The organism is Streptomyces sp. NPDC093221 (assembly GCF_044753885.1).
In the GTDB taxonomy this organism is placed as follows: Bacteria; Actinomycetota; Actinomycetes; order Streptomycetales; family Streptomycetaceae; genus Actinacidiphila.
In genome coordinates this window covers 230,687-288,357 of the sequence record NZ_JBIVOA010000002.1, presented here as the reverse complement: position 1 = coordinate 288,357, position 57,671 = coordinate 230,687, and the positions used below count along the sequence as shown (strand labels likewise).

The 57,671-nt window shown below is 71.5% G+C and carries 44 protein-coding genes, 1 pseudogene and 1 riboswitch (2 of these 46 running past the window's edge); of the genes and pseudogenes, 29 read left to right on the top strand and 16 right to left on the bottom strand.

Going from position 1 to position 57,671, the window contains the following annotated elements; genetic code table 11:
- The 6 genes from ACIQCJ_RS07415 to ACIQCJ_RS07390 all read left to right on the top strand — a co-directional run.
- A protein-coding gene (locus ACIQCJ_RS07415) for a zinc-binding dehydrogenase (protein ID WP_391044678.1) crosses the window boundary here: on the top strand, nt 1–621 show its 3' portion. The gene continues 315 nt to the left of window position 1, outside the view; only the last 621 of its 936 coding nucleotides appear in the window; its start codon lies beyond the left edge, outside the window; it ends in the stop codon at nt 619–621.
- A gap of 267 nt (nt 622–888) precedes the next feature.
- Nucleotides 889–3,708, top strand: coding sequence for a GNAT family N-acetyltransferase (locus ACIQCJ_RS07410; RefSeq protein ID WP_402710947.1), 2,820 nt, complete (start codon nt 889–891; stop codon nt 3,706–3,708).
- A 138-nt stretch (nt 3,709–3,846) separates the two neighbouring features.
- Nucleotides 3,847–5,433, top strand: coding sequence for a putative T7SS-secreted protein (locus ACIQCJ_RS07405; protein WP_355349308.1), 1,587 nt, complete (start codon nt 3,847–3,849; stop codon nt 5,431–5,433).
- A 58-nt stretch (nt 5,434–5,491) separates the two neighbouring features.
- Entirely contained in the window at nt 5,492–6,202 is a 711-nt protein-coding gene (locus ACIQCJ_RS07400; RefSeq protein ID WP_355349311.1) for a hypothetical protein, read from the top strand.
- On the top strand, nt 6,199–6,543 hold the full coding sequence (locus ACIQCJ_RS07395; RefSeq protein ID WP_402710946.1) for a hypothetical protein: 345 nt from the start codon (nt 6,199–6,201) through the stop codon (nt 6,541–6,543). The genes ACIQCJ_RS07400 and ACIQCJ_RS07395 overlap by 4 nt, the downstream gene beginning before the upstream one ends.
- A 6-nt stretch (nt 6,544–6,549) precedes the next feature.
- The gene (locus tag ACIQCJ_RS07390; protein WP_402710945.1) at nt 6,550–7,197 is read left to right on the top strand and encodes a hypothetical protein; all 648 of its coding nucleotides are present in this window, start codon (nt 6,550–6,552) and stop codon (nt 7,195–7,197) included.
- Nucleotides 7,198–7,305: 108 nt separating this feature from the next.
- On the opposite strand, the gene ACIQCJ_RS07385 is transcribed toward ACIQCJ_RS07390, so the two are convergent.
- The 4 genes from ACIQCJ_RS07385 to ACIQCJ_RS07370 form a co-directional block, all read right to left on the bottom strand.
- Nucleotides 7,306–8,754 carry a discoidin domain-containing protein gene (locus ACIQCJ_RS07385; protein ID WP_355349321.1) on the bottom strand — a complete coding sequence of 483 codons (1,449 nt, stop codon included), beginning with the start codon at nt 8,752–8,754 and terminating at the stop codon, nt 7,306–7,308.
- A 476-nt stretch (nt 8,755–9,230) separates the two neighbouring features.
- Entirely contained in the window at nt 9,231–11,639 is a 2,409-nt protein-coding gene (locus ACIQCJ_RS07380; RefSeq protein WP_402711270.1) for an endonuclease/exonuclease/phosphatase family protein, read from the bottom strand.
- A 254-nt stretch (nt 11,640–11,893) separates the two neighbouring features.
- Nucleotides 11,894–13,288 (bottom strand): HNH endonuclease, encoded by a 1,395-nt coding sequence (locus ACIQCJ_RS07375; RefSeq protein WP_402710944.1) that lies wholly within the window; start codon nt 13,286–13,288, stop codon nt 11,894–11,896.
- 65 nt (nt 13,289–13,353) lie between these two features.
- Nucleotides 13,354–14,142 carry a DeoR/GlpR family DNA-binding transcription regulator gene (locus tag ACIQCJ_RS07370; protein ID WP_188283080.1) on the bottom strand — a complete coding sequence of 263 codons (789 nt, stop codon included), beginning with the start codon at nt 14,140–14,142 and terminating at the stop codon, nt 13,354–13,356.
- A gap of 252 nt (nt 14,143–14,394) precedes the next feature.
- Here ACIQCJ_RS07370 and ACIQCJ_RS07365 point away from each other — a divergent pair, with 252 nt between their 5' ends.
- On the top strand, nt 14,395–15,216 hold the full coding sequence (locus ACIQCJ_RS07365; protein ID WP_401722801.1) for a class II fructose-bisphosphate aldolase: 822 nt from the start codon (nt 14,395–14,397) through the stop codon (nt 15,214–15,216).
- 108 nt (nt 15,217–15,324) lie between these two features.
- Here the strand turns inward: ACIQCJ_RS07365 and ACIQCJ_RS07360 are convergent, their stop codons facing one another.
- Entirely contained in the window at nt 15,325–15,936 is a 612-nt protein-coding gene (locus ACIQCJ_RS07360; protein ID WP_402711269.1) for a TetR/AcrR family transcriptional regulator, read from the bottom strand.
- Nucleotides 15,937–16,126: 190 nt separating this feature from the next.
- On the opposite strand from ACIQCJ_RS07360, the gene ACIQCJ_RS07355 reads away from it, so the two are divergent.
- Nucleotides 16,127–17,146, top strand: coding sequence for an aldo/keto reductase (locus ACIQCJ_RS07355; RefSeq protein ID WP_391044700.1), 1,020 nt, complete (start codon nt 16,127–16,129; stop codon nt 17,144–17,146).
- A gap of 161 nt (nt 17,147–17,307) precedes the next feature.
- Here the strand turns inward: ACIQCJ_RS07355 and ACIQCJ_RS07350 are convergent, their stop codons facing one another.
- On the bottom strand, nt 17,308–19,347 hold the full coding sequence (locus ACIQCJ_RS07350; RefSeq protein WP_391044703.1) for a hypothetical protein: 2,040 nt from the start codon (nt 19,345–19,347) through the stop codon (nt 17,308–17,310).
- Nucleotides 19,348–19,582: 235 nt separating this feature from the next.
- On the opposite strand from ACIQCJ_RS07350, the gene ACIQCJ_RS07345 reads away from it, so the two are divergent.
- The 5 genes from ACIQCJ_RS07345 to ACIQCJ_RS07325 all read left to right on the top strand — a co-directional run bounded on the left by ACIQCJ_RS07345 (nt 19,583) and on the right by ACIQCJ_RS07325 (nt 27,144).
- The gene (locus ACIQCJ_RS07345) at nt 19,583–20,284 is read left to right on the top strand and encodes a hypothetical protein (protein WP_402710943.1); all 702 of its coding nucleotides are present in this window, start codon (nt 19,583–19,585) and stop codon (nt 20,282–20,284) included.
- Between the two features lie 84 nt (nt 20,285–20,368).
- A complete protein-coding gene (locus tag ACIQCJ_RS07340; RefSeq protein WP_402710942.1) occupies nt 20,369–20,878 on the top strand; it encodes a hypothetical protein in 510 nt (169 codons plus the stop codon).
- The gene (locus ACIQCJ_RS07335; RefSeq protein WP_402710941.1) at nt 20,875–21,771 is read left to right on the top strand and encodes a hypothetical protein; all 897 of its coding nucleotides are present in this window, start codon (nt 20,875–20,877) and stop codon (nt 21,769–21,771) included. Before ACIQCJ_RS07340 ends, ACIQCJ_RS07335 begins: the two co-directional genes overlap by 4 nt.
- Before the next feature lie 340 nt (nt 21,772–22,111).
- Nucleotides 22,112–23,248 carry an OmpA family protein gene (locus ACIQCJ_RS07330; protein WP_402710940.1) on the top strand — a complete coding sequence of 379 codons (1,137 nt, stop codon included), beginning with the start codon at nt 22,112–22,114 and terminating at the stop codon, nt 23,246–23,248.
- Nucleotides 23,249–23,430: 182 nt separating this feature from the next.
- A complete protein-coding gene (locus ACIQCJ_RS07325) occupies nt 23,431–27,144 on the top strand; it encodes a CHAT domain-containing protein (protein WP_402710939.1) in 3,714 nt (1,237 codons plus the stop codon).
- Here ACIQCJ_RS07325 and ACIQCJ_RS07320 read toward each other — a convergent pair.
- The gene (locus ACIQCJ_RS07320; RefSeq protein WP_402710938.1) at nt 27,123–27,272 is read right to left on the bottom strand and encodes a hypothetical protein; all 150 of its coding nucleotides are present in this window, start codon (nt 27,270–27,272) and stop codon (nt 27,123–27,125) included. The two genes, ACIQCJ_RS07325 and ACIQCJ_RS07320, sit on opposite strands and share 22 nt — an antisense overlap.
- A gap of 66 nt (nt 27,273–27,338) precedes the next feature.
- Here ACIQCJ_RS07320 and ACIQCJ_RS07315 point away from each other — a divergent pair, with 66 nt between their 5' ends.
- Nucleotides 27,339–27,659, top strand: a complete 321-nt coding sequence (locus tag ACIQCJ_RS07315) for a CATRA system-associated protein (protein ID WP_355348013.1) — start codon at nt 27,339–27,341, stop codon at nt 27,657–27,659.
- Nucleotides 27,660–27,760: 101 nt separating this feature from the next.
- On the top strand, nt 27,761–28,459 hold the full coding sequence (locus ACIQCJ_RS07310) for a hypothetical protein (RefSeq protein WP_402710937.1): 699 nt from the start codon (nt 27,761–27,763) through the stop codon (nt 28,457–28,459).
- Between the two features lie 72 nt (nt 28,460–28,531).
- Here the strand turns inward: ACIQCJ_RS07310 and ACIQCJ_RS07305 are convergent, their stop codons facing one another.
- On the bottom strand, nt 28,532–28,918 hold the full coding sequence (locus ACIQCJ_RS07305; RefSeq protein WP_355348019.1) for a hypothetical protein: 387 nt from the start codon (nt 28,916–28,918) through the stop codon (nt 28,532–28,534).
- A gap of 172 nt (nt 28,919–29,090) precedes the next feature.
- Nucleotides 29,091–29,753 (bottom strand): hypothetical protein, encoded by a 663-nt coding sequence (locus tag ACIQCJ_RS07300; protein WP_355348022.1) that lies wholly within the window; start codon nt 29,751–29,753, stop codon nt 29,091–29,093.
- A gap of 315 nt (nt 29,754–30,068) precedes the next feature.
- Between ACIQCJ_RS07300 and ACIQCJ_RS07295 the strand changes: the two genes are divergently transcribed.
- Nucleotides 30,069–31,052 carry a helix-turn-helix transcriptional regulator gene (locus tag ACIQCJ_RS07295; protein WP_355348025.1) on the top strand — a complete coding sequence of 328 codons (984 nt, stop codon included), beginning with the start codon at nt 30,069–30,071 and terminating at the stop codon, nt 31,050–31,052.
- Here the strand turns inward: ACIQCJ_RS07295 and ACIQCJ_RS07290 are convergent.
- The 6 genes from ACIQCJ_RS07290 to gcvT all read right to left on the bottom strand — a co-directional run bounded on the left by ACIQCJ_RS07290 (nt 31,046) and on the right by gcvT (nt 41,730).
- Nucleotides 31,046–33,406 carry an ATP-binding protein gene (locus ACIQCJ_RS07290; RefSeq protein WP_402710936.1) on the bottom strand — a complete coding sequence of 787 codons (2,361 nt, stop codon included), beginning with the start codon at nt 33,404–33,406 and terminating at the stop codon, nt 31,046–31,048. The two genes, ACIQCJ_RS07295 and ACIQCJ_RS07290, sit on opposite strands and share 7 nt — an antisense overlap.
- Nucleotides 33,407–33,702: 296 nt before the next feature.
- A complete protein-coding gene (locus ACIQCJ_RS07285; protein ID WP_402710935.1) occupies nt 33,703–35,940 on the bottom strand; it encodes a CATRA conflict system CASPASE/TPR repeat-associated protein in 2,238 nt (745 codons plus the stop codon).
- Nucleotides 35,941–37,052: 1,112 nt separating this feature from the next.
- A complete protein-coding gene (locus ACIQCJ_RS07280) occupies nt 37,053–38,438 on the bottom strand; it encodes an L-serine ammonia-lyase (RefSeq protein WP_355348034.1) in 1,386 nt (461 codons plus the stop codon).
- Nucleotides 38,439–38,662: 224 nt separating this feature from the next.
- Nucleotides 38,663–39,916, bottom strand: coding sequence for a serine hydroxymethyltransferase (gene glyA, locus ACIQCJ_RS07275; protein WP_402710934.1), 1,254 nt, complete (start codon nt 39,914–39,916; stop codon nt 38,663–38,665).
- Between the two features lie 182 nt (nt 39,917–40,098).
- Nucleotides 40,099–40,479, bottom strand: coding sequence for a glycine cleavage system protein GcvH (gene gcvH / locus ACIQCJ_RS07270; RefSeq protein WP_355348040.1), 381 nt, complete (start codon nt 40,477–40,479; stop codon nt 40,099–40,101).
- A 120-nt stretch (nt 40,480–40,599) separates the two neighbouring features.
- On the bottom strand, nt 40,600–41,730 hold the full coding sequence (gcvT, locus tag ACIQCJ_RS07265; RefSeq protein WP_355348043.1) for a glycine cleavage system aminomethyltransferase GcvT: 1,131 nt from the start codon (nt 41,728–41,730) through the stop codon (nt 40,600–40,602).
- A 180-nt stretch (nt 41,731–41,910) separates the two neighbouring features.
- Nucleotides 41,911–42,008: riboswitch (glycine riboswitch) on the bottom strand.
- 94 nt (nt 42,009–42,102) lie between these two features.
- Here gcvT and ACIQCJ_RS07260 point away from each other — a divergent pair.
- Nucleotides 42,103–42,876, top strand: a complete 774-nt coding sequence (locus ACIQCJ_RS07260) for an enhanced serine sensitivity protein SseB (RefSeq protein ID WP_355348046.1) — start codon at nt 42,103–42,105, stop codon at nt 42,874–42,876.
- Nucleotides 42,877–43,080: 204 nt separating this feature from the next.
- The gene (locus ACIQCJ_RS07255; RefSeq protein ID WP_355348163.1) at nt 43,081–43,794 is read left to right on the top strand and encodes an enhanced serine sensitivity protein SseB C-terminal domain-containing protein; all 714 of its coding nucleotides are present in this window, start codon (nt 43,081–43,083) and stop codon (nt 43,792–43,794) included.
- A 38-nt stretch (nt 43,795–43,832) separates the two neighbouring features.
- Here ACIQCJ_RS07255 and ACIQCJ_RS07250 read toward each other — a convergent pair whose 3' ends face one another.
- Nucleotides 43,833–45,353: a DUF885 family protein gene (locus ACIQCJ_RS07250; protein WP_391044737.1), complete on the bottom strand. Its 1,521-nt coding sequence runs from the start codon at nt 45,351–45,353 to the stop codon at nt 43,833–43,835.
- Between the two features lie 308 nt (nt 45,354–45,661).
- Between ACIQCJ_RS07250 and ACIQCJ_RS07245 the strand changes: the two genes are divergently transcribed.
- The 11 genes and pseudogenes from ACIQCJ_RS07245 to ACIQCJ_RS07195 form a co-directional block, all read left to right on the top strand.
- Nucleotides 45,662–46,660 (top strand): ABC transporter permease, encoded by a 999-nt coding sequence (locus ACIQCJ_RS07245; RefSeq protein WP_188283044.1) that lies wholly within the window; start codon nt 45,662–45,664, stop codon nt 46,658–46,660.
- Nucleotides 46,661–46,763: 103 nt separating this feature from the next.
- Nucleotides 46,764–48,539 carry an ABC transporter substrate-binding protein gene (locus ACIQCJ_RS07240; RefSeq protein WP_355348053.1) on the top strand — a complete coding sequence of 592 codons (1,776 nt, stop codon included), beginning with the start codon at nt 46,764–46,766 and terminating at the stop codon, nt 48,537–48,539.
- A gap of 95 nt (nt 48,540–48,634) precedes the next feature.
- Nucleotides 48,635–49,645, top strand: coding sequence for an ABC transporter permease (locus ACIQCJ_RS07235; protein WP_355348056.1), 1,011 nt, complete (start codon nt 48,635–48,637; stop codon nt 49,643–49,645).
- Nucleotides 49,646–49,743: 98 nt separating this feature from the next.
- Nucleotides 49,744–50,790, top strand: coding sequence for an ABC transporter ATP-binding protein (locus ACIQCJ_RS07230; protein WP_402711268.1), 1,047 nt, complete (start codon nt 49,744–49,746; stop codon nt 50,788–50,790).
- A 176-nt stretch (nt 50,791–50,966) separates the two neighbouring features.
- Nucleotides 50,967–51,998: a dipeptide ABC transporter ATP-binding protein gene (locus tag ACIQCJ_RS07225; protein ID WP_391044839.1), complete on the top strand. Its 1,032-nt coding sequence runs from the start codon at nt 50,967–50,969 to the stop codon at nt 51,996–51,998.
- Between the two features lie 125 nt (nt 51,999–52,123).
- Nucleotides 52,124–52,783, top strand: a complete 660-nt coding sequence (locus ACIQCJ_RS07220) for a trimeric intracellular cation channel family protein (RefSeq protein ID WP_355348059.1) — start codon at nt 52,124–52,126, stop codon at nt 52,781–52,783.
- A gap of 223 nt (nt 52,784–53,006) precedes the next feature.
- Nucleotides 53,007–53,870 (top strand): thioesterase family protein, encoded by an 864-nt coding sequence (locus ACIQCJ_RS07215; RefSeq protein ID WP_355348062.1) that lies wholly within the window; start codon nt 53,007–53,009, stop codon nt 53,868–53,870.
- A 449-nt stretch (nt 53,871–54,319) separates the two neighbouring features.
- Nucleotides 54,320–55,486 (top strand): cysteine desulfurase family protein, encoded by a 1,167-nt coding sequence (locus ACIQCJ_RS07210; protein ID WP_401722840.1) that lies wholly within the window; start codon nt 54,320–54,322, stop codon nt 55,484–55,486.
- Between the two features lie 83 nt (nt 55,487–55,569).
- Nucleotides 55,570–56,640: pseudogene (mnmA, locus tag ACIQCJ_RS07205) on the top strand (tRNA 2-thiouridine(34) synthase MnmA); the annotation flags it as partial.
- Between the two features lie 110 nt (nt 56,641–56,750).
- Nucleotides 56,751–57,281 carry a TIGR00730 family Rossman fold protein gene (locus ACIQCJ_RS07200; RefSeq protein WP_355348068.1) on the top strand — a complete coding sequence of 177 codons (531 nt, stop codon included), beginning with the start codon at nt 56,751–56,753 and terminating at the stop codon, nt 57,279–57,281.
- Nucleotides 57,278–57,671, top strand: the 5' portion of a protein-coding gene (locus ACIQCJ_RS07195; RefSeq protein ID WP_355348071.1) for an SDR family oxidoreductase. The gene runs 296 nt beyond the window's last position; only the first 394 of its 690 coding nucleotides appear in the window; it begins with the start codon at nt 57,278–57,280; its stop codon lies off the right edge, out of view. The genes ACIQCJ_RS07200 and ACIQCJ_RS07195 overlap by 4 nt, the downstream gene beginning before the upstream one ends.

Here is a 57,671-nt window from a genome sequence, read left to right as displayed (position 1 = left end):
GCGAAGGTCGCCCTCAAGCCCGGCACGCTGAGCTGGGAGCAGGCGGCGGCGCTGCCGGTCGCGGCGGAGACCGCGTACCGCGCGCTGGACATGCTCAAGGTGCGGCCCGGCGAGACGCTGCTGATCCACGGCGCGGCGGGCGGCGTCGGCACCGTCGCCGTACAGTTCGCGGTCGCGCGCGGCGTCAAGGTCGTCGGCACGGCGAGCGAGGCCAACCACGAGCACCTGCGGGCGCTCGGCGCGGTCCCGGTCGCCTACGGGGACGGGCTGGTGGAACGGGTGCGGGCCGCCGCGCCCGAGGGGATCGACGCGGCGCTCGACGCGGCCGGGCGGGGCGACGCGCTCCAGGCGTCGGTCGAGCTGACCGGCGGCACCGAGCGGGTGCTGTCCATCGCGGACGCGCCGGGCGCGGGCAAGCTCGGCGTCCGCTTCACCTCGGGCGCCGAGGGGTACTACGGCGAGCCCGCCTTCGCGGAGGCGCTGGCGCTGTTCGCCGCGGACAAGCTGACCATCGCCGTCCACGAGGTGTTCCCGCTGGAGGCGGCGGCCGACGCGCAGCGCGCGAGCGAGGCCGGGCACCTGACCGGCAAGATCGTGCTCAAGGTGTCCGAGGGCGTCTGACCCCCGGACCCGGGGACGCGGCGTGACGGCGGGCGGTACGGGCGGGCTCCGTACCGCCCGCAGCCGTACCGCCCGCCGCCGTGTGGCCCGCGATCCCTGTGAGGTCCCCGGCCTTTGTGGGGTCCCCGGCCCTCGTGGGGTCCCCGGCCCTCGTGGGGTCCCCGGCCCCTGTGGGTCCCCAGCCCCTGTGAGGTGTCCGGCCCTTGTGAGGTCCCCGATTCCTGTTAAGTTAGGGCACCCTAACCTTAATGATCAGAGGGAGTCAGGGTGAGCAGCGAGGTCTTCAGGGACGCCTGGGGCATCCCCCACCTCCGCGCGGACAGCGCCCGCGAACTCGCCTTCGCTCAAGGCCGGAACGCCGCCGTCGACCGGGCCTGGCAGCTGGAGACCGAACGGCACCGCGCGGAGGGCGGCACCGCCGCGTTCCTCGGCGCCGACGCCGTCGAGTGGGACCGCTTCGCCCGCCGCGCGCTGCTGGCCGACACCGCCCGCCGCTGCCACGCCCGGCTCGACCAGGACACCGCGCGCTGGGTCGCCGCCTACGTGGACGGCGTCAACGCCGGGCTGCCCCAAGGCGCGGCGCAGGCACCGGAGTTCGCCGCCACCGGCCTCGCACCCGGCCGCTGGCAGCCCTGGACGCCGCTGGCCGTCTGGCTCTCCACCCACATCCTCTTCGCGGGCTTCCCCGCCAAACTTTGGCGGTACGAGGCGGCCCGGCGGCTCGGCCCGGACGCCGTCGCGGCCTTCGCCACCGACGGGCCCGGCACCGCGGGCAGCAACGGCTGGCTGATCACCGGGGACCGCACCGCCACGGGCGCGGCGCTCCTCGCGGGCGACCCGCACCGCTTCATCGAGGCACCGGGCGTCTACCAGCAGATCCGCCTGGCCTGCCCGGAGTTCGACGTCGTCGGCCTCGCCGTCCCCGGCGTCCCTGGCCTCGCCCACTTCGGCCACACCGGCCGGGTCGCCTGGGCCATCACCAACGCCATGGCCGACTACCAGGACCTCTACCGCGAACACCTGCGCCGCGCCCCCGACGGCTCCGTCCGGGCCCTCGGCCCCGACGGCTGGGAGCCCGCCGCTTCCCGTACCGAGACCGTCGCCGTCGCGGACGCCGACCCCGTCCGCGTCGAGATCGTCGAGACCGCACGCGGCCCGGTGATCATCGGCGGCCCCGACGCGCCGGGGAACCCCGACGCGCCCGAGGGCCCCGACGCGCCCGAGACCCCCGCCGCGTCGGGCGGCGGCGCGTCGGACGGCCGCGCGGACACCATCTGGAACGCCGTCAGCCTGCGCTGTCCCGCCCGCGCCGGAGCCGAACTCGGCTTCTCCGCACTGCCGTCGCTGCTGCGCGCCACCACCGTCGGCGACGTCGACCGGGCGCTGGACGGCTGGGTCGAGCCGGTCAACGTCGTGCAGGCCGCCGACACCGAGGGCGGCCTCCTGCACCGGACGGCGGGCCGGGTGCCCGTACGGCATCCGGACAACTCCCTGTACGCCGTGCCCGCGTGGCGGAAGGAGCACGCGTGGACCGGCGCCTACGCGCCCCTGCCGCGCGCCGACGTCCGCGACGGCCTCGCGGTGATGGCCAACGCGCGCGAACTGGCCGCCCCGCTCGGCACCGAATTCGCCGCGCCGCACCGCGCGCGCCGCATCCGCCGCCTCCTGGCATCCGCCGACGACTGGACGGCGGACGGCATGGGGGCGATCCACACCGACGTCCATCTCGGCTCCGCCCGCGCCCTGTTGGACCTCGTGGCCGACCTCCAGGGCCCTGACACGCCGCCGCTGAGTCCCGCGGCCTCCGCTCTCGGCGCGCGGCTCCTGCGCTGGGACCGGCGGATGGCGGCCGAGAGCACTGACGCCGCGTCATACGCCGTACTGCGGGCGGCGGTCGTCCGCGGACTCGCCGCGCACCCCGCGCTCGCCCCGCTGGCCGAACTCGTCCATCTGCCGTCGTATCCCGCGACGTTCACGCCGTGGCTGGCACTGGTGCCCCGGGTGGCGTTCGCGCTGGAGACGCTGCTGGGCGGCGGGCTCATACCCGCGCGGGACCGGGCCGCGATCGTACGGGCCGCGCTGGAGGAGACGGCGGGGGCCGGTGCGGGGGAGGCGGGCGCGGGGGAGCGGACCTGGGGGGAACTGCACCGGCTCGCGCCCTGGCAGGCGCTGCCGCCCGACGCGTACGGGCACGCGCCCGAGGTGTGGCCGGGGCTGGCGGGGGACCACGACTGCGTGCTGTCCACGTCCAGCGTCCCCGGCATCACCCACCACAGCCTGCGCGGGCCCGCCGCCCGCTACGTATGGGATCTGGCCGACCGTGAGAACAGCCGGTGGGTCGTGCCCTTCGGAGCGAGCGGAGTGCCCGGCGGCCCGCACCACCGCGACCAGCTTCCGTACTGGCTGCGCGGCGACCTCGTCCCCGTGGCCACCGACTGGACCCGACTCACCAGGGAGACCTCTGTGCCCGAAGCCCCCGAAGCCCCCGAAGCCCCGAAAGCCCCCGAAGCGCCTGCCGCTGGCCCCGCTGGAGCCGCCGCCTTTCACGGGCCGCCCGCCGGCTTCGGGACCGTCCGCTTCGTGCCCGTCGACCCCGACCGGGACATCGACCTCATCCACGCGTGGGTCACCCAGGAGCGGGGCCGGTTCTGGGGCATGGGCGACGCGACCCGCGACCAGGTGCGCGAGATCTACGCCTTCCTGGACTCGCTCGACACCCACCACGCCTACCTGGTCCGCCGCGACGACCGCCCCGTGGCCCTCTTCCAGACCTACCAGCCGGAGGCCGACCCCATCGGCGACTTCTACGAGCGGCTGCCCGGCGACGTCGGCGTCCACGTCTTCGTCGGCCCCATCGACCCCGGCGCCGAACGCGAACCCGACTACACGCGGCACCTGTTGACCGCCCTCCTCGCCCACGTCTTCGCCGACCCCGCCTGCCGCCGTATCGTCGCGGAACCCGACGCCCGCAACACCCGCGCGATCGACCGTCTCCTCAGCACCGGCTTCACCCTCGGCCCCCGCGTCGAACTCCCGGACAAACCCGCTCAGTTCGTCTTCCTCACACGCGACTTGACCACTGGTTGACCAAAAGAAAGCCGATACCGCGACCGGGAACCCTTCAGGTAGCGTGAAACGTCTCTACTGATGATCAGCTGTTGATCACCGGTTCACCACCCGTGAACACCACCCGCTGAACACCACGCGCGACGGGGGGATTGACGCATGGGTCGTCCGAGCGACTGGCACATACTCGACATGGATCGCGATCCGGTTCCGGGTGACGCGTCGCGGGTGAAGACGTTGTCGCGGCAGTTGCACGAGTTCGCGGACGATGTGGGCGGCGCGCTGCGGCTGGTGAAGGGGATGCAGTCGGAGGACGCGATCCTGGCGTGGGCGGGGCTGTCGGCGGACGCGTTCCGGGAGGAGTTCGGGTCGACGCCGAAGAATCTCGACAAGCTGCATACGTCGTACCGGATCGCGGCGGAGGCGCTGGAGTCGTACTGGCCGGATCTGGAGCACGCGCAGTACCAGGCGGACCGCGCCCTGGCCGACGGGCGCACGGCGCATGCCCGGCTGGTCTCCGCGCAGAGCGGTCTGAACGGTGCGCAGGACTGGGTGCACACGGCCACGTCGACCGCCGACTCGTACGATCCGGCGAAGAACCACGGTGCGACCGTCCCGCCGCCCGATTCGGACCAGGTCCGCCAGGCCACCCGCGACCTGGCCGCCGCCAAGGCCCGTCGGGCCGACGCCCAGCAGGCCGTCTCCTCCGCGCAGTCGGCGCTCGACGCGGCGAAGCGGCTGGCGGAGCAGGCGCGGGGTATGCGGGAGGACGCGGCGCGCCGCACGGTGGCCAGGCTGCACGAGGCGTCGGACGCGGGGATCAGGAACCGGCACTGGTGGGAGAAGGCGGTCCACTGGGTCGCCGACCACTGGGACGAGATCATCACGGTCTGCAAGTGGATCGTGGCGGTCCTCGGCATCGTCGTGATGATCATCGGCGGCCCGCTCGCCTGGCTCGTCGTCGCCGCGGCGCTGCTCGTCCTTGCCGACACCGTCACCAAATACATCCAGGGCAAGGCCACTTTGTGGGACGTGCTCTTCGCCGTCCTGGACTGCGTTCCCATGACCAAGGGCCTGACCTCCCTCGGCAAGCTCGCCGAGCTCTACAAGGCGGGCGGCCTGCTCAAGATCGGTGCCCACGCGCTGGGTTCGGCCAAGGGCGCGCTCAAGAACATGGCATCGCTGATCCGGGACGGCGGCGAGGGTCTCCGGGCGATCACGGTCGCCTTCAAGGGCGGCGACCGGCTGCCCGGCGGCACCATTCCCTTCCGCGATCTGTCACCGAAGGCCAAGCAGTTGGTGAAGGCGCTGGAGGACGGCCACATCCAGATCCGCCCCGCCGAGGTGAATGTCACCCACCTCGCGGAACTCCAGAAATTCGCGGGTGTGGAACACGCCATCGTCCAGGGCCCCGGCGGCGAACTGCGGCTTTTCCGGGGCACGGAGATCGGCAGTTCCATTCCGAAGGACCTGCGCGGCCGGGGCTACAAGTTCACCGTCCACACCCACCCCGAGGACCGCATACCGGGGCCGCCGACCGATATCGAACGGGCCCGGGGAATGCGGAACAGTATGCAGTTCGACCTCGACAACAAGGCGAGCAGGCACGTGGAAGCCGTGGTCAGCCGCGACGGCAATGTCACGTTCTTCGACCACAACGGAATTATCGACGTGCCACAGGGGCAATATCCGCCGGGCGGTCCCATGAATGACCGCGGGTACGTGGTGAGAGTGCCTCATGTATAGTCGGCGTGAATCACCTTCAGCGACGGCATTGAGTGTGAGTACGGAGGATTCGGGCGCGATGAACGGACCCAACGCCTGCCAGTTCTGCGGACGTTATGTCCTCCAGGTGCCGGGCTGGACCACGTTCGTGAAGAGCTACCGAATGCTGCTGGCGCCCTGGGACCCCCAAGAGGTGTTCCTGGAAGGCTCCTTCCACCACTCGTGCCTGCGCACCTCCCCGTACCGGCGGGAGTTCCGCGCGGACGCGCTGCGGCAGCTCACCCAGGGCGACCACGACGTGGAGGTCGAGTTCGAGGGGCGGACCCGGCAGCAGCGCCGCCCCGGAATGGCCTTCACCGAGCAGGTGTTCTTCGGCGCGTCCGGCGAGCTGTTCCGCCATGCCAACGTCGACAGCTGGGTGTTCGTCGAGAAGGACGGCCCCTGGCATTTCCTCTCCGCCGACGACGTGCGGACGCTCGCCGCAGGGAGCCCGCTGCGGAAGTCCTCGGAAGCCGGTACGACACGGCTGCCGAGCGACCCCGGCGAATCCGTCGCCGAATGGACGCTGCCGGAACTGCTCGACTTCCTCGAAGTCCGCGACCTCTACCAGGAAGTGCTCGACCGGCTCGAACCCGAATACACCTTCTGGGAGTACAACGCCATCGCGCCGAAATACTTCCTCGACTACTCGGTGGACTGCGTCCAGCCGCTCCCCGCCGAACTGGCCGCATTCTGCGCCACCTACACGTACCGCGCCCGCAGCCTGGACTGGGAGGACGGCGACGCATGAGCGAGGACCGGCTGGCGATACCGCTCGACCTGCTGGAGGACTTCGCCACGATGCTCGGGTCGATCACCAAGCGGCTCGACGACACGAAGGCGACCCTGCGGGCCTTCGAGGACGACATGGGCGACGGCAGCGTCGCCGGCGCGCTCGACCACTTCCAGGCCAACTGGAAGGACGGCAGGGGCGACATCCACAAGCAGCTCACCGGCCTGGAGAAGATGGCGACCACCGTGGTCAGCGAGATCCGCAAGGTGGACACCGACCTGGCCAAGCAGCTCGCCGACTCCACCGAGAGCGCCCCCGGCCCGCAGCAGGGGCCCGCCCCGCACAGCACGAAGGAATAGCCGGTCATGAACGAGAGCACGCCGGAAGCCCCCGCCGCCCCGCCGGTCGGCGTCTCCCTGTCCGTACCCGAGTCGTGGTGGGAGTTCGACGTACGGCCCGAGGGCCGCGAGGAGACCGTCCGCGCGCTGATCGACGCGCGCGTCCGGGCCGTCCCCGAACTGGCCCCGTACCGCAAGGACCTGGTCGCGCTGCTGCGCCGGATGGCCCGTGACGCCCATGACGCGGGGGCGCTCTACTGCGGCTGCATGGCCGAGAACTTCGAGGGCGTCCCGCTGACCGCGATGGTCACCGTCACCGTCGTGAGCGCCACCGGCTCCCAGGGCTCCACGCTGAGCACCGACCCGCGCGTCATCGCCGAGACGCTCAGGACGATCACGCCCCGCCGCGAAGGCGACGCCTGGCGGCGGGTCACCACCGTCGAGATCCCCGAAGTCGGCCTGTGCGCCCGCACGGTGGGCGTCGAGGACGTCCCCGTCGAGCAGGGCGACACCCGCACGGTCCGGATGGCGCTCACCCAGACCTACATCCCCGTTCCCGGCTGCCCCGCCGAGATCGTCCTCGTCTCCGGCGCCAGCCCCGTCCTCGACCTCGCCGAAGCGTTCCACGACATCTTCGACGCGGTGACGAGCACCTTCCGCTTCGCGACGGCGTAGGACACGCGGCGGTACGCGGTAGGGCGGGCGGGCCCGGCAGGGGGTCCGCCCGCCCTGGTACGCGGGGGAGGCGTTCAGCTCTCCTGGAGGTGCGGGCTTCGGGCGGTGTCAGCTTCCGAAGACCTGGAAGTCCCAGAGGGAGTAGCCGTAGGCCGTGGCGCGTTGGGTGCCGTACACGCGGATGTAGCGGCCGGTGCAGTTGACGTTGAGGGTCTGGAGGCCGCCGGTGCCCGCCGTGGTGCTGTAGCAACTGGTCCAGTTGGTGCCGTCGTTGGAGACCTGTATCTGGAACGCCTTGGCGTAGGCGGCCTCCCAGTTGAGCTTGACCTGGTTGACGGCGTGCGAGGCGCCGAGGTCGACGCGCAGCCACTGCGGGTCGCTGAAGGCGCTGGACCAGCGGGTGGTGGTGCTGTTGTCGACGGCGGCCGAGGCGGGGGTGCCCGCGTTCTCCGTGGAGGAGGCCGTCGCGGGCTTGTTCAGCGCCAGGTTGGTGCCGTTGGACGGCGGAGTGGTGCTGCCCGGGCCCTTGTTGTAGACGGCCACGTAGTCGATGTTCATCTGGCCGCCGCTGACGGTCGCCGCGTTGGGGCCGCCGCCGAAGGCGTCGGGGAAGCCGCCGCCCATCGCGAGGTCGTAGATGATGAAGAACGGGTGGTCCACCGCGTTGGCCCAGGTCGTGGCGTCGACCTGATTGGCGTTGACGGTGAAGTAGTTGGCGCCGTCCAGGTACCAGCGGATCTGCTCGGGCGAGACCGAGCGGTCGATCTGCACGGCGTAGGTGTGGTAGCCGGTCTGGCAGCCGGAGCAGGCGCGTTCACCGCTGCCGATGCCGGTGGACTCGTTGCACGGACCGCCGGGGTTGACACCGCAGTGCAGCGTGCCGAACACCGAACTGCGGGAGTTGATGTCCTCCATGATGTCGACCTCGCCGGAGGTCGGCCACGTGGTGCCGGTGCGCAGCGTCGAGCCGAGCATCCAGAACGCGGGCCAGTAGCCGGCGCCGTTGGCGGTCGTCAGATTCGGCTGCTGGATCGACGACTGCATCATCACGACGCCGCCGGGGGGCGCCCCGAAGGACGACGACTGCGTCTCGATCCGGCCCGAGGTCCAGCCCGCGCGCGGGTCGCTGCCCGAGTGGAGGGCGCGCAGCACGAGATGGCCGTTGCCGTCCTGGAAGACATTGGACGTGCTGTTGGTCATCGTCTCGATCTCACCGGTGCCGAAGCTGCTGCCGGGGCCGGTGTCGTACTTCCAGTTGCCGCCGTCGACCCCGGTGCCCGAGGCGCCGTTGAAGTCGTCGCTCCAGGTGGTGGTGAAACCGGCCGGAGGGGCGGGTACGGCGGCGGGTGCGACGGCCGGGGCCGCCGCGGGGGTGGCCGCGCCGCCCGGGCTCGCCACCGCCGTCAGGCCGGCCAGGGCCAGCGCGCCGACGGCCAGTGCCGCGAGGCCGATCCGGGTGCGGGAGCGGCGCCCGCGGTGCGACGCGGCGCCGGCCGTACCGGCCCGGTCCTGAGGGTCGTGCCCGTGGTCCTGCTCTGGTGCGTGTCCGGTGGACATGCGAGATCTCCTGTCCCGACGAAGCGTTGTGGGGGGTGCGCCCGTGTGCGGAGTACGGCGTGACCGCCGCGTACCGCGTGACCGCCGTGTACGGCGGGGCCGTTGAGCGCGGCGTGACCGCTGGGTGCGGCGGGACCGCGCGGTACGGCGTAACCGTTTCCGGCGGCTCAGGGCGCGTGCGGGAGCGCTGACTGCGAGAGGCTGCCGTGTGGCATCGCGCTGCCTTCCGGCGTGGCGTGCATGAGGACTCCTGACCGGGTGGGGGGCCGTGTACAGGGTGGGGCACGCTCGTGAGAGCGCTCTCTCGAACAGGTAATGGTCTATAACTCCGCCATGCGCGCGTCAAGGCGTGGGGCAGGAAAGCCGGGCAGCGCGAAGGGGCGGACCCCGCCGGGCCCGCCCCTCACATGTGCCTCACGCGTCACTCAGCCGTACGACGACCTGCGACGACGTGACGCGGTACGAATGACGACCTGCTACGGCTTGATCTTGACGACCTGCGGGTCGTGGTCGCTCGTCTGGTTGGCGAACTCCGAGTTGATGTGCACCACGTCGTAGTCGACGTGCTTCAGGCTGGGGCTGACCAGGATGTGGTCCAGCACCTGGGAGTTGCCCTCGTACACGTAGGAGTAACGCTCGTCCTTGGGCAGGGTGTTGACCAGGTCGGTGAGGACCGTGCCGTTGCCGGTGAGGGCCTGGGCGGCGGGCGAGAACTGGTAGTCGTTCAGGTCGCCGAGGACCACGACGTTGGCGTTGCGGTCGGCCTTCTCGAGCTGCTGCACGAAGTCGTGCTCCAGGATCGCCTGGCGGTTGCGCTGCACCTCCGAGCTGCGGACCGGCGGCTGGAAGCGGCTGTCGATGCCCTGGTCGCCGCCCTTGCTGTTGAAGTGGTTCGCGATCACGAACAACTTCTCGCCGCGGAAGGTGAATTCACCCACCAGCGGCTTGCGGCTGCTGTTCCACGCCGGGTCGGTGGGCGCGATGCGGCCGGGGGAGACGGTCAGCGCGGTCTTGGAGCCGGTGCCGGTGATGCCCACCGCGGTGGTGGAGTCGCCGCCGGGACGGTCGACGAAGCTGACACGGTCGGGGTTGAACAGGAACACCGAGCGGATGTTGCCGCCGGGCTCGCCGCCGTCCTTGTCGTTGACCGGGTCGATCGAGCGCCACTGGTAACTCGGGCCGCCCGCCGCCTTGATGGCGTCGGTCAGCTTGGTCAGCGTCTTGTCCGCGGCGACCGTGCCGTCGTCGGTGGCGCCGTTGTTGTCCTGGATCTCCTCCAGCGCCACGATGTCGGGCGAACGGAGGTTGGTGACCAGGCCCTTGGCGAGCGCGTCGAACTTCGACTGCGGGTTGCCGGGCGCCAGGTTCTCCACGTTGTACGTGGCGATGGTCGCCTGGTCCGACTTGGCCTTGTCGGTCACCTCGGGCTTGAGGCCACCGCTCTTGACCGTGCCGATCGTGCGCGCCTGGACGGCGAAGGTGCCCGCGTACTGGTTGTAGTCCAGCGGACCCGCCGTCGTACCGCGCAGCGTGTCGCCGACGTTCGCCACCGGGAACGCCTGCGTGGCGGTCGGGATGAGCGACTGCACCATCAGGCGGCCGGAGTTGGGCTGGTCGTAGCCCGTGTAGAGGGTGCCGCCGCGCTTGGTCTTGTTCTGGTCCGCCTTGACCGTCACCCACAGCTCGGAGTACGGGTCGGTGGCGCCGACGACGCGGCTGTCACCGATCTGCACGTTCATGCCCTCGAGCGAGGCGAAGAGGTCGAGCGCGTACTCGTCGGGACGCAGCGGCAGGTTCTCGATCGTGCCGCCGCCGACGGCCGGGACGAACGCGTCGGGGACGCTCTTCTTGTCCAGGACGACGGGCGCGGGGAGCGCGTTGCCGTGCGAGACCACCGTGGCGGTGGCCTTGGTCAGCTCGGTCACCGGCTGGCCGCCGGCGGAGGTGCCGCCCGGGTAGTAGTCGGAGACGGTGCCCGCGAGCGAGACGCTGTCGCCGACCGCGACGGTCGGGGTGACCGAGCCGGTGAAGACGTAGATGCCCTCGCTGGTACGGGGGTTGGCGTCCGGCGTCGGGTCCTGCACCCAGTAGCCCTGCGAGGAGCCGAAGGAGCGGACGCCGATGACGATGCCGGTCACGCCGGTGACCGCCTTGCCCGCGAGCGGGGAGAGCCGGGTGTCGCCCTGGATGTCGTGGATCTTCGCCTCGACGCCGGTCGGGGGCGAGGTGGGCGGCGTGGTCGGCGGGGTGGTGGGGGGCGTCGTCGGGCCGCCGCCGTCACCCGCGGCGCCCGGAGTGGGCGCGCCCGCGGTGAAGTCCGCCGCGTTGTCGTCGGTGTCCGTCAGGGCGGGGCGCGCCACCGAGTCGGTGTTGCTCGCCCCGGCCGCCGGGCCGTTGCCCTCGAACACCGCGGCCGTGCCGTAGCCGACCAGGTCGCGGATGGTGCCGTCGGCGGCGCAGTCCGCCTTCGTCACGCAGGTCAGCGGGTCGGTGCCGTGCACAAGGGCGACCGTTCCCGTCGTACCGGACATGTTGATGGCGCCGACCACGTTCGGCGACGGCAGCGCCGTCGTCCCGCCGGTGCCCGCGGCCTCCTGCACCAGATACCGCGCGCCCGCGCCCAGCGACCCGGTCAGCGGCGTCACCTGCCACTTGGACGTCGGCGTCGGCGCGCCCGGCAGGTACTGCACGCTGTACCCGCTCAGGTCCAGCGGAGCGCTGCCCGAGTTGGCCAGCTCGATGAAGTCGTTCGTATACGTGGCACCGGAGTTGCCGCCGCCGCCGTACACCTCGGACACCATCACATCGGCGGACGGCGTCGCGAAGGCGGTGTGCACGCCGACCGCGGCCAGCACCACCGCGCCGGCTATCCCGATCGTGACCAGCCGCTTGCGGTTCCCGGCAGTACCGGGTCTGTCAGGGCGGGGCTCTGCCCCAGAGATGTGCGACACCGGTGAGGGTCTCCTTCGTGCGGTGCGTTGAACGCGATGAATACGTCGTGTTTCCACGTCTCATGACGGCACATCACCATGAGCCGGAATGAGCGATCCGGCTCAAGATACGCGCGTAGACCCCGCCGTAGAAGGAGCCGAGAGGTTAAATCTGCGTAGTTCCCGACGACGCTTTCCCGTACCGCCGATCAGTCCCCCCGCCCAGTGCTACCGCCAGGACCGCGGCTGCGCCGACGGGCGAGAGTCGCCGCGTGCCGCTTTCCGGCCTCTTCGGCGAGGACGGCGCGCAGCTTCTCGCGCCCGCGCCCGCGGGTCTTCACCGCGTGGCAGTTCGGGCACAGGGCGACCATGTTGCCCGGGTGGTCGCGTCCGCCGAGCTGGAGGTCGACGACGTGGTCGATCTCCACTATGGCCGCGCCGCTCGGTGTCGTGTCCGCGGGCTGGCCCGTGCAGCCGGGGTTCTCGCAGAGTCCGCGGCAGCGCTCGAGGACGGCCTGACGCGCCGCGCGCGACCGGACGTAGCGCTCGGTGGTGGTGCTCACGCGGCCGGTCCCGCGCCGCTTCTCGTGGTGCTCGGCGGCGCGGCAGAGCCGGTCGTAACCGGCGGCGAGGACAACGGGGTCGGGGGTGAAGCGTTCCGCCCCCTCGGCGACCTGGCCGTCCCGGTATGGCTGACGGTCCTCATGCGGCCCGGTTCCGTACCGTTCGGTCTCGTGGGTCTCGTCGGGCACGTCGACTTCGTCGTCATCGAGCCCGACCTCCCGCAGGAGCGGGCCGGGGTCGACGTCCTGGTAGTACGTGTCCACGAGCGTGTCGACGACGACGGCCCGCGCCTCGCCCGACCGGCGCAGCAGGTCGTACACGGCCTCGGTCAGACCGCCCGACGGCTGCTGCTCGGCGAACCAGCGCGCCAGCGTCGCATCACCGTGCGCGGGCGGTACGGCGCCCGAGTGGCCGGACAGCTCCCACAGCCCCGCGCGGTACAGCGCCGCCACTGGATAGTCGGCCCGCGCCCGCTCGCCCCGCGTCCCGCGCCGTTCGAGCAGCCCGCCCAGCTCCTCCTCGACGCGGCTCCACGGCAGCACCCGCGCGCGCCCCCGCCCCGCCCGCCCGAGCGCCCAGAGCAGCGTCATGGGCTGGTACAGCAGCGGGGCACCTTGCGCCTTGTTCACCTTCAACCGCCCTATGCGGCGGACGAGTTCGCCGTACGCGCCCAGCAGGACGGCGTTGTCGTCGGACCCGGACCCGGCCCCGCTCGCGGCTTCGGCCCCGACTTCGGCCTCGACCTCGGCCTCGGCCTCGGCTTGAGCTTCGACCACCGTGTAGCCGAGCGCGCGGAGCACGCCGACGGCGGCGGCCAGCCCGCCGGAGAAGTCGGCCGGGGCGAGGGGCTGCCGGCCGGGGAGGTAGCCGTGGGCCACGCCCACGATCGCCTTGGAGTCGTACCGCTTTCCGTCGTGCAGGAGGAAGTAACGCAAAGCGCGGCGGAAGCCGTACGTCCGCAGGAACGCGTCGCGGCCGAGCCGGTCGAACTCCTCGATCGCCCGGCTGATCTCCGTACGGGTGACGTCGCTCGGTGCCATGGCGGAAGGGTAAGGGGTGCGAACGGCCACGGGCGGGCCTGGCGGGGTCAGGGGCGGGGCCCGGGTCAGGCGATGGTGACGGTGATGCCGGCTTCTTCGAAGGCGGCGGCGGTTTCCGGGGGGATGGCCTCGTCGGTGATGAGGGTGTCGATGGTTTCGAGGCCGCAGACGCGGGCGAAGGCGCGGCGGCCGATTTTGGAGGAGTCGGCGGCGATGACGACGCGTTGGGCGCGTTCGGCGAGGAGGCGGTTGATGCTGGCCTCGTCCTCGTGATGGGCGTAGACGCCCTGGGCGGGGTCGAGGGCGTCGATGCCGAGGACGGCGATGTCGAGGATGATCTCCTGGAGGACGCCGCGGGCGAGGGGGCCGGTGAGTTCGTAGGACTGGGGGCGGGCGACGCCGCCGGTGACGACGATCTTGATCTGGGGCCGGATGACGAGCTCGTTGGCGATGTTGAGGGCGTTGGTGACGACGGTGAGGGCGGGCTGGCGGGTGCCGTCCGCGGTGACGTCGCCGCGCAGGGCCAGCGCGCGGGCGACCTCGGTGGTGGTCGTGCCGCCGGTGAGGCCGACGACGTCGCCGAGGGCGACGAGGGAGGCGGCCGTCCTGCCGATGCGCTGCTTCTGGGAGGCGTGCCTGGCCGTCTTGTAGCGCAGCGGCAGCTCGTACGAGACGCCGTGCGCGACGGCCCCGCCGCGGGTGCGGGTGAGCATCTGCTGCTCGGCGAGCTGGTCCAGGTCGCGGCGGATGGTGGCGGTGGAGACGTCGAGCGTGGTCGCGACCTCCTCCACCTCCACGCGGCCGTGCTCGGCCAGCAGATCCAGCAGTGCGGTCCACCGGGCGTCCCTGGACACAGGCGTTCTCCTCCGTGACGTGATCGTCCTCGGCATGATCGTGCGTGGTTTGGCCGGTTCGGCTTGACCGTGCGCGGCTGATCGGGCTCGGCTCGACCGGTTCGGCGTGATCGTGCGCGCACCAGCGTGGCACACGCGCGCGGACCCCACGGCCGTGCGGACTGCGCGCACCAGGAATGCTTGAAAGTGTTCGATTGTGCGGAGTAAGGTGCAAATACAAGCATCCTCGCGCAAGCACCGTCGGGAGAACCCATGCCTCTTGCAGCCGCCCGCGCGCTGATCACCGCCGCAGCGGTCGAGCACCGCGCCATCGCGGCCTTCGACGCGATCACCCTCGAACACGTACAAGCCGTCGTCGAAGGCGCGGAGTCGGTCGGCTCCCCGGTGATCATCCAGGTCAGCGAGAGCGTGGTGCAGTACTACGACGGGCGCCTGCTGCCGCTCGCCCGCGCCGCCGCGGAGACCGCGCGGGCCGCCGCCGTACCGGTCGCGCTGCATCTGGACCGGGTGCGCAGGACGGCGCTCCTCGCCCAGGCCGCGCACTGCGGCTTCAGCTCGATCATGTACGACGCGGCGCGCCTGCCGTACGCGGAGAACGTGGCGGTGACGCGCGACGCCGCGCAGTGGGCGCACGAGCAGAATCTGTGGATCGAGGCCGACGCGGCGGCCGTCCCCGCGGGCGCCGCGACCGGTCCCGAGCCGGGCGGCGGCCCGGCCGCGGCCCGCGCCTTCGTCGCCGCGACGGGAGTCGACGCCCTGACCGTCCCGCTCGGCGCGCGCCCGGACCGCCGACTGCTGGCCCGGCTGCGTACCGCCCTCGACGTCCCCCTCGTCCTGCGCGACACGGCGGGCGCCACCGCCGGTGAACTCGGCCTCGCCGCCGCCGAGGGGATCAGCAAGGTCACTGTCGGAACCGGGCTCGACATCGCCATGACCGGCGCCGTCCGCGCCCGCCTCGCCGTGGACGACATCACCGACCCCCGCGTCTATCTCCGCGAGGGGCGGCGCGCCATGACCGCGACCGTCGCCGGGTTCATCCGGGCGCTGGACAGCCGCCTTCCGGCGGGGGCGTGAGGGGGCGTGAGGCTTCGGGCGGGGCGTGAGGAGGGCGTGAGGCTTCCGGGCGGGGGCGTGCGTGACGCTTCGGGCGGTCTGGGGCGCTGAGAGCGGCGGCGGGAACCGTTACGGCAGCAGCCGCAGTCCGGCGACGAGGACACCGGCCAGGCGCCGCGCGTCGTACTCCGGATCGCTGTCCGCCCCGATGCAGAGATTCCCGACGCCCCGCATGAGCACGCGCGCCTCGACGTCCGAGCGGATCTCGCCGGCGGCGACGGCGGCGTCGAGCAGCCGGGTGCACACGGGCACGAGCCGGTCGAGGAAGTACGCGTGCAGCGCGTCGAACCCGGCCTCGTCGGAGTGCAGCACGCCCGCCAGCCCGTGCTTGGTGACCAGGAAGTCCACGAAGAGGTCGATCCACTGCCCGAGGGCGGCGTACGGGGACGGGTCGGCCGCCAGCAGCGCGGGACCGGCCTCGGCGCAGGCGTCGACCTGGTGCCGGTAGACGGCGATGATGAGGTCGGCGCGGGTCGGGAAGTGCCGGTAGATCGTGCCGGTGCCGACGCCCGCCTCGGCGGCGATGTCCCGTACCGGCGCCTCGACGCCTGACGTCACGAAGACGGCCGCCGCCGCGTCGAGCAGGGCCTCCTTGTTGCGCCGGGCGTCCGCACGCTTGGGCCGGGGGGCCGCGCCCGCGCCGCCTGCCGCGCCGCTCCTGCCGTCCGCGCCGCCCCGCACGTTCGCACCGCCCCGCACGCCCGTACCGCTTCCCGTGCCCACGCCGCCTTCTCCGTCGTTCACCGCACCGTCCTCCGTCCCGTGTCCCCGGCAGTCGCGCTTGCTATCCGGAACGTCGTTCCGTATCGTCGTTTGTGGCGGAACAATGTTCCGTTTATCTCATGATGCCAGAGCACGGAGGAATCCACTCATGCAGTACCGCACTTTGGGCCGCACCGGCGTGCAGGTCAGCACCCTCGCGCTGGGCGCGATGAACTTCGGCGCGATCGGCCGCACCACGCAGGACGAGGCGACCGCCATCGTGGACGCCGCCCTCGAAGCCGGGATCAACGTCATCGACACCGCCGACATGTACGGGCACGGCGACTCGGAGGAGATGGTCGGCAAGGCCATCGCCGGGCGCCGCGACGACATCGTGCTGGCCACCAAGGCGACCATGCCGATGGACGACGAGCGCAACCACCGGGGCAGCTCGCGCCGTTGGCTGGTCACCGAACTGGACAACAGCCTGCGCCGCCTCGGCGTCGACCACGTGGACCTCTACCAGATGCACCGCTGGGACCCGCGCACCAGCGACGAGGAGACGCTGTCGGCCCTCACCGACCTCCAACGCGCGGGAAAGATCCGCTACTTCGGCTCCTCGACCTTCCCCGCGTACCGCATCGTGCAGGCGCAGTGGGCCGCCCGCGAGCAGCACCTGGCCCGCTACGTCACCGAGCAGCCCAGCTACTCGATCCTCCAGCGCGGCATCGAGACCCATGTCCTGCCGGTGACCGAGGAGTACGGGCTCGGCGTGCTCGCCTGGAGCCCGCTGGCCTCCGGCTGGCTGTCGGGCGCGGTCCGCGAGGGCCGCGACATCACCACCAACCGCTCCGCCCACCTCCCGGAGCGCTTCGACCTGACCGTCCCGTCCAACCGGGCCAGGCTCGACGCCGTCGAGCGGATCGCCCGCGTCGCCGACGACGCCGGCCTGACGATGATCCAGCTCGCGCTCGGCTTCGTCACCGCGCACCCCGCCGTGACCAGCGCGATCATCGGCCCCCGCACCCTGGACCACCTGCACTCGCAGCTCGCCGCCGCCGACACCGTGCTCTCCGCCGACGTCCTGGACGCCCTCGACGCCATCGTCCCGCCCGGCACCGACCTCGCCCCCCAGGAGAAGTTCGACACCCCGCCCGCCCTCCTCGACCCCTCCCTCCGCCGCCGCTGACTCAGCGGGCCGCGGCGGGAACGCGCACCGTATTGCGGGGCCAGACCCGTGCGGCGGGGGTATCGACGGTCGTCGACGTGTGCGCGGTGCTCTTTGTCACGGGGCCGGCTGCGACCGGTCCCCGTACTCCTCGCCGGCGCGGTTCATGCCCGCCGCGTGTCTCACGCGGCGGCGCTGTCGAGGGCGCGCAGTCGGCTGCCGAGGTTCTCGAACTCCCTTCTGCGGTCTGCGCGGTTCCTCTGGCCGCCGGAGACGTACGGTGCCGCGACGGCCATCAGCTCCGCGGCCTGCTCGGCCCACCTGGCGCGGTCCGCCCTATCGTCCGGTAGCGCGTACTCCGCCGAGGTCAGGAAGCAGTTCGCCAGGCTCAGCGCCATGACGAACCCGGTCGCCCGCTCGCCCGCGTACTCCAGCAGTCGGTCCACCTCGTCGGTGTTGGCCCGGATCTCCGCGGCGTACGTCCGGGCGGCCGCCAGGTGCTCGCGCGAGCGCTGCGGGTCGTCAAGGTCCCGGGCCAGCGAGACGTGCCCGCGCATCGCTACCTGGAGGACGTTGCGCAGGGAGGTGAACGCGGTGCCCAACTCGTTCATCCGGCGGCGGACCGGGATCACCTCGTTGTCGTACAGCTCCAGGCCCTCTTCGCGCATCTCGACGTTCGAGCCCGCCCCGACGAGGAAGGCGCAGTAGTTGTGCAGCCGCACGTAGTAGCGCGGGCTGCCGTTCTCGAAGAAGCAGGTGAGCAGTTCGATGCAGTCGTCCCAGAGCGGGATGAGCTCTCTCGTGATCTGCTCCGCGTCGGGAAGCCCGGTGACGTGAGCCTCATACTGCGCCTTGCGCAACTGGTTCACGCCGACCAGCAGGTCGTCGAGGCGGGTGGCGAGGTATCCGCCGTCCACGCTGCCCCCGCTGACCCGGCCCATCAGCGTCTTCGCCAGCGCGACGCCCTCGCGCAGCCACCCCGCCCGCCGGGTGACGATCTGCGGGTGTGACGGGTCCTCGTCCTGCGCGGCGGGGAACTGCACGAGATCGGCCAGCGCGTGCAGCCGCTCCAACAGGAACTCGGGGGAGTCCGCGCCGAACAGTTCGCGGACCCGGTCGGCGAACTGTTCCAGCATGCGGGCCCGTACGTGCCGGGTCGACTCGTCCCGGTCCTCGAAGAGCGCCAGCGTCGCCGTCACCAGGCCCTGTCGCACGGTCAGGGCGGCCTTGACGTCGAGATCGGGACCGGACGGGGTCTCCTCGATCACGGACTGGAGCAAGCTGAGCTTGTCCGCCATCCGGGCGGGGGTCTCCTGTGGTGGCAGCTCGACGTGGGGGAGCACCGCCTGCGCGAAGCGCCGCACCCGTACCTCGGTGTGCAGATGGAGCTCAGCCCTGCGGCCCTTCTTGTTGTCCACGATGCGCACCGCGGCGTCGTCCGTGACCGCGGAGAGGTCGAAGAGCGTGGCCTGCGCCATGCCCACGACGGTGCGGCGCAAGCGGTCGCGGGCGCTCCCGCCCGGCAGCGGCTCGTTCATGCCGACCTCGTTCGACTCCCTGGGGCGCAGGCGCGCGCACAGGACCGTCGCCAACTTTTCCACGAGGTCCAGACCGAGCGGCGCGTGATCGGCGTCGTACCGCGCCCGGATCGGACCGTACTCGTGGGAGGCGAGGCTCCGCACGCCCTCGCTCCGGACCGGGGCGTCCAGGGCGCCCAACGCGTGCTGCACGCCCTGCGCCTGGAGCGCGGCGACAAGCAGGATCGGCTCCGAGCGGAAGACTTCGAGCAGGCTGTACGCGAAGGCGCCGATGAGCAGGTGCGGGTCCTCGACGGGAATCTCGTCGAGCGCCCGACCGAGGGCTTCGGTGACCGGCGCCAGCAGCACATTGGTGCCGATGAGGACGAACGCGGCCTTGGTGTCGGGGCCGTAGCGCGACGCCGTGGCGTTGGCGATCGGAGTGTGCCCCGCCTTGGTCACCTCGCTGTCCGGCAGTCCGCGGTCGGTGTGGTCCCCCAGTTCGGACGGCTTCGCGGGGCGCGGGGCGCCGCGCATGATCTCGGCGAGCGTCACCTGCGCGTAGTCGCAGCACCAGGAATGCATGCCGCCCGGGGCGCCGTCCCAGGCGACTCCGAAGAGCGGTCCCACCTTGCGGGCGAGCCGGGCCGGCATCTGCCGGCCCCGGCTCTCCGGGATGGGGGGGATCTGGGCTTTGAGGATCACTGGCCGTCTCTCCTCTAATCGCAGGTCAGTGCACGTCACGAGAGTACTGGCTTGTAGCGATCTGTAAACCCCAGATAACTTTTGCTCTTGAAGTAGAGAATATTCACAAACAGAGTTGACTCTGGTTAGACAAGAAGAGACGCTTCATGTCGATGGACTTGCGAGGGTGCACAGGGCGTCCCTCCCGTCCGTCGCACCGCTTCGCGGTGCCTGCCAAGCCCACGGGAGGCCCCAGATGTCCCCTCGCCTCAACGGCCGTACCAAGCCCGCACCCCTGCCCAAGCCCCGGCGCTATGCGATCCACCTGCGCCTGGTGGACCGGCACCATGCCAACCGCGACGCGAAGGCCGGACTGCCCGCGCTCGGCGAGAGCGGCGTCGGCGGCACCCCGACGCCCGAGTTCCTCGGTCGCGGAGCCGCCGCTGGTCAGCAGGCCGAATGGATCCTCTGCCTCAGGGAGACCGCCGAGGACCGGGGCCGGGCGCTGGTCCTCCGGGCCCGCGTACAGGAGGCCGAACGGCTCGCCGCCGAGGCCGAAGCAGCCGTCGCCGAGTCGGCCGGCCCCCTGAGCGAGGAAGAGCAGAACCGGCGGCGCGGCGGCGAGCACAAGACCGCCGAGGCGGTGGTGCGCGCCCGCCGGGCGCGCGAATGGTCGCGCCGGCTCGCCGACCTGCGCTCCGCCGCCGAACAGGCCGCCGGGCGTGCTGCCGCACTGACCGTCGAACTGCACACGGTCGAGGCCCGTATCGCGGTGCGGCGGGAAGCCGCCGCGGCACGCGCGGTCTACCTGCACGAGCAGGCCATGCGCCGTGTCATGGCCTACGACCGGCAGTTGGTCCGGCGACACGCGGACGGTGCCCGGATCAACGGTGAGGCCAAGTACGGCGGTCCCGAGCTGCCCGCCTGGGTTGCGGGCCACCGTCCCGAACTCGGCTGAATCCCGCCGGACTCGTGAACGGCCGTTCCCTATACGGCCCAACCACCGACGGACCCGTGAACACCCGCCCCGAGAGGACCCTCCGTGGACCTTCCCTTTCTCCGCCGTAAGACCAAGCGCCCGCCCGAACAGCCCGAGCCGACGTTTTCGACCGTGGTCGACGGCGACCCGAGCTGGACCATTCCGGCGCTCTACCGGATGGCGCCACCGGCCGATCTCGGCACCGCCGAGGAGACCGTGCGCCAACTCGTCGGCGAACTCGCCCCCAACGCCATCGACGCCGGTACGGGGGCCGCGCTGGACAACCTCATCGACGCCTGGACGGTCCAGTGGGTCACCCGGCTCGAATCCGAGCACAAGCTCCGCGAGGCGGTCTGCGACCACCTGATCGGCGTGGCCGCCGAGGAGCTCTCGGACGCGCAGACGGCACTCGACCACGCCCAGGACGACCTCAGCCGGGCCGAGAGCGACCTGAGCGCGTTCCGTGCCCGTCTCTCCCCGCCCGCCACTGTGAGCGTGTCGCCCGCCGGGCCTGCCGAGGCCGCGTCGCCCGCTGAACCCACCCCGCCCCCGCAAGGAGGACCGACCCCATGAGCAGAACCGTCCCGCCCGGTCACATGCCGTTCGCCGACCCTGATCTGGTCGTCGGCAGAACCAGGCACTACTACCCCTACCTCGCGCTGGTGCTGGCGGTGGGGGCAGACGGGATCGCCTTCTACCAAGTCGTCGGCCTGTTGGTGAACGAGGCCGGGTGGATGATCATTCCGCTTGTCCTCGGGTTCACCGGCCTGGCGCTGGCTGTGAGCCACCAGGTGGGTGTACTCGCCCGCAGGTTCGTGGAGCGGTCCACGCCGGCCGTGGGTGCTCTCGCGGTGGTGCTGACGATGGTCTGGCTGTTCATGGGCGCCGTGTGCTTCTTCGTCCGCGCCACCAACACGCCCGCCACGTCGGGGGGCAGCGGGCTCGAGACCCTCGGTCTCCCGAGCACCGCGGGGGCGCCCGCCGACGACTTGACCGGCAGCGCCAATCTCGGCACGGCCCTGCTGTTCCTCGGCCTTTACCTGGCCGGCGGCCTGCTGGCGGCGGTCACGGCGTACCTCGCCCACAATCCGCTGGCCACGGCGTACCGAATGGCCCTGGCACACCGTGCGGCCGCCCGGCAGGAGGTGCAGCGGCTGACGCCACGCCATGTCCGTGCCGTCCACCGCCACCAGCAGGAGCTGGCCGAGCGCGAGCGCGACCACCGGCGCTGGGAGGTGGCTACCGGGCAATGCCTCGGCTGGGCCGACGACCTGAAGCACTACGCCCGGTTCCTGATGGCCGTGCACATCGCTGACCCGGCGGCCACCGACGGACTCACCGACTCAGGGGACCGGCTCGTCCCCGGCGGTTGGAAGGGCCCCGACCTGCGCGCCGCCGATCGGGCCGACGGACCGGGGGAGTCCGACGAGCCCGATGAGGAGAACGGCCAAGGGGCGGCGGCGTGAGCCCGCAGCCGCGCCCGTTCCCGATGCGGCCGCCCGCTCCCCGGCCCGAGTTCTGCCCCCACTGCGCCCGTCGTCTGCTGCCGTGTCCGGACTGCTCGAACTGCCGTCTGGGCCTGCGCTGCCCGTCGTGCGGCCGGCACTGGACCAGCCCCTGACGTCTGCGCAGCGTCCCGCCACTTCCCGCTCGTCATCCGGTCGCCCGGACGCCTCCGGGCGGCCGGGCTCATTGAACCTGGCCCCGCGCCGTCGATCGATTCGAACTCCTGGAGCACACACCATGGCATCACCGAGATTACGATCCCTTCTCCGCGGACTCACCGCTCTCTGCCTGCTGGGTGCCGTGGCGCTTGCGGCATCCGGCTGCGGTCACCCGGCCAAGAACAGCGCGTCGGAGCAGCGGGAGCAGGCCGCCGCGTGCGCCACCGGCCGAGGCCGCGTCGCCCTCGTCCTCGGCGCCCGAGCCAACACACCCGCGCCCCGGCTGACACCCGCCGCGCTCTCACTGGTGGATACCGCGATCGACGGGGGTCAGCTGATCTCCGTGGTCGGAGTGGACGGCGCACCCGACGTGGAATTCCGCGGGGCCTTCGAGGACACGGGCAAGAACGGTTCCCGCAGCGCCAAAGACCACGACACATTCGTGAAGTCGCTGACGAACACGATCCACCGCATGAAAGCCGGCCGTCCCGAGGCCGACCTGCTCGCGGCGCTGGCCGAGGCCGCGGGGAACGTCGGTCCGGGCGGCACGGTCGTGGTGGCCGACTCCGGGCTTCAGACTGTCGCGCCACTGGACTTCCGCCGTGACGGCGTGCTGGACGCCCAGGCCACCGATGTCGCCGACTTCCTGAAGAGGCAGGGCTCGCTCCCGCAGCTCACCGGTATCTCCGTCCTCTTCAGCGGCGTCGGCGACACGGCGCCGCCGCAGGTCAGACTGCCGCTCCCGGAGCACAAGAACCTCGTCGCCATATGGAAGGCGATCGCCGTCGAGGCGGGGGCCGAGTGCGTCGCGGCCGACCCCGTGCCGGCGACGGGTGCCGCCGTACCGCACACCCCCGCCGTGTCCGTCGTCACGGTGCGTCCCCTGGAAACGTATCCGCCCTCCTGCGGGAACCACGTGCTGCGGAACAGCGGCAGTGTCGGATTCCTGCCCGACACGTCGGTACTGCGCGACCGGCCTGCTGCCGCCGCCGCCCTGAGGGAACTCGCCGACTGGGCCGTGGCCCACCACGCGAAGATCCGGCTCATCGGTACGACGGCGTCCGCGGGAACGGCCGATGGCCGTACGCGACTGTCGCTCGACCGCGCAACAGCGGTCCGCGACGTCCTCGTCTCGCTCGGTGTGCCCGCCCACGACATCACGCTGCGGGGAGTCGGCACGCGGTGGCCGGGCCACGTCCAAGACCTCGACAGCGAAGGCCGGTTGCTGCCCGGCCCCGCCGAACGCAACCGCTCCGTCGTCCTGGACCTCGTCTGCTGAACCGTCCGGGCGCGCGCTCGGACATGACCGCCCGTCCGGGCGCGCGCTCGTCGGCAGCCGACCGCCCCACCCCGCGGCCCGCCGATCGCCACGTGCCGCGCGGCCGACCCGCAAGTCCCGACCGTCCCACCCTTCAGAGAGGACTCGACATGCCGGATATGAGAGCAGTCGTGGACCGCGTGATGCGACGCTGTGAAGCGTCCTGGTCGTCCGACATCGAACGCCGGGTCGGCGCGGTCCGCGCCGACCCGCGGAGCTGGCTGTCCGCCGCCGACGGACTGCTGCTGTCCTCCTGGTCGAGCGGCGGCCGCGACGCGGCGGTGGCCGCCGCGGCGCTGCTGGAGTTCGCGCTGGACACCGGCGCGCGGGACGATCCCGGGCGGCCTGCGTGGGTGTTGCACCTGTGGCTGGCCGAGCGCACCCTGTCGTTCCGCTTCGGCGACTACCGGTTGTCGCGCGACGTTCAGCACCATCTCGGCGCGCAGAAGCAGGGGCGTACGGCCGACGACCCGGTAAGGGTCGCCGCCACCTACCCCGAACTGCCGCTGCCCCGGCACTTCCAGCCGGTCCTGCCCATCGAGTCGGCGGCGGCCCGGCTGGCGGACTCGCTCCCGTGGGACGACATCGCACGCTGCTGCCTGTTGGTACGGCTCGCCCAGTCCGCGTGCTTCCGGTACGAGTCCGGCGACGAGTCGGCGCTCCCCGAGATGTGGCGGCTCGCCCGAGCCGCCCACGACGCCGTCACGCCCGACCACCTGGAGGCGGAACTGGTCGGGCGCACGGCCGCACACGCCGCCGTCGTCAGATTCCGTGCGGACCCGAAGGACCGCGCCTCGGCCGCCTTCGCGGTCACCGCCGGCCGACTGGCGCTGGCGGGCGTGGAGCACGCGCGGGTCCACGGCACGGACTATCGGCCCCACGAGGCCGCCCCGGTGCACCTCTTGCTGGCGATAGCCCTGATGTCCGTACTGACCTACGAACTCGACCTCAAGACGGCCGACGAGGCCATCGCGCACATGGAGGCGTTCCGGGCCGACGGCCCACCGGACGACGGCGGCGTCTACGCGGTCAACATGGCGTCCTTGCTGGCCGCGCGCGCCGTCCTCAGCGGATCCCGGCGGGACGTCGCCAGGTCGGACGAGCTGTGGGCGATGTTGCAGCGGGACCTGCGGCCGGGCGACCCGCTGCTTCCGCATATCGCCCAGAAGCGCGCCGCGACCGCCGAGATGGTGCGGCTGATGGGAATGCTCCCGTTCAAGTCGGGAGGTCTTCTCCGCCTCGTGCGGCCGTGGATGGGTCCACTCCTGACCTTTCCCCCGCTGCCGCCGATCCGGTTGTACGAACCGCCACGCAGCCCCGGTTACCGGTCACCGGGCGCAGGACCGGAGGAGATGGCCTCCTTCGGCGGTGCTCCGGACCCGGAGGCGCGAACACCCCGCGGGCCGGACCGCGAACGCGCACCGGGCGGCGACGGGGGACCCGCGTCCTCCACCTCACCGCACTGGCCGCCCTGCCCGGCGCCCGCGCCCGGCCTCGTCTGCGACCCTGCTCTGGAGTCCGACCTGACGGGTCTGCCACCAGACGCGGAAGCGGTCCTCCGCAGTCTCGTCGGGGTCGACACGTCTCCGTCGGACCCGCGCCGACTGGCGCTCGCCGAGAAGCAGTTGCTCGCCAGGCTGGCCGAACCAGGACTCAGTGCCGGCCGCCGGGGATGGACGGCCGCGGCCCTGCTCCAGGTGTGGGCCGCGAAGTACCTCATCAGTAGGGACGCCGCGGACCTGGAGCGGGCTGTGCGGGCCGGCGACGACGTACTCGCCACCCTCCCGGCCACCAGCTCCCGCTATATCGAACTGCTGTGCGCGGTCGAGGAGCACCGGCAGGCGTACGGTTCGCTCCGCGGCGACGCCGCGACGATGCTCCGGGCCTGCGACGGCCTGCGGTGGGCCGTGGACCACGTCCGCCCCGAGTCACCGCAGTGGGTCGCCTGCGCGATGTTCTACGCCAAGGCCCTCGCCGGGGTCTCGATGCTCCGCCGCGACCCGGACATGTCGAAGGAGGCGGTCGGGCTGGTGCGGAAGGTGGCCCGCACGTTGGAGGCGCTCCCGGACGCCCCCGGCCACTGGGGCAGCATGGCGGAGCAGCGTGAACGCCTGCGGCCGACGCTGCGTACGATCACCGACCTGGTGGTGATGGCCGACCACGACCTCCGCGGAGACCTGATCGGGGTCGAGGAAGCCGAGGTGCGGTGGCAGCCTGAGGCAGAGGCCAAGCTGCCCCCAGCGGTGAGATTCGAGAACGCGCGCGTCGCGCTCGGCCGCCGGGTGGAGCTCGGGGACTGGGCACGGGCCGCGGACGCCGCGGCCGTCGCGCTGGAGATGCTGCCGCTGCTCACCTCGCGGGCGCTGCACCGCGACGATCGCCAGCGCGCCGTGCACACTGCCCTCCAAGGGCCGTCCCAGGACAGTTCGACGGGCACCAGCCTGACCCGAACCGGGTGCGCGGTGGCGCTCGCAGCCGGCCGGACCGAACAGGCGGCCGCGCTGCTGGAACAAGGCCGTGCCGTCCTCATGAGCCAGGACCTGGAGGCGCGCGGCGACGTGTCCGACCTCGCAGAGGCTCATCCGCGGCTCGCCGCGCGCTTCACCGACCTCGCCGGGCGGATGCGGGAGGCCGATGACATCGCGTCGCGGGACGAGACCTCGGGCGTACGGGCGCAGCACCGGGCGGCCGAGCAGTGGCGGCTGCTCCTCCGTGACATCCGGTCCCACCCCGGCTTCGGCAGTTTCCTGCTGCCGCCGACCGCGATGCAGATGCAGGCGGAGGCGGTACAGGGGCCCATCGTGCTGATCAACATTGACCGGCTGCGATGTGACGCGCTGGTGGTCACGTCCCGGGGCATCAGGACCGTGACACTCGACGTGACCGAAGGACTGCTGGCCCACACGGCCCGGGACTTCCTTGCCGCGGTCGCCGTGGATCTGGACAGCCCGAAGGACGTGCGCGCCGCGGCGGCCGAGACCATCTTCCGGACCCTTGAGTGGCTGTGGGACAAGGTCGCGGAACCGGTGCTGCGGGCGGCCGGCCTCACCGAGCCGATCCCGGACGGGACGCCGAGACACGCTGTCCCTCGGCTGTGGTGGTCCGCCTCCGGCCCGCTGGCGCATCTGCCGCTGCACGCCGCCGGCTACCAGCGCAAGGCGGACCTGGGGGAGCGCCGTTCCGTGCTCGACCGGGTCGCCTCCTCCTACACGCCCAGCATCAGGGCGCTGCGGCACGCCCGACTGGAACGTCGCCCCGCGGCGCAGGGCGCCGCCCGGCACCTCGCGGTGGGCCGCGCCACCGGTACGGACGGCGGCTCCGGGGCGGCCGCGGCGGAGATCTCCGCCGCGGCCGGCGCGCTGGCCGGACTGCGGGTGATCGCGGACGCCGACGCCACGGTCGACGGGGTGCTGGCCGCACTGCCGTCGGCGTCCACGGTGCACTTCGCCTGTCACGGTGTGAGCGACCCCGACAACCCGTCGAAGAGCCACCTGCTGCTGGCCGACGGACCCCTTGAGGTGCGGGCCGTCAACCGCCACGAACTGCCGTACGCCCAGCTCGCCGTGCTGCTCGCCTGCAACACCTCGCGGACCGACCGGCTCCCGGACGAGGCGATTCACCTGACGTCGGCGTTCCTGACCGCGGGATACCCCCAGGTGATCGGCTCACTGTGGGAGGCGGCGGACCTGGTCTCGGCCGGCCTCGCCCGTCGGCTGTACCGCTCGCTGCGGCGCTACGGCGGCGGCATCGACGTGGGCGACTGCGCCGTCGCCCTGCACGGGGTGGTACGCGAACTTCGCGCTCGCCACGCCGCCTCACCGGCGGCGTGGGCGCCCTACATCCACACCGGCCGGTGAGGCAGTACGCCTTTCCGGCCGCCGATGACGACGGTCGACAGGACCGACAGCGCCACCAGGACCGGCAGCGCCACCAGGACCGGCAGCACTTCCAGGACCGGCAGCACTTCCAGGATCAGCAAGATCAACAGGAGGCAGTGATGGGTACCTCGGACGGAGCACGACGGATCGGAAGGACGGCCAGGTTCGAGGCATTGGCGGTCCTTGACGCGGTGCTGGCCTGGCGGCTGCCGCCGGATTCGTGGGAGGAGGTCGACGAGCGGATCGCCGTGCTGACGAAAGCGGTCGGCGAGGGCGACACGGTCCTGGTCGGTGAGGTGACGGCGGAGCTGGAGACGAACGGTCGGCGTGTCGGACGGATGGGTCCCCATGGCACTACGGCACCCGACGGCAAGCAGCAGTCGCCGCCCCGGGTGCGCGAACGGGTCGTCGCTCTCATCCACACCCTGGACCCGGCCTCGAAGCCGGCGGGCGGCGGCGGCCAGGCACCGCCCGCGGGCAACGGCAAGGCATGACGTGGCCATGGGTGTGACCGGTCGAGATCTTCCGGCCGCACGGTGAACTGCCGCACAATGGGGGACTGTCCGGGGAGGGCGGCGCGATTATCTCAGTGCTGGTGAACGTAGCGATCGGGCTGGTGACGAGCCTCCTGGGCCTCGGCTTCGGCTGGCTGTGGGAGCGGGGCAGGCGGTCCCGCGCACTGAATAGAAAGGCTGCCTTCTTCGGCGTCCGCCCCGGCGAAACCTGCCTCATCGTGCTCAGCAACAAGCACAACGCCCCCGGGACCGCACAGCACCGGGACGTGCGGGCGGTCATCGAACTGGCCATGCTCGCCGGTGAGCTGGGCTGCCGGGTGACCGTCGAGTCCGGAGAGTTCCGCGGCAGCAACGCCGACCGCACGGAATTCTGTGTCGGCGGACCGATCGGCGACTCGAACATCCGCACCGGCGGCCATCTGGCCGCCCACCTGCCGGGCGTGACCATCCACCCCTACAACGGCGGGCCCGACTCGGTGGCCATCGAGGTCGGAGGTGACCGCTTCCTCTTCGACCGCGGCAATCAGGAGTACGCCCTCGTCGCCAAGTTCACGCCTGCGGAGTCCAGCCGCCCCGTGCTGCTGATATGCGGCCAGACCTCCGCGGCGAACCAGGCGGCCATCAACTTCCTGCGGCGCGAGTACGACCGGCTCGGCAGGACCCTCGTCTCGGTGGACCGCTACTGCATCGTGATCAAGGCATCGCACCTCACGACATACGGAATCCACCGGGCCGCGCTGGAACGGGACGTCTCGGCCACGGCCTTCGGACACGAATGAACGCCCGGCGCGAAGCCGGACGTTCACTCGTCGGGCGGGCGGACCGGCCTTGCGGCCCCTCCCCTTGTCCGCTCAGATGCCCGTGTAGGTGAGGGAGGGATCTTCCTCCTGGAGCGAGACGACGAATCGGCGCATCTTGCGGTTCGCAAGGATGCGCAGGGCGCGCACGTTGCCTTCGGCTTCGAGCCGGATCTTCCGGCATTCCCCCCGGTCCCAGATGAGGAGGTGGACCGACAACCGCTCGGTGCTCTCTCCCCGGCTCACGAGCTCGGCCGTCAGTGCGAGGTCCGGCATATCGGTGTGGTGGATGCCGAGCGGTGAACCACCGCTCTCCGTGAACGTCGTGGCGATTCCGGTGTTGTTCTCCCCGAACCAGTTCGCTCGCATATCCGTGCGGAACAAGGCCGCTGCGTCCTCCACGGAGGCCGTGGTGGATATATCCACCGGCTGCTTGGTCATCTGCTCAACTCCCCGATGTGAACCCCGTGGTGCCGTGGGGGCGGTGCTCTTGTGCGGGAACTGCGTTCCGCCACGACCTTCTCACTGAAACGGAACCGCGGTGGGTTTTGTTGCACGGTTTCCGGAAGTACGGGAGCGGTTACCGTGACGTGCGGCGTTTTCGGTCGGCCGGTCAGAGGCTCGGCGCGGAGAAGGGAATGAACGGCATGAGCTCGTCGGCGACCCAATGGGCCGGGACTTGTAATGCCTCGCCGATCCGCAGATAGAGTTCGTACTGCGTCGCGGCGCCGAACCAGTCGAACCGGCAACCGGCCGGATCGCGGCCCCGACCGCATGCCTCGACCACCGCCACGCAGCCGTCCTGGACATCGGCCCTGGCGTACACGGTCTCGGCGTGAGGTCCGGCCGACATCCGGGCGACCGGGCGCAGTTCCCCTGTTGCCAGCGGTGGGAGAGCCGCCCCCGGCGCCGGGGGCGGTCGGCCGACGAGCCAAGGCTCGTCGGGTCCCCGGTGCAGTCGCCAGAACTCGCGATCCCCTGCGGACAGGCGGTTGCCGGGTACCCCGCGAGCTCGGAAGAACTCCAGCGCGTCCATCCGCAAGGCGTCGTAGCAGGGATGCGCGAAGTCCGGGCCGAGCAGGTTCCAGACCGTCCTGGCCGCTCCGAAGAGCGCGAAGCCGCCTGCCGGTATGACGGCCGCGGCCAGTTGAGTGGTGAACCGGTCACTGTCGGACTGGGCGAATTCCAGAAACGGCGCCTGTAGTTCGCTCCACACCAGATCAGCGCCGAATTCGATCCCCGTGGCATCGAATTCGAAACGGCCGAACCGCTCCATCCGCAGAACGACATCGGCCGGGAGCCGTGAGGAGCCTGTGGCGTCCGAAGCGACTTTCATGATCCCTCCCTGCTTCGACCGTGCCGTCCACGGCGACGTGGGCCGCGAACCGGTCCGCGTGTCCGGTCGATACGTGTCCGGCGGCAGTACGTGTCTAGCAACGGACGGAGAATGGGCACAATGGTTCTCCGGCGTACCCGGACGATCTCCGGAGAACTCCGCACGGCACCGGCACCGGCCGCCGGGCGCTCCCAGGCCACCGGGCGTTGTGCCAGACTCGGCGGTGGCAGCAGGCGGCGAAAGGGAGTTCGGGGCATGGGCCGTCCGCAAAAGGAACTGCCTCCCGACGGTTCGCCCGTCACGCTGTTCGCGTTCTGGCTGCGAGATCTGCGTCGGACCGCGGGACTGACCTTCGACCAACTCTCCCGTCACACCGGGTACGGTCGCACCACCATGACCGACGCGCTCCGCGGGGACTCGCACCCGACGCTCCCGGTGACGATGGCGATCGTCGGCGCCTGCGGCGGCGACATCGACAAGTGGGGCGCGTTCTGGGCCGAGGTGCACCGCGCCCTGGACAAGGACGCCGTGCCCGGGACTGTCATCGTCTCGCCGCCCCCCTGGACCCCGTCGATCGCGGGCGGGGCGCACGGCGAACTCTGTCCGAGCGGCTGCGCCCGTACCGATCCGCACGGCTGGTACACCGAGTCGGTCGAGACCCGGCTGCGCCTGGACACCGTGACACCCGAGGCGGTGGAGCGGCGGGTCATCGTCGCCACCTGCGACGGCCTCGCCGAGATCCCGGTCGCGTTCAGCGTGCCGCGCCGCACCGACGACGAGGCCGACGGCCACGGTCTGGAGGTCTCTGTCCTCGACGGCGGCCGCCTCGATCTGCCCGAACACCCCTACGAGAGCTTCTTCCAACAGCGGCTGATCCTCCCGACCCCGCTGCGCACAGGTGCCCGCCACACGTACACGCTCCGGCTGCGCATCCCCCAGGACCAGCCGATGGCACCGCACTTCGTCCATGTCCCGCTGACCCGCAGCGAACGCTTCAGCCTGCGGGTGCGCTTCGCCCCCGGACGTCCGCCGCTGTCCGTCTGGCAGTTGAGCCGAGTCCCGACCGCCGTCATCTACCAGCGAGCGCCGGGGACATCCCTCCTGCGCCCCGACCGGCAGGGCACGGTGGCAGTGGAGTTCGACGCGATGCGGGTGGGATACGGCTACGGACTGTGCTGGCAGGACGGACCCGCCCCTGCCGCACCCGAGCCCGACCCCGAAGTGCCACCCGGCTACTGAGAGATCGGCGCGTCCGGCAGTTTGGCGCTGATCCGGGCCGCGTCCGGGTGGTGCAGGGTCCGCAGCACATCGAGCGCTTCGCGTCGCAGCGCGTACGCGTCGCGGTCGTGGCCGAGCGCGGCGTGCGCGTCCGCCAAATGATCGAGGGCGTGCGCCTCGCGGTAGCGGTCGCCCACCGCCCGGTCGAGAGCCAGGGACCGCTCGTAGGTGCCGATCGCCGCCGCGTGCCGGCCCGAACTCTGCTCGGCCCGCCCGGTGGTGAGCAGGATCGCCGCCTGGCCGTCCAGATGGCCGAGTTCCGCGTACAGGTCGAACGCCCGGCGGCCGTGTACCAGCGCCGCCGCGTGGTCCCCCGAGCGTTCCTGCTCCTGGGCCAGGGCGCTGAGGCCATCTGCCAGCGGCAGCGGATCCGCGGTCCGCTCGGCCATCGCCAGCGCGAGCCGGGCCTGCGGGAGCGCCCGCCGGTGGTCGCCGCGCGCGGCGTACACCCGCACCAGGGACAGCCGCACCTGGCGCGCGCCGTCGTCATCACCCAGCCGGCGGCATTCGCGCAGCGCCTCGTAGAGCAGCGACAGGGCTTCGTCGGACCGGTCGAGGCGGGAGAGGGCGTCCGCCAGCCGGCGGGTGGCCGACGCCCAGGCCCGGCGGTCTCCGGCCTTCGCGGCCGCGTCCCGGGCGATTTCGTGCACCAGACCGCGCTGGAACCGCCGCCCCGAGCGACGCAGATAGACCGCGCACGCCTGGGCGAGGCGCCAGGTGTACGACTCCAGCCCCTCGCTCCGCGCGGCCAGCGCGATCACCGCCTGTAGCGTGCCCAACTCGGCCTCGAACCACGCCATGGCCGCCGCGTGATTCTCAACGGGCGGTTCGGTGCCAGTCGGCTCGACCGGAGCGCGCCGCCACGGTTCGAGGCGGCGGTCCGCCAGTCGCGCGGCACTCAGATAGTGCCGCAGCAGCCGCTCGACGGCGGTGGCGCGCTCGGCGGCCGGGCCGTCGTCCGCCAACTCCTTCGCGTACAGCCGCAACAGGTCGTGCAGTACATACCGGCCCGGCGCGTACTGCCGCACCAGATGGGCGGCGGTGAGCGCGTCGAGCAGTTCGTCCGGCGGCGCCTGTTCGCCGAGCAGCGCCGCGCACGCGGTCGCGTCGAGGTCAGGGCCGGGGTGGCAGCCGAGCAGCCGGAACAGCCGCGCCACGGGCGGTGGCAGCAGGGCGTACGAACCCTGGAAGACCGACCGCAGGTTGACGTCCGCGTCCTTGAGCTCCAGGATGCCCAGCCGCGCGTTGGCCTGCCGGAGCCGTGCGACGAAAAGACCGATCGAGCCCTTGGGCTCCAGCGCCGCCCTCGCGCCGGCAACGCTCAGGGCCAAGGGCAACCGGGCGCACAGGTCCACGAGTTCGTCAGCGGCCCGTGGTTCGTCCGCCAGCCGGTCGGCTCCGATCTGCCCTTCCACCAGGGCCCGGGCGGCATACCGCGGCAGCACGTCCAGGGTGACCCGGAACGCCCCGTCCCGTACCACCAGTCCGTCGAGGCGGTTGCGGCTGGTGACGATCACCAGCGATCCCGGCCCGCCCGGCAGCAGCGGGCGAACCTGATCGGCCGAGCGCGCGTTGTCGAGCACCACCACCACCCGACGGCCCGCCAGCACGGTACGCAACAGACCGGCGGCGGCGGTCACCCTGGCCGGGATCGCGTCGGGCGTCACGCCCAGCGACTGCAACAGGTCGTGCAGCGCTTCCGCGGGGGACATGGGCACTCCCGAGTCGAAGCCCCGCAGATTCAGGTGGAGTTGACCGTCGGGAAAGTGCTCCTCCACCCGGCGTGCCCAGTGCAGCGCCAGGGATGTCTTGCCGACTCCCGCAGTGCCCTCGATGCTGGTGATCACCACCGGCCGGACCGCCGCGACCGGATCCGGCTCCAGTAGCCCGTCAAGCCGCCGCAGTTCGGGCTCCCGGCCGACGAAATTCCGCAGAGACGGGGGAAGTTGGTGGGGCACGCGGGAGGACGGTGGCGGACCGCTCGTGCCGACGGTCGCTCTGGCCGCGGCGGGGCGGAGCCTCCGGGCCGCTTCGGCGCGGTCCCGGAGCGTGCTCAGCCGACCGGCTTCCGGGCCGCCGACGCCGAGTGCGACCAGCAGTTCATCGAAGACGCCCACCCCCGCGAGCGTCGTCCCGTTGAGGTAGGCGTACAGACTGCTCGGCGAGACGTTCAGCCGTCTGGCCAGTTCGGCCCGGTCCAACGCGCGGCCGAGCCGCTTCTCGGCGCGGACCACGGCATGGGCCAACTCGACGGCCAGCCGCTGCCTGAGCGCCGACGGGTCCTCATCCGTCGCCGGGGTCCGATCCCCTGCCACCGCTTTCCCTCCGTACCGGCCCTACGCCTTGGCGGACGTGGCTGACGTGCACACCCGTACGGCGTGCCCGCCGCGTGTCTCGTACCCGGATCGTGACGCATACGACCCGTGCGGATTCGTACCGCGCCTCCAGACTTGTCCAGTGTCTTCCAGAGCGGCCGGGAGTGCTGATGATCCGCGTGTTCCGGTGGGGTCCGACACCGGCGGCGCGCTGTTCGCCGGGCCGGCCCGGGAGGACGACAGCCATGCAGACTCACTGAGGACACACACCGGAAGACCCCGGCACGACCGTCGGTTCAGGACTCCTGGGGCCGGCCGTCCACCTCCGCGCACCGCAGCACGTGGGCGGCGGCCGTGCCCCACGTCACTCTTTCAGCCATCGCCTTGCGCAGGCGGGCGGCCCGGGCGAAGGCGCTCGGCCGGTCGAACATCACCGAGTTGATGGCCCGTTCCCACGCGGCGGCGTCCGCCGCCAGCCGCTTCTCATAACCGTCCACGTCAACGACGACCTGCTCCGCCTCCGCGGGCAGGATCTCGCGAAGCAGCATGCCCAGCCCGCTGCGGCCGCTCACAAGAACCGGCACCCCGGCCACGATCGCCTCGAGCGCCACCAGACCGAACGCCTCGGCTCGGGACGGCATCAGCACCAGACTGGCCCGCCGCACATCCCTGCGGATCTTCTCCTGGTCTTCTGTATAGGTCCGCACCTTGACGTCGATGGCCGGATGGCCGATCAAGTCCTTCGCGTACTCGCTCAGGCTGCGGGAGGTGTCCTCGGGCGCGCCGCGGACCAGCAGTTCCCAGTGTCCGGGCCCGGACCTCGGCGGTACCGCTTTCTCCAGTGCCCGGCAGGCGATGTCCAGCCCCTTCAACTGCGCATCCTTCAGGCGCCCCATGAACAGGATCTGCGTCCGACCGGAGCGCGGTCCGTCCACCGGGTCGGGCTCGCCGTCGAATCCGGGGTCGATGCGCTGTATCGGGGGCAGGTCCCGGTATCCCGGCAGACCTCGCTCCCGTTCCAGCAGTTCCTCGAGGCGCGGTCCCACCGGCATGATGCGGGCGGCACCTCGGCACAGGTCGAACTCCAACTCCGTGAGGGCCTCGGCGCGGGCACCCACGTCGTCACCCTCGTCTTCCTTGGACCATTCCGCCTGGTCCGGCTCGACATGGAGGAAGTGCAGCCGCCGCGCCCCCCTGAAATGGTCCTCCGCCTGTGCCTGCGCCGCAGGTCCGCTGACCCTGCCGTGCCCGATGACGAGGTCCGGCACGACTCCCTCCGGCAATTCGGCGCGACGCATCAGCGACTGCCGCCCGGTACGGCCCGGCCGGGCCGCGGCGAGCAGACGCACCCCGTGCTCCTCCGCGTCGGCCTGTTCCTTGGCGGTGAAATTCTCCACCAGCACGTGGACTTCGGCGCCCGCCGCCGTCAGCGCCAGGCACAGCCCTCGGTTGAACGCCGTCAGGCCGCCGTGCGCGGGAAACCACTCGTCGGTCACCGCGAGCACCCGCACGGGGCAGCCGTCCGGCCGCGTCGGCGCCGTCGCCGCGACCGGCGCCAACTCCGCCGACGGTTCCGATTCGTCGTTGTCCGGCGGCGGTTGCCGTGCGCCCTGACGCTCGGCGGTTGCCGTTACGGGCAGGCTGTCGGTCGTCTCCACGCGCGTGATGCCGTCCTCAAGAAGTTGGACGAACCAGTCGACGACCTCGCGGTCGTCGTCCAGCACGTCGGTGTCGGTCACATCGCCGCCGTGTGCCTCGCGGCTCCGACGCAGGGCCAGTCGCGCGTTGGTCCACGTGACGTCCACGGTGTGCCGGAGGGCGCGCAGTGCCCGCGCCGGATCGCCGAGCGGCAGTTCGCCGATCCCGCCGCCGTAGGGGAGCCGTACCAAGGCCCGCAGACCCGTGTCGCCGCCGTCGATGGCGGAGAGCCTTTTGTGGACCCGCAGTTGATGCCGGACAGCGGCCATATGCATCAGGTAGCTGACGAACGGCGGCATCTCGGCACTGCTGTCGGCCGACCACGCCCAGGCACCGAGGAAGGCGTCCTGCTCCGGATGCCCGAGCAGGAGGAGCCGGCGCAGGTACCGGTCGTCGTCCTCGCGTTCCGGTTCCAGCAGGTCCAGCCCGCCGACCGCCCCGCCCGGCTGCTTGCCGACCAGCAGCACCACGGCGCCCAGGCAGCTGGCGTCGAGCGGGCCGAGCACGTCGGCGGCCCGCTGCTCCAACTCCGGCCAGGCACGGTCCTCGCGCGCCCCGAGCAGCAGCGACAGATTCAGTACGGCACCGTGACGTCGCACGATCGCCTGGTCGAGGCCCCCGGGCGACTGGACGGCAGCCACCGTCACCGAGCCGTGCAGCGCCGCGTCCGGCAGCACCTCCGGGATCTCGGTGGGTGCCGTCGCCCACACCGGCTGGTTCGCGCCCTGGAGGGCACGGAAGCGCTGCCACATCACGCGGACTGCGGTCGGCCAGACGTCGGCATGCGGCGCGTCGAGCGGCACGAAGACGTGGGCCACGACTTCCTGTTCCGTCACGGCGAGTTCGTGCACTCGGTCGTTCGCCCCCGGGCTGCGTGCCGTACTCACTACGGTAAGTCCCCGCATTCTACTGACGGTTCGGCCGTGTCGAGGATCTCTCGGGCTACGTGCTCAACTGCTGTCGACCGTATCGGTGTTCAGCACCACAAGCGTGGCGGCCGACGCCGGTACGAACAAGGACACCGACCCGGCCGGACTGAACCTGGTCACGACCACCGCCTACGACGTTCAGGGCCGCGTCATCAAGGCCACCCTGCCCAAGTCCACGGGCACCGACGCGGGGGCCACCGTCACGACCTACTGTTCCGCTGTGGCGGGGGGGCTTCGGCATGATCGAATCCACGATTCCGTGGCCCGCTGTCAAGGCTATTGCCTACGCGCTCCGTTGGGGGCTGTGGGCAGTCACGGCCAAGGCATCCCACGCGGCAGTGCGAGCACGCTGTGTCACCTTCGTCACAGATCTCCCCACCGGATTCTGGCGAACCAACGAACGGAAGTGCTGATCGATGCCTAGACCTGTCCGGATCACTATCCCGGCGCTTATCGCCCTATTGCTCGCGGCCGTAATGATCGAAGCGATAAGCCACTCTTCGTGGCCCATTGTAGCCCTCATGGGCGTCGGTATAGGCTTTATGGTCATCGATATCGTAAGAGCGCTGCGGGACAACCGTCACGGGTAGGAACTCGCGACGAGCGCTGTCGCGTCAAGCAGCCGCACAACTCGTCCCCCCTTGGGGAACACAGCCCGCTAGGTCCTCCCTTCAGGGAGGGCCTAGCAAACCCCATTCCCGAGGGCAGCGCCAACGCCTGCGAAAGATCTTCCGTGTGGCACCCTTGGGCGTGCGGATTTCCGCAGGGTCGGTGACATTCCTTGTCGTGATGCGCTCGGCCAGTGGCGACCTCCTGGGTCGCTCGTCTATTGCCCTGTTCTTTGGTGCTCGGGTTTCGCACCGTGATGCGCTGCCTCAACGGCCGAGCCCGTGCGTGCCTACGCGGAGTCAGGGACTCTCCACTCTGTCGGAGGGACTTCCCGGGGACTTTCGCTGTGCAAACCGGGAAGGCTCCGACAGCGCCGAAAGACGGGAAACCCCAGCTCAGGCGCTAAAAGCTCAGCACTCGATGACGTTGACCGCGAGGCCGCCCCGCGCGGTTTCCTTGTATTTGACCTTCATGTCGGCGCCGGTCTCCTTCATGGTCTTGATGACCTTGTCGAGGGAGACGTGGTGGCGGCCGTCGCCGCGCATGGCCATGCGGGCGGCGGTGACGGCCTTGACGGCGGCCATGCCGTTGCGCTCGATGCAGGGGATCTGGACGAGGCCGCCGACCGGGTCGCAGGTGAGGCCGAGGTTGTGTTCCATGCCGATCTCGGCGGCGTTCTCGACCTGTTCCGTGGAGCCGCCGAGGATCTCGGCGAGGCCGCCGGCCGCCATCGAGCAGGCCGAGCCGACCTCGCCCTGGCAGCCGACCTCGGCGCCGGAGATGGAGGCGTTCTCCTTGAAGAGCATGCCGATCGCGCCCGCCGCCAGCAGGTAGCGCACGACGGCGTCCTCTTGGTCGACGGCGCCGGCGGTCGGCGCCGCGACGAAGTTCAGGTAGTAGTGCAGGACGGCCGGGATGATGCCCGCGGCGCCGTTGGTGGGGGCGGTCACGACCCGGCCGCCCGCCGCGTTCTCCTCGTTGACGGCCATCGCGTAGAGGGTGACCCACTCCATCGCGTGCGCGGCCGGATCGCCCTCGGCGCGCAGCTGGCGCGCCGACTGCGCCGCGCGGCGGCGGACCTTCAGGCCGCCCGGGAGGATGCCCTCACGGGACATCCCGCGCCGCACGCAGGACTCCATCACCCGCCAGATGTCGAGCAGCCCGGCGCGGATCTCCTCCTCCGTACGCCACGCCTTCTCGTTCTCCATCATCAGCGCCGAGATCGACAGCCCCGTCTCGCGTGAGAGCCGCAGCAGCTCGTCCCCGGTGCGGAAGGGGTGCCGCAGCACCGTGTCGTCCAGCTTGATCCGGTCCTCGCCGACCGCGTCCTCGTCCACGACGAAGCCGCCGCCCACCGAGTAGTACGTCTTCTCCAGCAGCGGGGCGCCGTCCGCGTCGTACGCGAACAGCGTCATCCCGTTGGCGTGGTACGGCAGCGACCTGCGCCGGTGCAGCACGATCTGCGTCTGCGGGTCGAAGGCGATCTCGTGCGCCCCGAGCAGGCTCAGCCTGCCCGCCGCGCGCACCGCCGCGACCTCGTCGTCCGCCGTCTCCACGTCCACCGTCCGCGGCGAGTGGCCCGCGAGCCCCAGCAGCACCGCCTTCGGCGTCCCGTGCCCGTGGCCCGTCGCCCCCAGCGACCCGAAGAGCTCCGCCCGGACCGACACGGTGTGCGCCAGCAGTCCCTCGTTCTTCAGCCGGTGCACGAAGATGCCCGCGGCACGCATCGGGCCCACGGTGTGCGAGCTGCTGGGGCCGATGCCCACGGAGAAGAGGTCGAATACGGATATTGCCATGAGGACTCCAGATCTCGAAGGGGCACGGCCCCTTCACGGTTCCTCCGCGGAGGAGGGTTCCCCAGGGGCGCGGGGAACTGCGCGACCAGCCCCCACCGGCGGGCGGTCCGGCGACAACCGGACTGCCCGCCGGGGCGGGTGGTGACCTGCGGGAGCGCTCCGGCTGAGCACGCGGTTCCTCCGCCGGCCTCCGGCCGGGAGGTGCCCCCCTCGCCCCTACGGGGCTACGCGTAGAGCGGGTGCTTGCGGGTCAGGGCGGCGACCCTGTCCCGGAGAGCCGCGGCATCGTAACTCGGCTTGAGGGCCGCCGCGATGACCTCCGCCACCTCCCGGAAGTCCTCCGCGTCGAAGCCCCGCGTGGCCAGCGCGGGCGTGCCGATGCGCAGCCCCGAGGTGACCATGGGCGGCCGGGGGTCGTTGGGGATCGCGTTGCGGTTGACGGTGATGCCGACCGAGTGGAGGCGGTCCTCGGCCTGCTGGCCGTCGAGCGCGGAGTCGCGGAGGTCGACCAGCACCAGGTGGACGTCGGTGCCGCCGGACAGGACGGAGACGCCGACCTCGGTGAGGTCGTCCCGTACCAGCCGCTCGGCGAGGATCTTGGCGCCCTGGAGCGTACGCGCCTGCCGGTCCTTGAACTCGTCGGTGGCGGCGGCCTTGAAGGCGACCGCCTTTCCGGCGATCACGTGCTCCAGCGGGCCGCCCTGCTGACCGGGGAAGACCGCCGAGTTGATCTTCTTGGCCAGCTCGGCCTTGGAGAGGATCACACCGCCGCGCGGGCCGCCGAGCGTCTTGTGGGTCGTGGTGGTGACCACGTCCGCGTACGGCACGGGGGAGGGGTGCAGACCGGCCGCGACCAGGCCCGCGAAGTGCGCCATGTCGACCATCAGGTACGCGCCGACCTCGTCCGCGATCCGGCGGAACTCGGCGAAGTCGAGCTGGCGCGGATACGCCGACCAGCCCGCGATGACGAGCTGCGGCCGGTGCTCCCTGGCCAGCTTCTCGACCTCGGCCATGTCGACCAGACCGGTGTGCTCGTCGACGTGGTAGGCCGCGACCTTGTACAGCTTGCCGGAGAAGTTGATCTTCATACCGTGGGTCAGGTGGCCGCCGTGCGCCAGGTCGAGGCCCAGGATGGTGTCGCCCGGCTTGATCAGGGCGGTCATCGCGGCGGCGTTCGCGGACGCGCCGGAGTGCGGCTGCACGTTCGCGGCCTCGGCGCCGAACAGCGCCTTGACGCGGTCGATCGCGAGCTGCTCGATCACGTCGACGTGCTCGCAGCCGCCGTAGTAGCGGCGGCCCGGGTAGCCCTCGGCGTACTTGTTGGTCAGCACGGAGCCCTGGGCCTCGAGGACCGCGACCGGCGCGAAGTTCTCCGACGCGATCATTTCGAGGGTGGACTGCTGGCGGTGGAGTTCGGCGTCGACCGCGGCGGCGACGTCCGGGTCGAACTCGTGCAGGGACTGGTTCTGCAGCGACATGAGATCTTCCTGGTCAGAAGGTCGGTGAATACCGGGGGCCGGCGAACGGCCGGTGACGGCGGGCCCGGCGGCAAGCGAGCCCGCGATGACGGCGGGCCCGGCGGGAAGCGAGCCCGCGATGACAGCCGGGGGCCGGCCCGCCGTGAAGGCCGGGGGACCGGCCCGTGACGGAGGCCGGAAGGTCAGCCCGCGATGAAGGCGTCGTACTCGGCGGCGGACAGCAGCTCGTCGGTCGCCTGCGGTTCACGCACCTTGAACAGCCAGCCGTCCGCGAAGGGCGAGGAGTTGATCAGGGCCGGGTCGTCCACGACGTCCTGGTTGATCTCCGTGACCTCGCCGGTGACCGGCGAGTACAGGTCGCTGACGGACTTGGTGGACTCCAGCTCACCACAGGTCTCACCCGCCGTGACGGCGTCGCCCACCGCGGGAAGCTGCACGAACACGACGTCGCCGAGCGCGTCGGCGGCGTGCGAGGTGATCCCGACGGTGACGCCCTCGGCCTCGGGGGCCGACAGCCACTCGTGTTCCTTGGTGTACCGAAGATTCTGGGGGTTGATGCTCATGACGGAATTCTCCCGGATGCGAAGGGGTGCCCGCGCGCGGGGACGGCGCGGTCGGTCGGCTCGACGGACAGGTCCGGTACCGGCCGGACAGGCCCGGTACCAGGTGGCGGTACGAGCGTGTCAGCGCTCACGCTTGTAGAACGGCAGCGCCACGACCCGGTGCGGCTCACGGGTGCCGCGGATGTCGACCGCGACCCCTTCCGTACCGGGCGCGGCATGCGCGGCGTCCACGTACGCCATCGCGATGGGCACGCCCAGCGTCGGGGACGGCGCGCCCGAGGTGACCTCGCCGACCACGGCGCCCGAGGCGTCGGTCACCGCGTACCCCGCGCGCGGCACCCGGCGGCCCTCGGCGATCAGCCCGACCAGCTTGCGCGGCGGGGTGGCCGCCGCCTTCTCCGCCGCGGCCTCCAGCGCCGCCCGGCCCACGAAGTCGCCCGCCTTGTCGAACTTCACGACCCGGCCGAGCCCCGCGTCGAACGGCGTCAGCGCGGTGGTCAGCTCGTGCCCGTACAGCGGCATGCCCGCCTCCAGGCGCAGCGTGTCCCGGCAGGACAGGCCGCACGGTACGAGCCCGGCCGCGGCCCCGGCCTCGGTGAGCGCCTGCCACAGCCGCTCGGCGTCGGCGGGCGCCACGAACAGCTCGAAGCCGTCCTCGCCGGTGTAACCGGTACGGGCGATCAGGGCGGGCACCCCGGCGACCGTGCCGGGCAGGCCCGCGTAGTACTTCAGCCCGTCCAGGTCCGCGTCCGTGACCGACTTCAGGATGCCGGGGGACTCCGGACCCTGGACGGCGAGCAGCGCGTACGCGTCCCGGTCGTCGCGTACGGCGGCGCCCGCGAAACCGGCCGCGCGCTCGGTGACGGCGTCCAGCACCACCTGGGCGTTGGAGGCGTTGGCGACGATCATGAACTCCTGCTCGGCGAGCCGGTACACGATCAGGTCGTCCAGGATGCCGCCGTCGGGCGCGCAGATCATCGTGTAGCGGGCCCTGCCGACCGCGAGCGCCGACAGGTGGCCGACCAGCGCGTGGTCGAGGGCCTCGCCCGCCTGCGGTCCCGTGACGGTGATCTCGCCCATGTGGGAGAGGTCGAAGAGTCCGGCGCGGGTGCGGACGGCGGTGTGCTCGTCGCGCTCGCTGCCGTACCGCAGCGGCATGTCCCAGCCCGCGAAGTCGGTCATGGTCGCGCCGAGCGCGCGGTGCGACGCGTCGAGGGCGGTGTGGCGCGGGGAGGTCGGTGGCTGGCTCATCGGAGGGCTCCCAGAGGGGTGACGGCACGGGACGGACAGGGCGGGCCGGGGCATGCTCGCCCCGGGTCTCCCCATCTGTCATCGGAACCTGAGAGGTTCACCGTGACCCTCGCGGGTCCCGGTTTGCACCTTGGGTGGGGCCGCTCCCCGTCAAGGGAGCCGCCCGCTTTTCAGATCTGCCTCGCCCGCGCGGTATCTGTGCCTGAGAGATTCAAGGGAGGGCTTGCTCCTTCGGCGCCCGGCCCGGTGAGGGGACGGAACTCTCCCGCGCGGCCTCCAACGGCCGGTATGCAAGTTGTGCCGCCAATCATTGCACGCCAGCCGCTAGGGTTTCCGGGCAGGACAGTGGCACATGGGCGGACAAGGGTGGACATGGAGATTCCGGCACCGTACACGGCACCGTACATATGGCCGGCCAACGAGCTGGAAGAGGTGCTCACCGCGAGCCTCGGCAACCCCTCGGCCGCCCCCCGGCTGCTGGAGGTGCTGGGGCGCTCCCATGTCTGGGTGCCGCTGCCGAACGGCGGGGCGCCGGACGCGCCGGGGCTCGACCTGCCCACCGTCGAACTGGAGGGCGCGACCTATGTGCCGGTCTTCAGCTCCGAGCAGCAGTTCCGGCAGGCCGCCGACGGCATGGCCTGCACCGTCGCGCCCGTCCACGAATTCGCCCGCGGCCTGCCGCCGCTGGTCGGCATCGCCCTGAACCCCGGCGGCGCCGTCGGAGTGCCGCTGCCGCCCGCCGCCGTCGCCGAGCTGTGCCGCGGCGGCGCCGCCGAACGGTACGAGCAGGACGGCACGCCCGGCCGTACGGTCGGCGCCCGCGTACGGCTGTGGGAACCGGACCACGACGACGAGCCGGTGGACTTCCTCGCCACCGCCGCGGGGGAGTTCGCCGTCACCCCGGTCGTGCTGTCCGCCCGCCGCGCGCTGGCCGCCGTGGAGGAGGAGCCGCCCGCGCTCTTCGTCGGGGTCGAGCTGGACCGCTGGCAGGACGTGGACCGCGCCGCGGCCATGGACGCCATCGGCCGCGCCCTCGGCGCCGCGCCGCTGCCCTGGCCCGTCCACCTGATTCTGCTGGACGTCGCACAGGACCCGGTCGCGGACTGGATGCTGGAGACCGTACGGCCGTTCTTCACGCGGGACTGAACCGGACCAAACCGGACTCATCGGGACCGAACGGGACCGACCGGCGGGAGGCCGTACGGCATGGGTGGGGATCCAGGACGTGACCTGGTTTGATGGCGGGCGGCGCACAGGTGTGCGCCGGGCAGACCGAACGAGGGGAAGGGGCGGTCCCACGTGATCGCGGGCGCGCAAGGCGGTGCGGCGGCGGCCGGCCATGTGGAGCAGATGCTGCTCCAGGTGGCGCCCGGTCGCTTCGACGCATACGAGAACCTGCTCGCGTCGCTGGCCGAGGGCCAGGTGTGGATGCTGCTCTGGCACGGCACGCCCGGTTCGGCCGATGCCCAGTACGGCAACCTCCGGATCGGCGGTCACGGCTATGCGCCGTGCGTCACCTCGCCGCGTGAGCTGGCCGCCAGCGGCTGGACCCGGGAGTACGAGGTCGTCTCGGGGCGCGACATCGCCCTGACCCTCTTCCCCGACCGCTGGGGCCTCTGGCTCAACCCGCACGCGCCGGGCGGCGGGGTCGGGGTGCCCTGGCTCGACCTGCGCCGGATCGCCGCCGGGCTCGACCTGCTGCCCGCCGGGCCGCTCCAGATCGGCGAACCCTCGCTACAGATTCCGCAGTTCTACGCTCTGCTCGCGCAGGCCGCGCACCGCACGCCCGCCGTGCGCGCCCTCCGGCGCGCCTGGGTCCAGCCCACCCTCGGCGAGCCCTATCTCGCCATCGGCGTCGAGGTCTACGACGACTCTCCGCAGTCCGTCGAGTCCGTCCGCCTCATGATGCAGCAGTCCGTGGCCGGTGTCCCCGACGGTCTGCCCGTCTCCACCGTCGCCATGGCCGACGCCTACGATCCTGTCGCCATGTGGATGCGCGCCAACGGGCAGCCCTTCTTCGACCGCGAAGCCTTCGCCGGCGGCCCGGCCTGGGGCCCGCGCTAGGGCCTGTCCGGCGGATCCCGAACGGCGATGAGCGACCCTCAGGCGCCGGAATCGTCCAGGGCGGCGGACATCAGGCCGAGCGGCGGACTGCCCAGGGCGAGCAGGGCGGCGTGGAATTCGGGCAAGGTGAAGGAAGCCTTCCGCTTGGCCCGCTCGCGCAGCCGCATGATCTCCAGCTTGCCCCAGGTGTACCGCCCGTAGGCCGCGTCGAAGGTGCCGCGCCGCGCCTCGGCGGAGGCCCCGGCCCGGGCGAGATGGGCGTCGCGCATGAAGAGCCGGGTCGCGTCCTCTATGGACAGCGCCCCGGTGTGCAGCCCGATGGAACACGTCAGCCGCGTCACGCGGACCAGCGCTTCGAGCGCGACCCCGATCGCGAAGCGCGGGTCCCGCGCCCGGAACCCCTCTTCGAGGCAGACCTCCTCGACGTAGTGCGCCCACCCCTCGGCGAAGGAGAGGCTGTGCAGGACCCGCCGCACCGGCGTCGCGGCCCGCCGCAGCGAGCGGCTGTGCGCGAAGTGCCCGGGAGCGACCTCGTGGACGGTGATCGACGGCAGGCTGGTGCGGCTGAAGACGGTCAGCCACTCCTCGCGCTCCTCGGCCGGCCAGTCCGGCTCCGGCGGAGTGACGTGGTACCAGGACGCGGCATCGGCCTCGGCGGGCGCGGCCCAGCTCATCATGGCCATGGCCCAGCGCCGGGAGGGCGGCGCGGGCCCGACGAGACAGTCCCCGTCCACGTACGGCGCGAGCTTGTGCGCGCGGGTGAAGGCGATCACCTCGTCGGTGAGCCTGGCCGCCTCGGGGATGACGCCGTCGGCGTCGGGGTGGTCGGCCATCAGCTCGGGGAGCAGCTCGTCCACCCGCCGGTGCCGGTCGTACGCGCGGCAGGAGTCGACCAGCAGCTCGGTGAGCCGGGCCCGCTCCCGGTCGGCCTCGACGGCGAGCGCCGACAGGTCGACGCTCAGGCCCTCCTGACTGCCCATCAGCGCGGCCAGCGCGTTGCCGCCGAGCCGGGGGTCGGGGTCGCCGTGCTCGGCGGCCCGCTCGATGTGCGCGACCAGCCGCCCGTGCGCGGCCAGCGCGGCGGCGGTGTCGGGGCTGTCCTCGGCGTCGAGCCCGGCGGCGAGTCCGCGTACGGCGCCCAGCAGCGCGTCCGCGACCGGCGCGCTCACCCGGTCGAGTGACGCCACCGCCGCGTCCACGGCCTCCGGCCAGCGCGCCAGATGCTTGCGGCGGGCCTTGGCGCGCTCCCGCCCGGAGGCGTACTCCCGGTCGTAGCAGGCGAGTTCGAGATTGGACAGATGCGGGTACGGGTCGCGCCTGTGCAGCTCCAGCTCCCCGTACTGCACGCGCAGCGCCTCCTCGAAGACCGTCAGGTGCCGGTCGTCGTGGGCGGACTCCAGCGGTCCCGCGGCGCGCTGTGCGCGGGCCATCGCGTCGAGGCCGCGACGGACGCCGTCCGGCGACAGGTCCTGGACGCGGCCGTCGTACTCGTGACGCCCCGCCATTTCCCGTACCACCGGCACCATCAGGTCGCATACCGCACGCAGCCGCTCGTTCACCACACGACCGTACCCCGAGGTACGCGTCGGTAACGGTCGATGAATCACCACATCACAGTTGCGCATCCCTTCGTGGTGAGGGCTGGCGGGTGATCGACACATCGCAGAAGAATCCAGCGGCAAGGGCCTCAGGCCCCCGTTGTCATCTGCACCACCTGCACCGCCTCGTACCAACAGCACTTTCTGCAGAGCCAGTTCATGCATCACGCAATTCATGAGACTCGCACCAGCAGCACGACTGATGAGTAAAGCCGCTACAGCGGCGGGCGCGCGCCGGTTACCCGCCGGCGAGAGGGGTCAGTCACACCATGACCGCACCGATTGAGACCACCCATGGGCAGGCCGAGGCACAGCCGGAAGCCATCCTCAGCGGGGTCGAGCGGAGCCAGATCGAGGGCCGGTCCCTCGGTCAGATCGCCTGGATGCGCTTCAAGCGCGACAAGGTGGCGGTGGCCGGCGGTGTCGTCGTCATCCTGCTGGTGCTGCTCGCGATCCTGGCCAAGCCGATCGAGCACGTCTTCGGCCTCGACCCGACCGCCTTCCACCAGGACCTCGTGGACCCCGTCCGCGTCGCCCCCAAGGGCCCCTTCGGCGGCATGAGCTGGGCCCACCCGCTGGGCATCGACCCGCAGTTCGGCCGTGACCTGCTGGCCCGGATCATCGAGGGCTCGTGGGTCTCGATGCTGGTGGCGACCGGCGCGACGATCCTGTCCAACATCATCGGCACCGTCCTCGGCGTCATCGCCGGGTACTACGGCGGCTGGGTCGACAGCCTGATCAGCCGTCTGATGGACACCTTCCTCGCCTTCCCGCTGCTGCTCTTCGCGATCTCGATCTCCGCCTCCCTCCAGGACGGCGCCTTCGGGATGAACGGGCTGCCGCTGCGGATCAGCGTGCTGATCTTCGTGATCGGCTTCTTCAACTGGCCCTACATGGGACGCATCGTGCGCGGCCAGACGCTGAGCCTGCGCGAACGCGAGTTCGTCGAAGCCGCCCGCAGCATGGGCGCCCGCGGCCCCTTCATCCTCTTCAAGGAACTGCTGCCCAACCTGGTCGCGCCGATCCTCGTCTACTCGACGCTGCTGATCCCGACCAACATCCTCTTCGAGGCCGCCCTGAGCTTCCTCGGCGTCGGCATCGCACCGCCCCAGGCCTCGTGGGGCGGCATGCTCAACGACGCCGTCGACCTCTTCTACGCCGACCCGCAGTACATGGTCGTCCCCGGCCTCGCGATCTTCATCACCGTCCTGGCCTTCAACCTGCTGGGCGACGGACTGCGCGACGCCCTCGACCCGCGCAGCAAGTGAACGGCCGCAGCACGCCACGCCGCACCGCCCGTACCGGGTACCAGCCCGCCCGTACCACCGCTGAAACCACGTATATCCATTCGATTTGGAGGCTTTCCTCGGCATGAACAGCAGAAAAGCGACAGCCGCGCTGGCGCTTGCCATGGCTCTGGCCCTGGGAGCATCCGCGTGCAGCAGTGACTCGAAGGACGACAAGGGCGGCAAGAACCCGAGCGGCGGCAGCAGCAAGTCCGCCTCCGGCTCCGACGCCGCGCTCACCTCCATCGTCAACAAGTCCGACAAGAAGGGGGGGACGGTCGTGATGGAGAACTCCGACGTGCCGGACTCCCTGGACATGGGCAACACGTACTACGGCTGGGTGCAGAACTTCTCCCGCCTCTACGCGCGTACCCTGCTCACCTTCAAGCCCGCCGCGGGCAAGGACGGCCTCACCGTCGTCCCCGACCTCGCCACCGGACTCGGCAAGGCCAGCCCGGACGCCAAGACCTGGACGTACACCATCCGGTCCGGCCTGAAGTACGAAGACGGCACGCCGATCACCACCAAGGACATCAAGTACGCGATCGAGCGCAGCAACTTCGCGCCCGAGGCGCTGTCCAACGGCCCGACGTACTTCAAGGCGTACCTCGCGGGCGGCGACAAGTACCAGGGTCCGTACAAGGACAAGAACCCCAACGGGCTCGCGTCCATCGAGACCCCGAACGACACCACGATCGTCTTCCACCTGGCGAAGCCCTTCGCGGACTTCGACTACCTGGCGACGTTCTCGCAGACGGCCCCCGTGCCGCAGGCGAAGGACGACGGCGCCGGTTACGTGAAGCACATCGTGTCGTCCGGCCCGTACAAGTTCTCCTCGTACACCGAGGGCGCGGGCGCCACGCTGGTCCGTAACCCGCAGTGGAGCCAGGCCACCGACCCGGTGCGCAACCCGCTGCCGGACAAGTACACGATCAAGTTCAAGGTCGACGCGGTCACCATCGACAACAACCTGCTGGCGGGCAACACCACGGTGGACTCCGGCGGTACCGGTGTCACCCCGCAGACCCAGGGCAAGGTGCTCGGCCCCAAGTACAAGGGCAGCACCGACGACTCGTACGCCGGCGCCACCGCGTACATGGCGATCAACTCCAAGGTCGCGCCGTTCGACAACATCGAGTGCCGCAAGGCCGTCGAGTACGCGATCGACAAGGTCTCGGTGCAGACCGCGATCGGCGGCAGCGTGAAGGGCGACATCGCCACCACGCTGCTCCCGCCGACCGTCAACGGCTACGCGAAGTTCGACCAGTACCCGACCGAGGGCAACAAGGGCGATGTGGCCAAGGCCAAGCAGGCCCTGAGCGCCTGCGGCAAGCCGGGCGGCTTCACCACCAACCTGACCGCCCGCTCGGACCGTCCGGCCGAGATGGCGCAGGCCACCGCGGTGCAGAACTCGCTCAAGCAGGTCGGCATCACCGCCAACATCAAGAGCTACCCGGCGGGCAAGTACTTCGCCAACTTCGCCGGTGTCCCGAGCTACGTGCACGAGCACCAGCTCGGCCTGATGATGATGGCGTGGGGCGCCGACTGGCCGACCGGCTACGGCTTCCTCGACCAGATCGTGGACGGCAGCGCCATCAAGCCCTCCGGCGGCAACAACCTGATGGAGCTGAACGACCCGGCCATCAACAAGGCGCTGTCGGACGCGATCGCCAACACCGACGCGGCCGCCCGTGAGAAGGCCTGGGGCGACATCGACAAGATGGTGCTCGACACCGCCACCGTCGTGCCGCTGATCTACCGCAAGAACCTGCTGTACCGCCCGGAGAGCGCCACGAATGTGACGATCACTCAGGCGTACCTGGGCATGTACGACTACCTGCTGCTCAGCTCCTCCAAGTAAGCGAGAGCACCGAACACCGGAAGGCAGGTGAAGGCATCGGCGTCCGCCGGGACCGGGGTTGACCCCCGGCCCGGCGGACCCGGCGCCGAACCGCTGTGACTGCGTACATCATTCGACGCGTGATCGCCGCGATAATCCTGGTGCTTGTCGTCAGCGCGGTCACTTTCGCGATCTTCTTCCTGGTCCCCAAGATCGGCGGCCAGAGCACGACCCAACTGGCCACCCAGTACGTGGGCAAGGACGCCAACCCCGAGTCGATCGCGGCGGTCAAGAAGAACCTCGGGCTGGACCTGCCGCTCTACCAGCAGTACTGGCACTTCATCAAGGCCATCGTCATGGGCGCGAACTACAAGTTCGGCCCGGACGCGGCGGTCTGCCACCGCCCCTGCTTCGGCTACTCCTTCAAGTCGCACGTCGAGGTGTGGCCGCAGATCAAGACCCGTATCCCGGTGACCTTCTCGCTGGCGATCGGCGCGGCCGTGATCTGGGTGGTCTCCGGTGTCGTCATCGGCGTCATCTCCGCGCTCAAGCGCGGCACGGTCTTCGACCGGATCTCCATGGGCGTGGCCCTGGCCGGTGTCTCACTGCCGATCTTCTTCACCGGCATGGTGCTGCTCGGCCTGTTCTCCTACAAGTGGACGATCTGGGACAACGTCGAGTACGTCGGGTTCACCACCGATCCCGCCCAATGGGCGTGGAATCTGATCCTGCCGTGGATCGCGCTGGCCTTCCTCTACTCCGCGCTGTACGCCCGCCTCACCAGAGCCGGGATGCTGGAGACGATGGGCGAGGACTACATCCGTACCGCGCGGGCCAAGGGCCTGCCGGAGCGGACGGTCGTCGGCAAGCACGCGCTGCGCGCGGCCCTGACCCCGATCGTCACCATCTTCGGCATGGACTTCGGCCTGCTGATCGGCGGCGCGATCATCACCGAACGCGTCTTCTCCTTCCAGGGAGTCGGCGCCTACGCCGTGCAGGGCGTCAAGGACAACGACCTGCCGATCGTGCTCGGCGTGACGATGGTCGCGGCCACCTTCATCGTCTTCTGCAACCTTGTGGTGGACCTGCTGTACGCCGCCATCGACCCCCGCGTGAGGTACTCGTGAGCACCACGGACGGCAGTGCCCCCGACAGCGGCACGTCCGAAACGTCCGAGGGCGGCGCCGTCGGGTTCGACAAGGCGGCGTCCGTCGTCGGGGAGCCGGTGGCGGACTCCGGCCCGGCCCCCGCGGGGGACGCGTATCTGTCGGTACGTGACCTGCGGATCCACTTCGACACCGACGACGGCCTGGTGAAGTCGGTCGACGGCCTCAGCTTCGACCTCCAGCGCGGCCGTACGCTCGGCATCGTCGGCGAGTCCGGCTCGGGCAAGTCCGTGACGTCGCTGGGCATCATGGGCCTGCACCGCACCTCGCGGGCCCGGATATCCGGCGAGGTCTGGCTGGACGGCGAGGAGTTGGTCGCCGCCGACCCGGACCACGTACGGCGGCTGCGCGGGCGCAAGATGGCGATGATCTTCCAGGACCCGCTCTCCGCGATGCACCCCTACTACACGGTCGGCGCGCAGATCGTCGAGGCGTACCGGGTGCACCAGAAGGTGTCGCGGAAGGTCGCGGCCGAGCGGGCCGTGGAGATGCTGGACCGGGTCGGCATCCCGGAGCCCGGGAAGCGCTTCTCGGACTACCCGCACCAGTTCTCCGGCGGTATGCGGCAGCGCGCGATGATCGCCATGTCGCTGGTCAACAACCCCGAGTTGCTGATCGCCGACGAGCCGACGACCGCGCTCGACGTGACCGTGCAGGCGCAGATCCTGGACCTGATCCGGGACCTGCAAAAGGAGTTCGGCTCCGCGGTCATCATGATCACCCACGACCTCGGAGTGGTCGCCGAGGTCGCCGACGACCTGCTGGTGATGTACGCGGGCCGGGCCGTGGAGCGCGGCACCGCCGAGACGTTGTTCACCGCGCCCCGACACCCGTACACCTGGGGTCTGTTGGGCTCCATGCCGCGTCTCGACCGGGAGCGCCTGGAGCGGCTCAACCCGGTCAAGGGAACCCCGCCCAGCCTGATCAACGTGCCGTCCGGCTGCGCCTTCCACCCGCGCTGCCCGTACGCGGCGCTGACCGGCGGCGCCGCAGAGACGGACGTGCCGGAACTGCGCGAGGTGGGCCCCGGCCACATGGCCGCCTGCCACCTCGGCGAGGCCGACCGCCTCCGGATCTGGACCGAAGAGATCGAACCGAAGCTGTGAAGGGTCAGGAAGAACCCGTGGCCGAGAACCCCTCGCCGGACGAGCCGCCGCAGGACGCGTCCTCGTCGCACGGCACGCAGTCGGACAGAGCCGCGTCGGACGACGTCCTGCCGGACAACTCCGCCTCGGACGGCGGCACTTCGTCGGGCAGGCCCTCGCTCGACAAGAGCGTCCCGCTGCCGCGGCAGCGCGGCGGCGAGCCGCTGCTCAAGGTGACCGGTCTGGTCAAGCACTTCCCGATCACCAAGGGCCTGCTGCGCCGCCAGGTCGGCGCCGTACAGGCCGTGGACGGCATCGACTTCGAGGTCGCGGCGGGCGAAACGCTCGGCGTGGTCGGCGAGTCGGGCTGCGGCAAGTCGACGATGGGACGGCTGATCACCCGGCTGCTCGAACCGACCGGCGGCACCATCGAGTTCCAGGGCCGGGACATCACGCACCTGAGCACCGGGGCGATGCGCCCGATGCGGCGCGACGTCCAGATGATCTTCCAGGACCCCTTCTCCTCGCTGAACCCGCGGCACACCATCGGCACGATCGTCGGCGCCCCGTACAAGCTCCAGAAGGTCGCGACCGAGCACGGTGTGAAGCGCGAAGTGCAGAATCTGCTGGAGCTGGTCGGGCTCAGCCCCGAGCACTACAACCGCTACCCGCACGAGTTCTCCGGCGGTCAGCGGCAGCGGATCGGCATCGCGCGGGCCCTCGCCCTCAAGCCGAAGCTGGTCGTCGCCGACGAGCCGGTCTCGGCGCTGGACGTGTCCATCCAGGCCCAGGTGGTGAACCTGCTAGACGACCTCCAGTCGGAGCTGGGCCTGACGTATGTGATCATCGCCCACGACCTGTCGGTGATCCGCCATGTCTCGGACCGGATCGCGGTGATGTACCTCGGCAAGGTGGTGGAGATCGCGGACCGGGAGGCGCTGTACAGCGCGCCCTTCCACCCGTACACCACCGCCCTGATGTCGGCGGTGCCGGTGCCCGACCCGCGGCGGCGCACGCAGCGCAAGCGCATCCTGCTCACCGGTGACGTGCCGTCGCCGATCTCGCCGCCGAGCGGCTGCCGCTTCCACACCCGGTGCTGGAAGGCGACGGAGGTGTGCAAGACGCAGGAGCCGCCGCTGGCGCCGCTGGCGACCGGCCACCAAGTGGCGTGCCACCACCCGGAGAACCAGCCGGACAACCAGCAGGACAGCGCGGCTGTCACGCCGTAGGCAGTCGTGACGGGACGGGCCGTACGGTCGCTGTTTTCTGGCCGTACGGCCGGCGCCGCCGGTCCGGCGCCGGTTCGTACGGTGGGCCTCGCGGTTCGTACGGCGGGCCGTAGTACAACATCGGCATGGCCACGGATCTGTTCACGCCCACCGTCCAGCACACGCTCGACGTCGTCGGGATCTTCGTCTTCGCGATCTCCGGCGCGCTGGCGGCGGTCCGCAGGAACTACGACGTGTTCGGCATGGCGGTGCTCGCCGAGGTCACGGCGCTCGGCGGCGGGGTCTTCCGCGATCTGGTCATCGGCGCGGTGCCGCCCGCCGCGTTCACCGACGTCGGCTACTTCTCGACGCCGCTGGTCGCCACCGCGCTGGTCTTCTTCCTGCACCCCGAGGTCGAGCGGATCACCGCCACGATGAACGTCTTCGACGCGGCCGGGCTCGGGCTGTTCTGCGTGAGCGGCACGATCAAGGCGCACACGTACGGGCTCGGGCTCACCCCGTCCGTCGCGCTCGGCCTCGCCACGGCGGCGGGCGGCGGCGTCCTGCGCGACCTGCTGGCGAACGAGGTGCCGTCGCTGCTGCGCTGGGACCGCGATCTGTACGCCGTCCCGGCCCTGGTCGGCGCGAGTACGGTCGCGCTGCTGATCCACTTCGACGTGCTGGGCGGTGTGACCGCGGGGCTCGCGGCGCTGGTCGCCTTCGTCCTGCGGCTGCTGGCGCTGCGGTTCCACTGGCGGGCGCCGCGGGCGTGGCACCGCAGGAGCGCGGCGGCGGAGGGGGAGTAGCGGACTCCGTCCGGGCCGGGCCTTGCGTATGCCGGTCGTACGGACGCGGACCGTGCGTACGCGGGCCGCGCCTATGCGGATCGTGCGTGTGCCGGACCGTGCGTACGCGGGCCGCGCGTGTGCCGGGCCGTGCGTATGAACGGCGGGGTCGCGCGGCCGGTCGCCGCGGCGGGAAACCGCCAGCGCTGGACACGGAGTCTCTACCGCTGGGTAACATCGGGGCATGGCACATGCGACAGCCCGCGCGACCCTCGGCGACAGCGAATTCGACCGCGACACGACGGTGACGGCCCGGCCGGGCGAGCCCGGCACGTACGACATCGACCTCTCACCGGGCTGGACCATCGCCGCGGCCGTCAACGGCGGGTATCTGCTCGCCGTCGTCGCCCGCGCCCTGCGCGACGCGCTGCCGCACGACGACCCCTTCACCATCACCGCCCATTACCTGACCGCCTCAGGCCCCGGCCCCGCCGTGATCAGGACCGAGACGGTACGGGCGGGCCGGACCCTCTCCAGCGGGCAGGCGTCGCTCTACCAGACCGACGAGCAGGGCCGTGAGGTCGAGCGGATGCGGGTCATCGCCGCGTACGGCGACCTGGGCGCGCTGCCCGACGACGTACGCACCACCGCGCCCGAGCCGTCGATGCCGGAGTACGCGGACTGCGTCGGCCCCGAGGACGCCCCCGAGGGCGGCGCGCCGCTGCCCGGCTCCAGCGCCCTCCTCGACCGCATCGCGCTCCGGCTCGATCCGGCCACCGCGGGCTGGGCCGTCGGCGCGCCCTCGGGGCGCGGTGACATGCGCGGCTGGTTCGGCCTGGCCGACGGCCGCGACCACGACGTCCTCTCGCTCCTCCTGGCCGTGGACGCCCTGCCCCCCACCGCCTTCGACCTCGGCCTCAAGGGCTGGGTCCCCACCCTCGAACTCACCGTCCACCTCCGCGCCCGCCCGGCCCCCGGCCCCCTCCGCATCGCCCTCACCACCCGCAATCTCGCCGGCGGCCTCCTCGAAGAGGACGCCGAAGTCTGGGACACCGCCAACCGCCTCGTGGCCCAGTCCCGCCAACTCGCCCGCGCCCCCCGCCCCTGACCCCCCTCCCGCCGCGGTCGGCCACCACGCCGCTGCCGGTGGCCATACGGTGAGGCGCCGGGTCCCACCCGGAGAGGGGGCATGGAGCGGTGAGGACACACCTGTTTCCCGCGTTCGCGAGGGTCTTCGCGTTCTGCGCGGCTGGAGGATTGACGGCTTTCGCGGTGCGGCGTTCGGGGGTGGCCGACGCCACATTGGCGGGTGCCATCTGGTACGGATTCCTCATGTGCGGAGTGGTTTCCGAGGTATTCCGCCATCGGCGCGACAAGGCGGCCGGTGGGCGCCCGCACCGCGAAAGACGGTAGCCATGAGCATCCGCCATCCATCGCTCCGGCCAATCGGTTGCCTCGCGCCGGGGGCGTTGGTCGCCGGGGTGAGGCACGTTGTGGGGTGGGCGGACGCGGGTGGGGGTCGGAAGGTTGCTCCGGCGAACGTAGAATCGGGGCACCATGGCCTACTTCGACCACGCCGCCACCACGCCCATGCTCCCGGAGGCGGTCCAGGCGATGACCGCCCACCTCACGGTGACCGGGAACGCGTCCGCACTGCATGCCGCCGGGCGGCAGGCCCGGCGGACCGTCGAGGAGTCACGGGAAGCGCTCGCCGCGGCACTTGGCGCGCGCCCCAGCGAGATCGTCTTCACCGGCGGCGGCACCGAGTCGGACAACCTGGCGGTGAAGGGCCTGTTCTGGGCGCGCAGGGACGCCGACCCGCGCAGGGTCCGCGTACTGGCCAGCCCGGTCGAGCACCACGCGGTGCTGGACGCCGTCCACTGGCTCGCGGAGCACGAGGGCGCCGTCGTCGAGTGGCTGGACGTCGACGGCTACGGCCGGGTCCACCCCGAGACACTGCGCGCCGCGATCGAGCGTGACCCCGACGACGTGGCCGTGATCACCGTGATGTGGGCGAACAACGAGGTCGGTACGGTGCTGCCCGTCGCCGAACTGGCCGAGGTGGCACGGGAGTTCGGCATTCCGATGCACTCCGACGCCGTGCAGGCGTTCGGCCAGGCCGAGGTGGACTTCACCGCGAGCGGCCTCGACGCGATGACGGTGACCGGCCACAAGATCGGCGGCCCGTACGGCGTCGGCGCGCTCGTGCTGCGGCGCGAGGACACCCCCGTACCGCTGCTGCACGGCGGCGGCCAGGAGCGCAGCCGCTCCGGCACCCTCGACGTACCGGCCATCGCCGCCTTCGCGACCGCAGGCACCCTCGCCGCCGAGCGCCGCACCGCCTTCACCCGCGACATCGGCGCCCTGCGCGACACCCTCGTCCGCGACGTGCTCGCCACCGTGCCCGACGCCATCCTCAACGGCGACCCCGACCCCGCGGGCCGCCTCCCCGGCAACGCCCACTTCACCTTCCCCGGCTGCGAGGGCGACGCCCTCCTCCTGCTCCTCGACGCCCAGGGCATCGCCTGCTCCACCGGTTCCGCCTGCACCGCGGGCGTCGCCCAGCCCAGCCACGTCCTGCTCGCCATGCACCAGCCCCCCACCCACGCCCGCGCCACCCTGCGCTTCTCCCTGGGCCACACCACCACCCCCGCCGAGATCGCCACCCTCACCGCCGCCATCGGCCCGGCCGTCGAACGCGCCAGGGCCGCGGGCCAGACCTGAGGGCCGGGCCGGGAGGCCGTTACTCTGGGGGAGTGAATGACTTCCCTGACGCCGATCGCAAGAAGCTGCGCGTACTGGCCGCGATGAGCGGCGGTGTGGACTCCGCCGTGGCGGCGGCGCGCGCCGCCGAGGCGGGGCACGACGTGACCGGCGTGCACCTGGCCCTGTCGGCGAATCCGCAGAGCTTCAGGACGGGCGCGCGGGGCTGCTGCACGGTGGAGGACTCGCGGGACGCGCGGCGGGCGGCCGACGTGATCGGCATCCCGTTCTACGTGTGGGACCTCGCGGAGCGCTTCCGGGAGGACGTGGTCGAGGACTTCGTCGCGGAGTACGCGGCGGGCCGGACGCCGAATCCCTGCCTGCGCTGCAACGAGAAGATCAAATTCGCCGCGCTGCTGGACAAGGCGCTGGCGCTGGGCTTCGACGCGGTCTGCACCGGGCACTACGCGACCGTGCTGGTCAAGGACGACGGCACGCGCGAGCTGCACCGGGCGAGCGACGCGGCCAAGGACCAGTCGTACGTGCTCGGCGTCCTGGACGAGCGGCAGCTCGCGCACGCGATGTTCCCGCTGGGGGACACCCTGACCACCAAGGACGAGATCCGCGCGGAGGCCGAGCGGCGCGGGCTCGCGGTGGCGCGCAAGCCCGACAGCCACGACATCTGCTTCATCGCGGACGGCGACACCCAGGGCTTCCTGGCCAAGCGCCTCGGCACCGCGGAGGGCGCGATCGTGGACGAGGACGGCGCGCGGGTCGGCACGCACACGGGCGCCTACGGCTTCACCATCGGCCAGCGAAAGGGCCTGCGGATCGGCGTCCCCGCGGACGACGGCAAGCCGCGCTACGTCCTGGACATCTCGCCGGTCGACAACACCGTGACGGTCGGCCCCCTCGACGCTCTCGACGTGACATCGCTCACCGCGATCAAGCCGCGCTGGTGCGGCACCCCGCCGGCCGGCCCCGCCGCGTACACCGCGCAACTGCGGGCGCACGGCGAGGACGTACCGGTGACGGCGGAGCTGGTGGACGGCGAGCTGCGGGTCGGCTTCGGCGCGCCGGTGCGCGGCATCGCGCCGGGCCAGGCCGTCGTGCTGTACGACGGCACGCGCGTCGTCGGCTCGGCGACGATCGCCACGACGGACCGGGCGGGTTCGGCCGCGGACCGGGCCACCGCCGACCGGACGGACCCGCGGCCGGAACGGACCGCCGCCGTGAACGCCGATCAGGCCGCAGGAGCGCGCGCGGGCGCCGATACCGTGACCGTATGAACATCTGTGTCTTCCTCTCCGCCGCCGATCTCGACGAGCGGTATACGGCCCCTGCCCGTGAATTCGCCGAGCTGATCGGGCGCGGCGGCCACACCCTGGTCTGGGGCGGCTCGGACGTCGGCCTGATGAAGGTCGTCGCGGACGGCGTCCAGGAGAGCGGCGGCCGGCTGGTCGGGGTGTCGGTGGAATTCCTCCGGTCCAAGGCGCGGGAGAACGCGGACGAGATGGTGACCGCGGTCGACCTCGCCGAGCGCAAGGCGGAACTGCTGCGGCGCGCGGACGCGATCGTCATCATGGTCGGCGGCACCGGCACACTGGACGAGGCCACCGAGATCCTGGAGCTGAAGAAGCACGGGCTGCACGCCAAGCCCGTCGTGCTGCTCAACAGCGCCGGTTTCTACGACGGGCTCAGGGAACAACTGCACCGGATGGACGCGGAGGGCTTCCTGCCGCTCCCGCTGGCCGATCTGGTGGCCTTCGCCGACACCGGCGAAGAGGCCATGACCTACCTGACGGAGAACGTGTGAGCATCCACCTGGTCACCGGAGCCGGCTCCGGCATCGGCGCCGCGGTCGCGCGCGGGCTGCTGGAGCGCGGCGACGAACTGTGGCTGCTGGCCAGGGACGCGGGCCGGGCCAAGGCGCTGGCCGCCGCCTTCCCCGGCGCGCGGACCCTGGTCGGCGACCTCGCCGAGCCGTCCCGGCTGTCCTGGGCGCTCGGCCACCAGTCGCCGCCCGACCGGCTGGACTCGCTGCTGCACATCGCGGGCGTGGTCGAACTGGGCGACATCGGCGACCTCACCCCGAAGGTGTGGAACGAGACGCTCGCGGTCAACCTCGTCGGCCCCGCCGAGCTGACCCGGCTGTTCCTGCCCCAACTGCGGCTCTCCCGCGGCCATGTGGTCTTCGTCAACTCCG

What these genes read in the sequence shown, in the direction of transcription:
- ACIQCJ_RS07405 (WP_355349308.1), top strand. Translation starts at nt 3,847, where the DNA reads ATGGGTCGTCCGAGCGACTGGCACATACTCGACATGGATCGCGATCCG.
- ACIQCJ_RS07400 (WP_355349311.1), top strand. Translation starts at nt 5,492, where the DNA reads ATGAACGGACCCAACGCCTGCCAGTTCTGCGGACGTTATGTCCTCCAG.
- ACIQCJ_RS07395 (WP_402710946.1), top strand. Translation starts at nt 6,199, where the DNA reads ATGAGCGAGGACCGGCTGGCGATACCGCTCGACCTGCTGGAGGACTTC.
- ACIQCJ_RS07390 (WP_402710945.1), top strand. Translation starts at nt 6,550, where the DNA reads ATGAACGAGAGCACGCCGGAAGCCCCCGCCGCCCCGCCGGTCGGCGTC.
- ACIQCJ_RS07385 (WP_355349321.1), bottom strand. Translation starts at nt 8,754, where the DNA reads ATGTCCACCGGACACGCACCAGAGCAGGACCACGGGCACGACCCTCAG.
- ACIQCJ_RS07375 (WP_402710944.1), bottom strand. Translation starts at nt 13,288, where the DNA reads ATGGCACCGAGCGACGTCACCCGTACGGAGATCAGCCGGGCGATCGAG.
- ACIQCJ_RS07365 (WP_401722801.1), top strand. Translation starts at nt 14,395, where the DNA reads ATGCCTCTTGCAGCCGCCCGCGCGCTGATCACCGCCGCAGCGGTCGAG.
- ACIQCJ_RS07355 (WP_391044700.1), top strand. Translation starts at nt 16,127, where the DNA reads ATGCAGTACCGCACTTTGGGCCGCACCGGCGTGCAGGTCAGCACCCTC.
- ACIQCJ_RS07345 (WP_402710943.1), top strand. Translation starts at nt 19,583, where the DNA reads ATGTCCCCTCGCCTCAACGGCCGTACCAAGCCCGCACCCCTGCCCAAG.
- ACIQCJ_RS07335 (WP_402710941.1), top strand. Translation starts at nt 20,875, where the DNA reads ATGAGCAGAACCGTCCCGCCCGGTCACATGCCGTTCGCCGACCCTGAT.
- ACIQCJ_RS07325 (WP_402710939.1), top strand. Translation starts at nt 23,431, where the DNA reads ATGCGACGCTGTGAAGCGTCCTGGTCGTCCGACATCGAACGCCGGGTC.
- ACIQCJ_RS07305 (WP_355348019.1), bottom strand. Translation starts at nt 28,918, where the DNA reads ATGACCAAGCAGCCGGTGGATATATCCACCACGGCCTCCGTGGAGGAC.
- ACIQCJ_RS07300 (WP_355348022.1), bottom strand. Translation starts at nt 29,753, where the DNA reads ATGGAGCGGTTCGGCCGTTTCGAATTCGATGCCACGGGGATCGAATTC.
- ACIQCJ_RS07295 (WP_355348025.1), top strand. Translation starts at nt 30,069, where the DNA reads ATGGGCCGTCCGCAAAAGGAACTGCCTCCCGACGGTTCGCCCGTCACG.
- ACIQCJ_RS07280 (WP_355348034.1), bottom strand. Translation starts at nt 38,438, where the DNA reads ATGGCAATATCCGTATTCGACCTCTTCTCCGTGGGCATCGGCCCCAGC.
- glyA (WP_402710934.1), bottom strand. Translation starts at nt 39,916, where the DNA reads ATGTCGCTGCAGAACCAGTCCCTGCACGAGTTCGACCCGGACGTCGCC.
- gcvH (WP_355348040.1), bottom strand. Translation starts at nt 40,479, where the DNA reads ATGAGCATCAACCCCCAGAATCTTCGGTACACCAAGGAACACGAGTGG.
- gcvT (WP_355348043.1), bottom strand. Translation starts at nt 41,730, where the DNA reads ATGAGCCAGCCACCGACCTCCCCGCGCCACACCGCCCTCGACGCGTCG.
- ACIQCJ_RS07260 (WP_355348046.1), top strand. Translation starts at nt 42,103, where the DNA reads ATGGAGATTCCGGCACCGTACACGGCACCGTACATATGGCCGGCCAAC.
- ACIQCJ_RS07255 (WP_355348163.1), top strand. Translation starts at nt 43,081, where the DNA reads ATGCTGCTCCAGGTGGCGCCCGGTCGCTTCGACGCATACGAGAACCTG.
- ACIQCJ_RS07245 (WP_188283044.1), top strand. Translation starts at nt 45,662, where the DNA reads ATGACCGCACCGATTGAGACCACCCATGGGCAGGCCGAGGCACAGCCG.
- ACIQCJ_RS07240 (WP_355348053.1), top strand. Translation starts at nt 46,764, where the DNA reads ATGAACAGCAGAAAAGCGACAGCCGCGCTGGCGCTTGCCATGGCTCTG.
- ACIQCJ_RS07220 (WP_355348059.1), top strand. Translation starts at nt 52,124, where the DNA reads ATGGCCACGGATCTGTTCACGCCCACCGTCCAGCACACGCTCGACGTC.
- ACIQCJ_RS07215 (WP_355348062.1), top strand. Translation starts at nt 53,007, where the DNA reads ATGGCACATGCGACAGCCCGCGCGACCCTCGGCGACAGCGAATTCGAC.
- ACIQCJ_RS07210 (WP_401722840.1), top strand. Translation starts at nt 54,320, where the DNA reads ATGGCCTACTTCGACCACGCCGCCACCACGCCCATGCTCCCGGAGGCG.
- ACIQCJ_RS07200 (WP_355348068.1), top strand. Translation starts at nt 56,751, where the DNA reads ATGAACATCTGTGTCTTCCTCTCCGCCGCCGATCTCGACGAGCGGTAT.